The sequence below is a fragment of the Advenella alkanexedens genome (assembly GCF_019132845.1).
In the GTDB taxonomy this organism is placed as follows: domain Bacteria; phylum Pseudomonadota; class Gammaproteobacteria; order Burkholderiales; family Burkholderiaceae_B; genus Advenella; species Advenella alkanexedens.
Genome location: NZ_JAHSPR010000011.1, coordinates 1 through 56,156, shown reverse-complemented (window position 1 = coordinate 56,156; position 56,156 = coordinate 1). Strand labels below are relative to the sequence as shown.

Annotated in this window: 57 protein-coding genes, 1 tRNA gene and 1 pseudogene (1 of these 59 running past the window's edge); 40 read left to right on the top strand and 19 right to left on the bottom strand. The window is 50.3% G+C overall.

All coding sequences use genetic code 11. The features are described 5' to 3' along the window. Window positions 1–3,336, top strand: a pseudogene (locus KU392_RS12645) (DUF3400 domain-containing protein) (its annotated part extends 198 nt beyond the left edge of the window); the annotation flags it as partial. A gap of 41 nt (window positions 3,337–3,377) precedes the next feature. On the opposite strand, the gene KU392_RS12640 reads toward KU392_RS12645, so the two are convergent. The 5 genes from KU392_RS12640 to phoB all read right to left on the bottom strand — a co-directional run bounded on the left by KU392_RS12640 (window position 3,378) and on the right by phoB (window position 8,022). Continuing rightward, window positions 3,378–4,121 carry a LamB/YcsF family protein gene (locus tag KU392_RS12640; RefSeq protein ID WP_217735480.1) on the bottom strand — a complete coding sequence of 248 codons (744 nt, stop codon included), beginning with the start codon at window positions 4,119–4,121 and terminating at the stop codon, window positions 3,378–3,380. A gap of 87 nt (window positions 4,122–4,208) precedes the next feature. Beyond that, a complete protein-coding gene (locus KU392_RS12635; RefSeq protein ID WP_169293265.1) occupies window positions 4,209–5,213 on the bottom strand; it encodes a 5-oxoprolinase subunit C family protein in 1,005 nt (334 codons plus the stop codon). Then, window positions 5,194–5,934: a 5-oxoprolinase subunit PxpB gene (gene pxpB / locus KU392_RS12630; RefSeq protein WP_217735479.1), complete on the bottom strand. Its 741-nt coding sequence runs from the start codon at window positions 5,932–5,934 to the stop codon at window positions 5,194–5,196. The genes KU392_RS12635 and pxpB overlap by 20 nt, the downstream gene beginning before the upstream one ends. Continuing rightward, window positions 5,882–7,225 (bottom strand): phosphate regulon sensor histidine kinase PhoR, encoded by a 1,344-nt coding sequence (gene phoR, locus KU392_RS12625; RefSeq protein WP_169293267.1) that lies wholly within the window; start codon window positions 7,223–7,225, stop codon window positions 5,882–5,884. The genes pxpB and phoR overlap by 53 nt, the downstream gene beginning before the upstream one ends. Window positions 7,226–7,326: 101 nt before the next feature. Then, on the bottom strand, window positions 7,327–8,022 hold the full coding sequence (phoB, locus tag KU392_RS12620; RefSeq protein WP_169293268.1) for a phosphate regulon transcriptional regulator PhoB: 696 nt from the start codon (window positions 8,020–8,022) through the stop codon (window positions 7,327–7,329). Between the two features lie 135 nt (window positions 8,023–8,157). Between phoB and ubiE the strand changes: the two genes are divergently transcribed. The 5 genes from ubiE to rfaE2 all read left to right on the top strand — a co-directional run bounded on the left by ubiE (window position 8,158) and on the right by rfaE2 (window position 13,009). Beyond that, entirely contained in the window at window positions 8,158–8,925 is a 768-nt protein-coding gene (gene ubiE, locus KU392_RS12615) for a bifunctional demethylmenaquinone methyltransferase/2-methoxy-6-polyprenyl-1,4-benzoquinol methylase UbiE (RefSeq protein ID WP_169293269.1), read from the top strand. A gap of 160 nt (window positions 8,926–9,085) precedes the next feature. Continuing rightward, a complete protein-coding gene (locus KU392_RS12610; RefSeq protein ID WP_217735478.1) occupies window positions 9,086–10,069 on the top strand; it encodes a Tim44 domain-containing protein in 984 nt (327 codons plus the stop codon). Window positions 10,070–10,283: 214 nt separating this feature from the next. Then, window positions 10,284–10,913, top strand: a complete 630-nt coding sequence (locus tag KU392_RS12605) for a ubiquinone biosynthesis accessory factor UbiJ (RefSeq protein ID WP_169293271.1) — start codon at window positions 10,284–10,286, stop codon at window positions 10,911–10,913. Next, a complete protein-coding gene (gene ubiB, locus KU392_RS12600; protein ID WP_217735477.1) occupies window positions 10,910–12,484 on the top strand; it encodes a ubiquinone biosynthesis regulatory protein kinase UbiB in 1,575 nt (524 codons plus the stop codon). Before KU392_RS12605 ends, ubiB begins: the two co-directional genes overlap by 4 nt. Window positions 12,485–12,499: 15 nt before the next feature. Beyond that, a complete protein-coding gene (gene rfaE2, locus KU392_RS12595) occupies window positions 12,500–13,009 on the top strand; it encodes a D-glycero-beta-D-manno-heptose 1-phosphate adenylyltransferase (RefSeq protein WP_169293272.1) in 510 nt (169 codons plus the stop codon). Here the strand turns inward: rfaE2 and KU392_RS12590 are convergent. The 3 genes from KU392_RS12590 to KU392_RS12580 form a co-directional block, all read right to left on the bottom strand. Beyond that, window positions 13,006–13,683, bottom strand: a complete 678-nt coding sequence (locus KU392_RS12590) for a protein-L-isoaspartate O-methyltransferase family protein (protein WP_169293273.1) — start codon at window positions 13,681–13,683, stop codon at window positions 13,006–13,008. The two genes, rfaE2 and KU392_RS12590, sit on opposite strands and share 4 nt — an antisense overlap. A gap of 73 nt (window positions 13,684–13,756) precedes the next feature. After that, window positions 13,757–14,566 (bottom strand): bifunctional hydroxymethylpyrimidine kinase/phosphomethylpyrimidine kinase, encoded by an 810-nt coding sequence (gene thiD / locus KU392_RS12585; protein WP_281421620.1) that lies wholly within the window; start codon window positions 14,564–14,566, stop codon window positions 13,757–13,759. A gap of 73 nt (window positions 14,567–14,639) precedes the next feature. Continuing rightward, window positions 14,640–15,086, bottom strand: a complete 447-nt coding sequence (locus KU392_RS12580) for a MarR family winged helix-turn-helix transcriptional regulator (protein ID WP_169293274.1) — start codon at window positions 15,084–15,086, stop codon at window positions 14,640–14,642. 200 nt (window positions 15,087–15,286) lie between these two features. Here KU392_RS12580 and KU392_RS12575 point away from each other — a divergent pair, with 200 nt between their 5' ends. Continuing rightward, window positions 15,287–15,823 carry a VOC family protein gene (locus KU392_RS12575; protein WP_169293275.1) on the top strand — a complete coding sequence of 179 codons (537 nt, stop codon included), beginning with the start codon at window positions 15,287–15,289 and terminating at the stop codon, window positions 15,821–15,823. Between the two features lie 114 nt (window positions 15,824–15,937). Here the strand turns inward: KU392_RS12575 and KU392_RS12570 are convergent, their stop codons facing one another. Then, window positions 15,938–16,429 carry a C40 family peptidase gene (locus tag KU392_RS12570; RefSeq protein ID WP_169293276.1) on the bottom strand — a complete coding sequence of 164 codons (492 nt, stop codon included), beginning with the start codon at window positions 16,427–16,429 and terminating at the stop codon, window positions 15,938–15,940. Window positions 16,430–16,709: 280 nt separating this feature from the next. Between KU392_RS12570 and gor the strand changes: the two genes are divergently transcribed. From gor to KU392_RS14400, 21 genes are all read left to right on the top strand, one after another. Continuing rightward, a complete protein-coding gene (gene gor, locus KU392_RS12565; protein ID WP_217735476.1) occupies window positions 16,710–18,065 on the top strand; it encodes a glutathione-disulfide reductase in 1,356 nt (451 codons plus the stop codon). A gap of 253 nt (window positions 18,066–18,318) precedes the next feature. Continuing rightward, a complete protein-coding gene (gene phnC, locus KU392_RS12560; protein ID WP_217735475.1) occupies window positions 18,319–19,167 on the top strand; it encodes a phosphonate ABC transporter ATP-binding protein in 849 nt (282 codons plus the stop codon). Between the two features lie 116 nt (window positions 19,168–19,283). Continuing rightward, window positions 19,284–20,279, top strand: a complete 996-nt coding sequence (phnD, locus tag KU392_RS12555) for a phosphonate ABC transporter substrate-binding protein (protein WP_169293279.1) — start codon at window positions 19,284–19,286, stop codon at window positions 20,277–20,279. 64 nt (window positions 20,280–20,343) lie between these two features. Beyond that, on the top strand, window positions 20,344–21,138 hold the full coding sequence (gene phnE, locus KU392_RS12550) for a phosphonate ABC transporter, permease protein PhnE (RefSeq protein WP_169293280.1): 795 nt from the start codon (window positions 20,344–20,346) through the stop codon (window positions 21,136–21,138). 44 nt (window positions 21,139–21,182) lie between these two features. Next, entirely contained in the window at window positions 21,183–21,920 is a 738-nt protein-coding gene (phnF, locus tag KU392_RS12545) for a phosphonate metabolism transcriptional regulator PhnF (RefSeq protein WP_217735474.1), read from the top strand. Continuing rightward, window positions 21,901–22,344 carry a phosphonate C-P lyase system protein PhnG gene (phnG, locus tag KU392_RS12540; protein WP_246587471.1) on the top strand — a complete coding sequence of 148 codons (444 nt, stop codon included), beginning with the start codon at window positions 21,901–21,903 and terminating at the stop codon, window positions 22,342–22,344. Before phnF ends, phnG begins: the two co-directional genes overlap by 20 nt. A 4-nt stretch (window positions 22,345–22,348) precedes the next feature. Next, a complete protein-coding gene (gene phnH, locus KU392_RS12535) occupies window positions 22,349–22,942 on the top strand; it encodes a phosphonate C-P lyase system protein PhnH (protein WP_217735472.1) in 594 nt (197 codons plus the stop codon). Between the two features lie 2 nt (window positions 22,943–22,944). Further along, a complete protein-coding gene (locus KU392_RS12530) occupies window positions 22,945–24,045 on the top strand; it encodes a carbon-phosphorus lyase complex subunit (RefSeq protein WP_217735471.1) in 1,101 nt (366 codons plus the stop codon). Beyond that, window positions 24,042–24,920 carry an alpha-D-ribose 1-methylphosphonate 5-phosphate C-P-lyase PhnJ gene (locus KU392_RS12525; protein WP_217735470.1) on the top strand — a complete coding sequence of 293 codons (879 nt, stop codon included), beginning with the start codon at window positions 24,042–24,044 and terminating at the stop codon, window positions 24,918–24,920. Before KU392_RS12530 ends, KU392_RS12525 begins: the two co-directional genes overlap by 4 nt. Continuing rightward, window positions 24,920–25,735, top strand: coding sequence for a phosphonate C-P lyase system protein PhnK (phnK, locus tag KU392_RS12520; RefSeq protein WP_169293286.1), 816 nt, complete (start codon window positions 24,920–24,922; stop codon window positions 25,733–25,735). The genes KU392_RS12525 and phnK overlap by 1 nt, the downstream gene beginning before the upstream one ends. A gap of 10 nt (window positions 25,736–25,745) precedes the next feature. Further along, a complete protein-coding gene (phnL, locus tag KU392_RS12515; RefSeq protein WP_217735469.1) occupies window positions 25,746–26,450 on the top strand; it encodes a phosphonate C-P lyase system protein PhnL in 705 nt (234 codons plus the stop codon). Beyond that, window positions 26,440–27,585 carry an alpha-D-ribose 1-methylphosphonate 5-triphosphate diphosphatase gene (locus KU392_RS12510; RefSeq protein ID WP_217735468.1) on the top strand — a complete coding sequence of 382 codons (1,146 nt, stop codon included), beginning with the start codon at window positions 26,440–26,442 and terminating at the stop codon, window positions 27,583–27,585. Before phnL ends, KU392_RS12510 begins: the two co-directional genes overlap by 11 nt. Next, on the top strand, window positions 27,585–28,190 hold the full coding sequence (gene phnN, locus KU392_RS12505) for a phosphonate metabolism protein/1,5-bisphosphokinase (PRPP-forming) PhnN (RefSeq protein ID WP_217735467.1): 606 nt from the start codon (window positions 27,585–27,587) through the stop codon (window positions 28,188–28,190). Before KU392_RS12510 ends, phnN begins: the two co-directional genes overlap by 1 nt. Window positions 28,191–28,251: 61 nt before the next feature. Beyond that, a complete protein-coding gene (gene phnP, locus KU392_RS12500; protein ID WP_217735466.1) occupies window positions 28,252–29,010 on the top strand; it encodes a phosphonate metabolism protein PhnP in 759 nt (252 codons plus the stop codon). Window positions 29,011–29,108: 98 nt separating this feature from the next. Further along, a complete protein-coding gene (locus KU392_RS12495; RefSeq protein WP_217735465.1) occupies window positions 29,109–30,383 on the top strand; it encodes a mechanosensitive ion channel family protein in 1,275 nt (424 codons plus the stop codon). Window positions 30,384–30,580: 197 nt separating this feature from the next. Further along, entirely contained in the window at window positions 30,581–31,615 is a 1,035-nt protein-coding gene (locus KU392_RS12490; protein ID WP_169293292.1) for an ABC transporter substrate-binding protein, read from the top strand. 6 nt (window positions 31,616–31,621) lie between these two features. Further along, the gene (locus KU392_RS12485; protein WP_169293293.1) at window positions 31,622–32,431 is read left to right on the top strand and encodes an ABC transporter ATP-binding protein; all 810 of its coding nucleotides are present in this window, start codon (window positions 31,622–31,624) and stop codon (window positions 32,429–32,431) included. Window position 32,432: 1 nt separating this feature from the next. Continuing rightward, window positions 32,433–33,227 carry an ABC transporter permease gene (locus KU392_RS12480; RefSeq protein WP_169293294.1) on the top strand — a complete coding sequence of 265 codons (795 nt, stop codon included), beginning with the start codon at window positions 32,433–32,435 and terminating at the stop codon, window positions 33,225–33,227. Between the two features lie 218 nt (window positions 33,228–33,445). Beyond that, window positions 33,446–34,525, top strand: a complete 1,080-nt coding sequence (locus tag KU392_RS12475; protein WP_169293295.1) for a tartrate dehydrogenase — start codon at window positions 33,446–33,448, stop codon at window positions 34,523–34,525. 23 nt (window positions 34,526–34,548) lie between these two features. Beyond that, window positions 34,549–35,544, top strand: coding sequence for an asparaginase (locus KU392_RS12470; RefSeq protein ID WP_169293296.1), 996 nt, complete (start codon window positions 34,549–34,551; stop codon window positions 35,542–35,544). 14 nt (window positions 35,545–35,558) lie between these two features. Continuing rightward, a complete protein-coding gene (locus KU392_RS14400) occupies window positions 35,559–35,693 on the top strand; it encodes a hypothetical protein (protein ID WP_256368573.1) in 135 nt (44 codons plus the stop codon). Between the two features lie 46 nt (window positions 35,694–35,739). On the opposite strand, the gene KU392_RS12465 is transcribed toward KU392_RS14400, so the two are convergent. Further along, window positions 35,740–35,955, bottom strand: a complete 216-nt coding sequence (locus KU392_RS12465; RefSeq protein ID WP_281421619.1) for a putative signal transducing protein — start codon at window positions 35,953–35,955, stop codon at window positions 35,740–35,742. Window positions 35,956–36,088: 133 nt separating this feature from the next. Between KU392_RS12465 and KU392_RS12460 the strand changes: the two genes are divergently transcribed. Then, entirely contained in the window at window positions 36,089–36,463 is a 375-nt protein-coding gene (locus KU392_RS12460; RefSeq protein WP_217735463.1) for a hypothetical protein, read from the top strand. A gap of 374 nt (window positions 36,464–36,837) precedes the next feature. Here the strand turns inward: KU392_RS12460 and KU392_RS12455 are convergent, their stop codons facing one another. The 3 genes from KU392_RS12455 to KU392_RS12445 are packed head-to-tail and all read right to left on the bottom strand — an operon-like array spanning window position 36,838 to window position 40,017. Then, window positions 36,838–37,530, bottom strand: coding sequence for a nitroreductase (locus tag KU392_RS12455; protein ID WP_217735462.1), 693 nt, complete (start codon window positions 37,528–37,530; stop codon window positions 36,838–36,840). A gap of 52 nt (window positions 37,531–37,582) precedes the next feature. Further along, complete coding sequence (locus KU392_RS12450) at window positions 37,583–38,356, bottom strand: enoyl-CoA hydratase-related protein (RefSeq protein ID WP_169293301.1); 774 nt, start codon at window positions 38,354–38,356, stop codon at window positions 37,583–37,585. Between the two features lie 26 nt (window positions 38,357–38,382). Beyond that, window positions 38,383–40,017 carry an AMP-binding protein gene (locus KU392_RS12445; RefSeq protein WP_169293302.1) on the bottom strand — a complete coding sequence of 545 codons (1,635 nt, stop codon included), beginning with the start codon at window positions 40,015–40,017 and terminating at the stop codon, window positions 38,383–38,385. A 292-nt stretch (window positions 40,018–40,309) separates the two neighbouring features. Between KU392_RS12445 and aliB the strand changes: the two genes are divergently transcribed. Beyond that, the gene (aliB, locus tag KU392_RS12440) at window positions 40,310–41,458 is read left to right on the top strand and encodes a cyclohexanecarboxyl-CoA dehydrogenase (RefSeq protein WP_217735461.1); all 1,149 of its coding nucleotides are present in this window, start codon (window positions 40,310–40,312) and stop codon (window positions 41,456–41,458) included. A 3-nt stretch (window positions 41,459–41,461) separates the two neighbouring features. Here aliB and KU392_RS12435 read toward each other — a convergent pair whose 3' ends face one another. Next, window positions 41,462–41,932, bottom strand: a complete 471-nt coding sequence (locus KU392_RS12435) for a MarR family winged helix-turn-helix transcriptional regulator (RefSeq protein WP_217735460.1) — start codon at window positions 41,930–41,932, stop codon at window positions 41,462–41,464. 61 nt (window positions 41,933–41,993) lie between these two features. Between KU392_RS12435 and KU392_RS12430 the strand changes: the two genes are divergently transcribed. The 4 genes from KU392_RS12430 to KU392_RS14435 all read left to right on the top strand — a co-directional run bounded on the left by KU392_RS12430 (window position 41,994) and on the right by KU392_RS14435 (window position 45,333). Then, window positions 41,994–42,761, top strand: coding sequence for a glucose 1-dehydrogenase (locus KU392_RS12430; protein ID WP_217735459.1), 768 nt, complete (start codon window positions 41,994–41,996; stop codon window positions 42,759–42,761). Window positions 42,762–42,812: 51 nt separating this feature from the next. Next, window positions 42,813–43,595 carry a 2-ketocyclohexanecarboxyl-CoA hydrolase gene (badI, locus tag KU392_RS12425; protein WP_169293306.1) on the top strand — a complete coding sequence of 261 codons (783 nt, stop codon included), beginning with the start codon at window positions 42,813–42,815 and terminating at the stop codon, window positions 43,593–43,595. A 334-nt stretch (window positions 43,596–43,929) separates the two neighbouring features. Then, on the top strand, window positions 43,930–44,313 hold the full coding sequence (locus KU392_RS12420; protein ID WP_169293307.1) for a COG4315 family predicted lipoprotein: 384 nt from the start codon (window positions 43,930–43,932) through the stop codon (window positions 44,311–44,313). A 111-nt stretch (window positions 44,314–44,424) separates the two neighbouring features. Further along, on the top strand, window positions 44,425–45,333 hold the full coding sequence (locus KU392_RS14435; RefSeq protein WP_343212454.1) for a VOC family protein: 909 nt from the start codon (window positions 44,425–44,427) through the stop codon (window positions 45,331–45,333). A 113-nt stretch (window positions 45,334–45,446) separates the two neighbouring features. Here KU392_RS14435 and KU392_RS12405 read toward each other — a convergent pair whose 3' ends face one another. After that, on the bottom strand, window positions 45,447–46,403 hold the full coding sequence (locus tag KU392_RS12405; protein WP_217735458.1) for a siderophore ABC transporter substrate-binding protein: 957 nt from the start codon (window positions 46,401–46,403) through the stop codon (window positions 45,447–45,449). A gap of 484 nt (window positions 46,404–46,887) precedes the next feature. On the opposite strand from KU392_RS12405, the gene ppk2 reads away from it, so the two are divergent. After that, a complete protein-coding gene (ppk2, locus tag KU392_RS12400; protein ID WP_217735457.1) occupies window positions 46,888–47,793 on the top strand; it encodes a polyphosphate kinase 2 in 906 nt (301 codons plus the stop codon). Window positions 47,794–47,928: 135 nt separating this feature from the next. On the opposite strand, the gene hpaI is transcribed toward ppk2, so the two are convergent. The 3 genes from hpaI to KU392_RS12385 form a co-directional block, all read right to left on the bottom strand. Then, window positions 47,929–48,735 (bottom strand): 4-hydroxy-2-oxoheptanedioate aldolase, encoded by an 807-nt coding sequence (gene hpaI, locus KU392_RS12395; protein WP_217735456.1) that lies wholly within the window; start codon window positions 48,733–48,735, stop codon window positions 47,929–47,931. A 9-nt stretch (window positions 48,736–48,744) separates the two neighbouring features. Further along, entirely contained in the window at window positions 48,745–49,560 is an 816-nt protein-coding gene (gene hpaH / locus KU392_RS12390) for a 2-oxo-hept-4-ene-1,7-dioate hydratase (protein WP_217735455.1), read from the bottom strand. Between the two features lie 151 nt (window positions 49,561–49,711). Then, a tRNA-Phe gene (locus tag KU392_RS12385) sits at window positions 49,712–49,787 on the bottom strand. A gap of 319 nt (window positions 49,788–50,106) precedes the next feature. Between KU392_RS12385 and hemA the strand changes: the two genes are divergently transcribed. From hemA to KU392_RS12360, 5 genes are all read left to right on the top strand, one after another. Next, window positions 50,107–51,381, top strand: coding sequence for a glutamyl-tRNA reductase (gene hemA / locus KU392_RS12380; RefSeq protein ID WP_217735454.1), 1,275 nt, complete (start codon window positions 50,107–50,109; stop codon window positions 51,379–51,381). Between the two features lie 71 nt (window positions 51,382–51,452). After that, window positions 51,453–52,532, top strand: coding sequence for a peptide chain release factor 1 (gene prfA / locus KU392_RS12375; protein WP_169293314.1), 1,080 nt, complete (start codon window positions 51,453–51,455; stop codon window positions 52,530–52,532). A 19-nt stretch (window positions 52,533–52,551) separates the two neighbouring features. Beyond that, window positions 52,552–53,373, top strand: a complete 822-nt coding sequence (prmC, locus tag KU392_RS12370; protein WP_217735453.1) for a peptide chain release factor N(5)-glutamine methyltransferase — start codon at window positions 52,552–52,554, stop codon at window positions 53,371–53,373. A 64-nt stretch (window positions 53,374–53,437) separates the two neighbouring features. Beyond that, entirely contained in the window at window positions 53,438–53,767 is a 330-nt protein-coding gene (gene grxD / locus KU392_RS12365; RefSeq protein WP_169293316.1) for a Grx4 family monothiol glutaredoxin, read from the top strand. After that, window positions 53,760–54,326 (top strand): UbiX family flavin prenyltransferase, encoded by a 567-nt coding sequence (locus tag KU392_RS12360; RefSeq protein WP_169293317.1) that lies wholly within the window; start codon window positions 53,760–53,762, stop codon window positions 54,324–54,326. Before grxD ends, KU392_RS12360 begins: the two co-directional genes overlap by 8 nt. A gap of 169 nt (window positions 54,327–54,495) precedes the next feature. Here the strand turns inward: KU392_RS12360 and KU392_RS12355 are convergent, their stop codons facing one another. Beyond that, window positions 54,496–55,272 (bottom strand): EI24 domain-containing protein, encoded by a 777-nt coding sequence (locus KU392_RS12355; protein ID WP_169293318.1) that lies wholly within the window; start codon window positions 55,270–55,272, stop codon window positions 54,496–54,498. Window positions 55,273–56,156: the final 884 nt, after the last annotated feature.

Genomic DNA, 56,156 nt, shown 5'->3' with positions numbered 1-56,156 from the left:
CGTGCCTGTTTCGAACTTAAACTAACCATTATCCCTCGTGGGGGTGGTACAGGGTATACCGGAGGCGCCATTCCCCTGTCATGGCGTTCTGCCGTCATCAATACCGAAAAACTGGATGCGTTGTCGGCTGTGGAGTCTACGGTTTTGCCAGGTTTGCAAGAGCCCGTTGCCACGATTCTGACTGGTGCCGGTGTCGTGACCAAGCGGGTGGCCGAGGCAGCGGAAGCAGCCGGCTATGTGTTCGCGGTAGATCCGACTTCAGCCGAGGCCTCATGTATTGGCGGAAACGTGGCCGTGAATGCCGGTGGCAAGAAAGCGGTATTGTGGGGAACGGCGCTGGACAACCTGGCCTGGTGGCGCATGGTCGACCCCGATGGCAACTGGCTTGAGGTCACCCGTCTTGAGCATAATATGGGTAAGATTCATGATGCCGCACAAGTCCGTTTTGAAGTGAAATGGTTTGACGGCCGTTACGAACCGGGCAAAAAAGAACTACGTACAAAGATTATTGATATTGAAGGCAGTGCTTTCCGCAAGGTGGGGCTGGGCAAGGATGTGACCGATAAATTCCTGGCCGGCTTGCCTGGTGTCCAGAAAGAGGGCTGTGATGGCCTGATCACTTCGGCACGCTGGGTGTTACATCGCATGCCCAAGCATACCCGTACGGTTTGCCTGGAATTTTTCGGGCAGGCCCGCGATGCCGTGCCGTCCATTGTTGAAATCAAGGACTATCTGGATACCGAAGGCCGTAAAACCGGTGCCATTCTTGCCGGCCTTGAACACCTGGATGAGCGTTATCTGCGGGCGGTTGGTTATGCCACCAAAAGCAAGCGCGATGCCTTCCCCAAAATGGTGCTGATTGGCGACATTGTGGGTGATGATGAAAACGCGGTGGCAGCAGCCACCAGCCAGGTGGTGCGTCTGGCCAATGGTCGTAGTGGCGAAGGGTTCGTGGCCGTCAGTGCCGAAGCACGCAAGAAGTTCTGGGCTGACCGTGCCCGGACTGCCGCGATCGCACGTCATACCAATGCGTTTAAAATCAATGAAGACGTTGTGATTCCTCTTGATCGCATGGGTGAGTACACCGAAGAAATTGAACGTATCAATATAGAATTATCCACCCGCAATAAACTCAAACTGGTCGAGGCGCTTGAGGCTTTTCTTGAAACCGAATTGCCGGTACATAAGTCAGAAGATTTTCTTGATGAGGAACTGACCCGTGAAGAAGTGATTGGCAGCCGTATTGAAGAGGCCCGTGAGGTGTTGGGCCTGACGGCTTCGCGCTGGTTCTGGTTGCTGAACAATATGAATGATTCACTGGCGGGCAGCCTTGACAAGCTGTTCCAGCTGGGCATGGATGATCTTATGGAGGTCCTGAAAAAGCGTTTGCAGGATCAGCCTGATTGCCGGATCTTCGAGCTGTTGCAGGATCGCACGATTCGCATTTCCTGGAAAAAAGAAATCCTGGCCAAAATGGAAGTGATTTTTTCAGGTGCTGACCGGGCTGCGGTGCTGACCGAGATGCAGGCCATTCATGATCGCGTCCTGAAGGGGCGGGTATTTGTGGCCTTGCATATGCATGCCGGTGACGGTAACGTGCATACCAATATTCCGGTTAACTCCGACAACTACGAAATGCTGCGTGAGGCCAATGAAACCGTTGTGCGCATCATGCAAATCGCCCGCGACCTGAACGGCGTGATTTCCGGTGAGCATGGCATTGGCCTGACCAAGCTGGAGTTCCTGACTGAAGCCGAATTGGCTCCGTTTCGCCAATACAAACAGGACATCGACCCTGACGGCCGTTTCAATGCGGGCAAGTTGTTTGCGGGTTCTGACCTGCGTAATGCCTGGACGCCCAGCTTCAACCTGTTGGGTCATGAGTCCCTGATCATGAAGCAAAGTGATATTGGCGCCATCTCAAGCTCTATCAAGGATTGCCTGCGTTGTGGTAAATGCAAACCGGTCTGTGCCACCCATGTGCCGCGGGCCAATCTGCTGTACTCGCCACGCAACAAGATTCTGGCCACCTCATTGCTGGTTGAGGCCTTCCTGTATGAAGAACAGACCCGTCGTGGCATCAGTTTAAAGCATTGGTCAGAATTTGAAGATGTGGCCGAGCACTGTACTTTGTGCCACAAGTGTTATAACCCTTGTCCGGTGGATATCGACTTTGGCGATGTCAGCATGAACATGCGGGCAGTTCTTAACCGCATGGGCAAACAATCGGTGCGTCCCGGTAAAACGGCCGCCATGTTCTTTCTGAATGCGACTGATCCGACCACCATTAATGTGACCCGCAAGGTCATGGATATTGGTTACAAGGCTCAGCGCCTGGGTAATGAGGTTCTGAATTCGGTAGCCAAAAAACAAACCGCCCATCCTCCGGCAACGGTTGGACGTGCTTCTTTGCGAGAAGAAATCATTCACTTCGTGAATAAGAAAATGCCGGGAGGATTGCCCAAGCAAAGCGCCCGTAAGCTGCTCGATATCGAAGACAAGAATTTCGTACCCATTATTCGCGACCCCCATAAAACCAGTGCCGATACCGAAGCCGTGTTTTATTTCCCGGGCTGTGGCTCGGAACGCCTGTTTTCACAGGTCGGACTGGCAACCCAGGCCATGCTGTGGCATGCCGGGGTGCAAACCGTACTGCCACCGGGTTATCTGTGCTGCGGTTATCCGCAACGCGGTAACGGCCAGCTGGACAAGGCCGAGCAGATCATTACCGATAACCGGGTTCTGTTCCACCGGATGGCCACCACCCTGAACTATCTGGATATCAAAACCGTTGTTGTCAGTTGTGGTACCTGTTACGACCAGCTTGAAGGTTATGAGTTTGAGAAGATCTTCCCCGGTTGCCGCCTGATCGATATCCATGAGTACCTGCTTGAAAAAGGTCTGAAACTGGATGGTGCCACCGGCAAGCGGTACATGTATCATGATCCCTGTCATACGCCCCTGAAGCAGCAGGATCCCATGAAAACCGTGAAATCCCTGGTGGGCGACACCACCATCAAGGCCGATCGCTGTTGTGGAGAGTCTGGCACATTGGCCGTCAGCCGTCCTGATATTTCCACCCAGATCCGTTATCGCAAGGAAGAAGAACTGCGCAAGAATTCCGCCGCCATACGTGCGGATGGTTTTGCCGGAGAGGTCAAGCTGTTAACCTCATGTCCTTCCTGCCTGCAGGGTCTGACACGTTATCAAGGTGATATTGCCATTGACGCCGATTACATCGTGGTGGAAATGGCCCGTCATATGCTGGGTGAAAACTGGATGGCCGATTACGTGAAAAACGCCAATACGGGCGGCATCGAGCGCGTGCTGGTGTAAAAGCGCCAGTCAGTCTGCCGGCTTGTTCTCAGGCAAGGGTTTTAAAGCAACCCTTGCCTTTTTAATGCCTCGTTAATTTGTTGGGCAAAAGCGGCCGCACCTGGCTGGTCGCCGTGAATGCACAGGGTATCTGCCTGTATGGGTACCGGTTTGCCGGAAAGCGCAATTACATGGCCCTTTTCCAGCATGCAGATTAACTGCTGGATGGCTTGCTGCGGGTCGCTAATCAGGGCGCCGGGTGCACCGCGCGGGGTAAGAGTGCCGTCATCCTGGTAGCTGCGGTCGGCAAATACCTCGTGAGCAACCTGCAGGCCCATTGCCTGGGCAATGTGCGCCTGCCGGCTGTTGGCCAGGGCATACAATACCAACGTATCATCCACATCCAGCACGGCTTGTGCAATCGCCTGTGAAAGGGCGTCGTTATGGGCGGCCATGTTGTACAGGGCGCCATGGGTCTTGACATGATGCAGGCGGGCACCCTGGGTTTTCGCGACTGCCGCCAGCGCACCAAGCTGTACCACCACCATGTCATAGGCCTGGTCGGGCGAAACGGGAAAAGGCCGGCGTCCGAAACCGGGCAGGTCGTTCAGTCCGGGGTGCGCACCAATATGCACATGGTGCTTAATGGCATTGGCTACCGTTCTGCGCATGATATGGGCATCGCCGCCATGAAACCCGCAGGCAATATTGACGGAAGTGATGTGGGGCATGACGGCTTCATCGTTGCCCATGGTCCAGCCACCATAACTTTCACCCATATCGCAATTGAAATCCAGTTTTTTCACCGTGATGGCTCCTTCTTTGGTGGCTTGGTTAATGGAGTGCAATGCTCCTGCGTCATCAGCAAATTTACTTCAGGTGCAGATGGCGTGTTAAAGGTAACATTCTGACAGTCGCTGTGCAATCATTGCCAGACGGTTTTGCAACACCATGAATTTTTCTTCCCGGTCAAGCATGAGTGCCTGTGCTTGCTCCAGCGTCACCAGAGAAAATGAAAGGTGCTCGTTGGGCAGCAATTGTGCCAGTACCGGCAGATCGGCAGAAATAACATTGGCTATTTTGGGATAACCGCCGGTGGTTTGCCGGTCAGCCATCAGAATAATGGGATTGCCATCAGGGGGAACCTGAATGGTACCGAATGTCGTGGGTTCAGACAGGATTTGCAAGGGTTGGCACAAGAGCAGTGTCGCCCCTTGCAGACGGTAGCCCATGCGCTCGGATTGGGGGGTGATCCTGAATGGCGTGTCAAGAAACCGTTCATGGGTTTGTCGGGTAAAGTGATTCCAGTGATGGCCCTTGATGACCCTGATGCTGTTTTTTTTCTGTAGACCCAGATTGGCGGGAAGGTAAATTTCAAGCTGGCTGAAAAAATCCTGCAGGGTTTGCCGGTGTCGGGGGGCTAGCGGTTTACTGATTGGAATATGATCGTGCTTTTGCAGGGCCCGACCCTGATAGCCACCCAGCCGGTTTTTAAGATCGGTGCTGCAACTGTCCATCATGGCGGGTAGCCTGAATCCGCCATGCGTAGCCAGATAAAGGCGGGCCATGGGTACAGATGCGTTTTGTCTGATATGCAGGGTTTGTCCGGCATGGATCAGAAAAGGGCGGTTGACCGGTATGGGTGTGTCGTTGGCAAAGGCATGCACGGGGGCACCGCTTAAAGCGATGCAGGCATCTTCTTCAAATAATAAATTGGGGGCGGTCAGGGTGATTTCCAGCACCGCTGCTGAAGGCGGGTTGCCCACCAATAAATTGGCCAGCCGCAGGCTGCTTGGGTTCATGGCACCGCCAACCGGCACCCCAAGGGATTGAAACCGGTGTCTGCCTTCATCCTGAAAGGTGGATAGCAGCCCCGGACTAATAACCTGGATGCTCATGTCGCTTGCTCTTTAATTCAGTAAATGTTTTTTTGCTGATGGCCTTGAAACGGACCGTGTCACCGGGAGACAGGAGTGTGTGGGGAGTGCGCTCCGGATTGAAAAGTGTAATGGGGGTTCTGCCAATAATGTGCCAGCCGCCTGGAGACGCCCGGGGATAAATGACAGTTTGCCGGTTGGCAATGGCCACTGAGCCGGCTGCGATCACCGGGCGTGGCGTGGTCAGGCGGGGTACATTCATTTTTGTGTCCAACAGACCCATATAGGGCATGCCGGGTGCAAAACCAAGCATGAAAACCCGAACCGTCTGTGACGTATGCAGGGCAATGAGCTGTTCAATGTCGCATTTGAGTGTGCTGGCCAGCGACTCAAGATCCATGCCATATTCAGGATCATAGCAAACGGGAATTTCAATGGTGCGGTCTGGTGCGGTACCGGATGGGGAGGATGGTTGGGCCAGCAGTGAGTCCAGTGCCTGGCAAAGGTTGTGAAACGGCGTCTTGCCCCAGCAGGCGGCCCGGTAATGGATCCCCACGCAGTTGAAGGCGGGAACAATGTCGCTAATGCCGGGCAGGTTTGCGTTGGCAATGCTTTGGGCCGCTTGCAGGCAAAGCTGGCTTACCTGGAGGTCAAGGTCTTCCTGTCTGAAGCGGATGATAATGCAGGCATCACCCTCGGGGGTGAACTGCCAGCTTTTCTGGGGAACGGGTGTTGGGCTCATTAATAATGCTATCGGGAGGGAAGACGATGCTGAATGTACTTCCCTTGTTGATTTCGCTGTTTATGACCAATTTTGCATTATGCCGTATAACGACGTGTTTTGTAATGGCCAGCCCCAGACCGGTGCCGCCGGATGCCCGGGAGCGGCTTTTGTCGACTCGGTAGAAGCGTTCTGTGAGGCGGGGAATATCATGTTTGGCGATGCCCAGTCCGGTATCGTGGACACTGAAAACGGCATTGCCTTTGTCGTCTTTGCGCCAGCTGACAGTAATGGTGCCATCAGAGGGTGTATAACGGACGGCATTGGTCATCAGATTGCTGATGGCCGAAGAGATTTCCGTTTGCTGCCCCAGAATGGCCAGTTTTTCGTCTATTTCAAAAATGAATTTGTGCCTGCCTTTTGACAATGAATGGGCCAGTTGACCTGCCGACTCAATGAGTTGGGCAAGCTCCAGCTTTTGTCCGCCGCTTGCCTGAGTGGATTCCAGGGTCGACAGGGTGAGCAAATCGGCCACAATGGCCAGCATGCGTTGGGCCTGTTCATGCATGAGCGTTTCATAGTGTTTGCGCTGTTCGGGCGAAACCGCTTCCGGGGGCAGGTCTTGCAAGGTTTCCAGAAAGCCGATCAGAACGGTCAGTGGGGTGCGGATTTCATGCGAGACATTGGCCACGAAGTCTTGTTGCGTGGTGCGCAGTTTTTCGAGCTGGGTGATATCCTGGCACAGCATTAAGATGCCTTCTTCCGAATATTGGTTCAGGTCAAACTTAAGGCAGCGGAACTGACCGTCAGACTCCATATGGGTTACGAACGACTTGCTCCAGTCACCGTTCTGTGCGTACTCAAAAAACTCGGGTAAACGGACCAGATTGAAAATATTATAGCCCTTGTCCTGTGCATAACTCAGTCCCAGCATTTTTTCTGCCAGACCGTTACACCATTCGATATGAAAGTGGCGGTCAAGGGTGATGGCAGCAGCGGGCAAGGCCTGGGCAGCCGACAGGACGCTGTGGGACAGGTGTCTGAGCGAGGTCAGTTCATTGCCGCGAAAACGCAGCAGCTTGTATATGGGCGTGACAATATCGTCATATTTCCCCAGATCGGGCGGGGGCGGATTTTCAGCATCATGTGCCCAGTTGGCGGTAAGCTGAAAATGCCTGTCTTCAAGATAATAGAAAGCGGCAAAGATGAGTCCGAGAGAAATAATACCCCAATAACCCTGCGTCAGGTATTGAATGCCGATGCAGAATAATATTGCGAAACAAAGCCATAGCAAGGGTTTTATCCATCTCATGATAATCAACCACGGGCCTGTGCGCCCAAAATAACGTAAATGAAGGGTAAGGAACAGGCCCTTTGGGCTGCCAAAAGGATTTTATCGCATTATGCGGTCATTTATTGTGGAAGACGGGTGGTAAACCGGTAGCCGCTGCCACGCACAGTTTCAATCAGGCCATGGTGCCCGGATGGTTCAAGGGCCTTGCGCAGGCGACGGATATGGACATCTACCGTTCTTTCCTCAAGAAATACATGGTCGCCCCATACCTGATCAAGCAATTGGCTGCGGGTAAAGACCCGTTCCGGGTGTGTCATGAAAAAATGCAAAAGACGGAATTCAGTGGGGCCTAAGGGCAGGTTGCTGCCATTTCCGGTGGTGCGGTGAGAAACCGGATCCAGTTTCAGTCCGGCAATTTCAATTTCGTCATCGGTCAGTTGTGGGGCCCGGCGACGTAAAACCGCCTTGATGCGCGCGATCAGTTCTTTGGGTGAGAAGGGTTTGGTAATATAGTCATCGGCACCGCTTTCAAGGCCTTCCACTTTATCTTTCTCGGCGCTTTTGGCGGTGAGCATGATAATGGGAATGTCTTTGGTCCGTTCATCGGCCCGCAGGCTTCTGGCCATGCTAAGTCCTGATGCACCGGGGAGCATCCAGTCCAGCAGGATCAGATCCGGGAGCTCGGCGTTAATCAGGATTTTTGCCTGTTCAGCGTCAAGGGCGCGTAAAACTTTATGACCCGCAAATGATAAATTGACGGAAATCAGTTCCTGAATTGCGGGTTCATCTTCTACTACTAGGATCGTGCTTGCCATAATGAAGTAAGATTTAAAGGGGTACCAATGTTTAAAGGGGTACCAATGTTAAAATGCCGTATTAATGTATGACACTTATGGTATTGCCTAATTATGTCATGTTTGTGACAACTCTCCGTTTAATAAGATTATTGTATGAAACCTGATACGAACCAAGAAAGCAGCGAAAATTCAACCACCCATTTTGGCTTTAAAACCGTCAGTGAATCTGAAAAGGCCAGTAAGGTGGCGGAAGTCTTTCATTCGGTAGCTTCCCGTTATGATGTCATGAATGATCTTATGTCGGTGGGCTTGCACCGGGTCTGGAAAGTATTCACCATTGGCCGGGCCAATGTCCGTCGTGGCATGAAAGTGCTGGATATTGCTGGTGGCACCGGAGACCTTGCCCTGGCATTTGGTAAAAAAGTGGGTGATACCGGGGAAGTCTGGCATACCGATATCAACAGTTCCATGTTAAGCGTGGGCCGGGACCGTCTTATCGATAAAGGCGTGGTTTTGCCAACGGCAGTGTGTGATGCCGAGTATTTACCGTTTCCTGATAACTATTTTGACTGCGTCACCGTGGCCTTTGGTCTGCGTAATATGACGCATAAAGATCAGGCGCTGGCCGAAATGTTCAGGGTGCTCAAGCCGGGTGGAAAATTGCTGGTTCTTGAATTTTCCCGGGTTTACAAGCCGCTGGAGCCCGCTTATGACTGGTATTCTTTCAATATATTGCCCTGGCTGGGTAAAAAAATCGCCAGTGATGAAGACAGTTACCGTTATCTGGCTGAATCCATTCGCATGCATCCCGACCAGGAAACGCTGGCCGGCATGATGCGTGAGGTTGGTTTTGAGCGGGTGCAGTATTTTAATCTGACTGCCGGCATTGCCGCTGTGCACGAGGGCATCAAGCTGGGTTGAAACCCGGTTGCCCTGACACCGGACAGCCTGGGTATGTAGTGTTTTGAAACAATAGACGCGTCTTTTTGGGTTTTTTTACTTGTTAAAACGTTCAGCTTTTTGTAAGATTAGCCGATGCGCCTGTAAAGGCAGGCTTGATTTATACAAGGAGCTCGTTTTAATGACTAAAAAATGGTCTAAATTTTTAGCCGCGGCATTGGTGGTGGTCTCAACCTCAGCCATGCTCACGGTTTCTTTCGATGCGGAAGCGCGTCGCATGGGTGGTGGTGCCAGTTTTGGTCGTCAGTCCAGTAATGTTACTCAAAAGCGTGCGGCAACGACTCCTCCGGCAGCCGCCAATACCACTCAGCGCTCTGCTGCAGCCGGCAGCACAGCAGCCGCAACCGGTGCAGCGGCACAAAAAAGCGGGTTTTCCCGTTTTCTGGGCCCAATCGCAGGTATAGCCGCTGGTTTGGGTATTGCTGCTTTGTTATCCAGCATGGGACTGGGCGGTGCGTTTCTTGAGTTCCTGTCCAGTGCGATCCTGATCGGTATCGTGATTTTTGCCATTATGTTTATTGTGCGTCGCCTGCGTGGCGGTGCTGCAAAACCGGCCATGCAAGGTGCGGGTGGCAATAATATGTATCGTCAAAACGACCAGCAGCCCATGTTTGGCCAAAAACCGGCTATGCCTGCCAATGCGACCCCAGCAACAGCACCGGCTGCGGCGGCTGTTCCCGAGGTGGTTGCAGGTGAAAACCCCAATGTGGATAAATCCTGGTTTGTGCCGGCTGACTTTGATACGCCTGCTTTCTTGCAGAATGCCAAGGAACAATTCAAGGCTATCCAGGGTATCTGGGATAAGGGTGATATTGCCGCTCTTAAAGAGTATCTCACCGATGACCTGATTGCTGAACTCAGTCCTCAAATTACGGCCCGTGCAGGTCAAAGTGTGACTGAAGTCGTGTTGCTCAATGCCGAGTTGCTGGGTATTGAACAGGTCAGTGATGGTTATTTGGCCAGTGTCCGTTTCTCAGGCATGCTGCGTGAGGAAGTCAATACTGCGGCCTTCCGCTTTGAGGAAGTTTGGAATTTGTACAAACCCGAACAGGGTGGCTGGCTCCTGGCCGGTATTCAGCAAATTCCCGTTGAGTATGCCTCCTGATCCAGAGGCTAAAACCTGCTTTTAATTCATCGGCAGGTTTTCAAAAAACAATGGCGGCGCCTGTGAAAACGGCGCCGTTATTGTTTTTGCCGGTGTCTGTCATTGTCTTGCCAGTCTGTATTGCCGGTTCGGGTCAGGTTTATGGCAGGGCCCTGACAAAAAAAGGTAAACTTGAGGTTTGTTTGCCAAACTGTTTTTCTGCCGGACACATCAAATGTTCCCCTTGTTTCTTCATCCTAATCAGGTTTCCGTTAACCTGCTCAATGCTTTACTTAACCGAGAGCCATGGGCCAAGGATAAGGTTGCCGCTCATGCTGGCAAAACCGTGCGGATCAATATCGCCCGGTTCTCATTTCTGTATACCCTGCATTATGACGGCTCATTAAGCGTGGCTGATGCTGCGGTTGTTCCCAATGTCAGTCTTTCCTTGTCTGAAGATAAACTCAGCCAGTTGCCCGATGCAATCCGTAACCGTGATAATCCGCAGCTTTTGTCTTCCTTGCTGCACCTCGAGGGAGATGCCGGTCTGGCGCAACTGGTGTCTGATCTTGCCCGTGACTTACGCTGGGATATCGAGCATGACTTAACGCGCATGGTTGGCCCCATTCTGGCCAAACGGCTGCTGAAGGGTTTTGGTTTTGTCCGGGAAAATGCCCGGGAACTGGCGCGTCGGGGCACGGAAAATATGAGCGAATACCTGTCTGAAGAAGCGCGGATTCTATTGTCCCACCCCGCTTTTGAAGGTCTGCAGGAACAGCTGCGAGAAAAAAATCAGCAATTGGATGATTTGCAAAAAAGGATCCGGGCACTGCAAAACAAACGAAGTGACCGGGGCATTTCATGATTATGACTTTTTTTCGTCTGCTCAGGATTATTTTAATTTCATTTCGTTATGGTCTGGATGAACTGGTTTTAAGTGGTATCAATCACCCCATTGCGACCCGGTTATTGAAAATCGTTCGCTTTGGACGTACATACAAAAAACCACGTGGTGAACGTTTGCGTCTGGCGCTGGAATCATTGGGGCCAATATTCGTTAAATTCGGACAGGTTATGTCGACCCGGCGCGACCTCGTTCCCCATGACATCGCTGATGAGTTGTCCGCCTTGCAGGATCGGGTACCACCGTTTTCATCGGAACTGGCGATCGAAAGTATTACCAAGGCTTTTGGCAAGTCCCCCGATCAACTGTTTGCCCGGTTTGATCCTGTACCGGTTGCTTCGGCTTCGGTTGCCCAGGTTCACCGGGCCGTATTACATGATGGACGGCAGGTGGCGGTCAAGGTGCTAAGACCTGGTATGCTGGAGGTCATTGAAAAAGACCTGGCCATTATGCGGGTATTTGCCGGCCTCATACAAAAACTGCTGGCAGACGGGAAACGTCTGAAACCCAAGGAAGTGGTTGCTGAATTTGACAAATACCTGCATGATGAGCTGGATTTGCAGGTGGAAGCGGCCAATTGCAGTCAGTTGAGACGTAATTTTTCTACCGATCCCGAGCGAAGCCAGCTGATTCTGGTGCCCGAAGTGATCTGGAACCTGACGTCCAAAACGGTTTTTACCATGGAGTGGATGGATGGGATTCCGGTCAGTCAGATTGACCGCTTGCGAAATGCCGGTGTGGATATTAAAAAACTGGCCCGCATGGGGGTGGAAATTTTCTTCACCCAGGTGTTTGAGGATGGTTTTTTCCATGCGGACATGCATCCGGGCAATATCCTGGTGTCTGACCATCCTGCCTCCCTGGGTAAATACATTGCGCTTGATTTTGGTATTGTGGGGTCTTTGTCAGAGTTTGATAAAAATTATCTGGCACAGAATTTTCTGGCCTTTTTTCAACGCGATTACCGCCGCGTGGCACAGTTGCATATTGAATCGGGCTGGGTTCCCCCCAATACGCGTGAGGAAGAGCTTGAGGCAGCGGTCCGGGCCGTCTGTGAGCCGCATTTTGACCGACCCCTTGCCGAAATTTCATTGGGTCAGGTATTAATGCGGCTGTTTCAGACTTCACGCCGTTTTAATGTTGAAATCCAGCCCCAGCTGGTCCTGCTGCAAAAAACCCTGTTAAATGTCGAGGGTATGGGCCGTGAGCTGGATCCCGAACTGGACTTATGGAAAACGGCCAAGCCTTTCCTTGAAAAATGGATGTGGAACCGCATTGGTCCTAAAGGGCTTATTGAGCGCATCAAGCATGAAGCCCCTCACTGGTCACAAATTATTCCGGAATTGCCCCGTCTGGTGCATGCCAGCCTGGCCCGGGATCACAGTCATCCACAAATCAGGAAAGAACTGGAAAAACTGAATCATACACAGAAAAAAACCAAACAGGTGCTTATGGTTGTCGGCATGGTGCTGGCCTTGAATGCATTTCTTTTCTTGTGGCTGGCGGTCAATGCCGGCCTGTTCAATAAATAAGGATACGAGGCAAGAATGGCGATTCGTTTTGAGAAGAAAATACTTGGCCGTGAGCAGTGCGTGCGGGCCGTGGAAAAGGGTGAGTTCAAGCGACCCTTGGTGTTTACCAATGGCGTGTTCGATATTTTACATCGCGGTCATGTCAGTTACCTGGACCAGGCGGCACAACTGGGCGCAACGCTGATTGTGGCGGTCAACACTGATGAGTCGGTGCGACGCCTGGGCAAGGCTCCTGATCGTCCCTTAAACAGGCAAGAGGATCGTGAGGCCCTGCTGGCGGCATTGGCCTGTGTAACCGCGGTTACCCATTTTTCTGAGGATACGCCACTGGAGCTGATTACACAGCTCAAGCCTGACATTATTGTCAAGGGAGGTGATTATGATATGGAAAAATTGCCCGAAACGGCAATGGTGAAAAGCTGGGGTGGCAAAGCAATTGCGATTCCCTTTGAATTTGAGCGCTCCACCACTTCCCTGGTCAAAAAAATCAGGGAAGCAGGGCAGGCACCTGAAGCGGATGGCTAGAATTTGAAATGTGAAACCGTTGTGCCGCTTAGTGGTTTGATATAGGTTTCAAACAGGGATTCGGTTTCGAAGGAGGCAGCGGTGGTACGGGTAATCCGTAATGCGGTCATGGCAGGAGCCTGACCGACCACGGCAACCAGACGGCCACCGATAGCAAGCTGATATTTCAGGGAGTCGGGGATGTTGGGCAAAGAGCCGGTAACCAGAATGGCATTGAACTCGGCAGAGCCCCAGCCCGTGCGACCATCACCGATTTCAACATTGACATTGCTGATTTTTTCACGCTGCAGGTTTTCTTTGGCGAAAGCGGCAATATGCGTGTCGATTTCGATACTGAGAACCTGGGTGCACAAACGGCTGAGCAGGGCAGCCTGAAAGCCTGAACCTGTGCCAATTTCCAGTGTGGCGTCACTGGGCTTTAATTGAAGCTCTTGTGCCAGACGGGCTTCAAGTTTGGGGGCCAGCATGGTTTCGTGGGTATCAATTCCATTGACTTCCAAAGGAATTTCAATGTCGGAAAAGGCCAGATTCTTGTAGCGTTCGGGAACGAAGTTTTCGCGTGGCAATGAAAGCATGGCGTCAAGTACCGCGCTGTCAAAAACATTGGCCGGGCGGATTTGCTGTTCCACCATATTAAAGCGGCTTTGTTCAATTAAAGATGTTGGGGCATTCATATTGGCTACTTGTAATCATTTAAATGAAAGTTGGACCTATTGTACTAAGATCATTAGGGTTTTGTCGTATTCCTTACCACCATGCATGAAAATGTTGCACGGGGCCATGGCCGCTGCCAACCGTAAGAAGATTGGCTTTGGCAATGGCGGCCAGCAGATATTCTTTGGCCTGTTGCGTGGCATCAGGGACGTTTTTGCGTTGCGGTAACAGGGCGCAAATGGCCGCTGATAGCGTGCAGCCGGTGCCGTGTGTGTTTTTGGTGGCAATGCGCTGACCGGGCAGTTCCAGCATTTTGTCACCGTTATACAGCAGGTCGATGGTGTCGTTACCGGGAAGGTGTCCGCCTTTAAGCAAGACCCATTTGTTGTCGCGGTCAGACATCAGTTTGCGCAGTTTTTCGGCGCTGCGGTACATTTCCTTTAGCGTTTCGGCCGCACGGGCATTGAGCAGGACACCGGCCTCAGGCAGGTTGGGCGTTATCATGGTGGAAAGCGGAATCAAGGCTTCTTTTAATGCATGAATGGCATTTTTTTCCAGCAGTACATCACCGCTTTTTGCCACCATGACCGGATCAAGCACAATGTATTCAGGTTTGAATTTGGCCAGTTTCTCAGCCACTGTCAGGGTGACTTTTTCATGTCCCAGCATGCCTATCTTGACTGCGTCAATGCGGACATCCTGAAAAAGGGTATCCAGCTGCAGCGCGACAAATTCGGGGCTGATTGCCTGTACACCGGTCACGCCTTGCGTGTTTTGTGCGGTCAGGGCAGCGACAACCGCACAGGCATAGGTACCCAGCGCACTCATGGCTTTGGTATCGGCGAGTATGCCGGCACCGCCGGATGGGTCCATTCCGGCAATGGTAAGTGTATTGTTAATCAAGTCCAGTCCGTATTATTTATATTAATGAAGAATGCCAGCAATAATAACTTAAATTCCGGGACGGTTTGTTTGACTAGCCTTGCCTGATCAGCTGTTCGGCCCGTTGCTGGATGGATTGCAGGATATTTTTCAGCTGTTCCTGTTCATCCGGTTGCAGGCAATCCAGCAAAAATTGGTTGCGTGCCAGCATGCCGGGCGCAATTTCCTGGTAAATGGCGCGCCCTTTTGGGGTGACCGAAATGATCAGGTTGCGCTTGTCATGTTCATCAACGGTTCTGTCCAGCAGTTTTTTTTCCTCCAGTCGTGCAATGGCACGGCTAACCTGCATTTTATCCAGGTTGGCGTGAAGGGCGATGTCGGTGGCCCGCATGTGTTTGCCTTGATTGAGGGCAACCAGCACACGCCAGTCATCGCGCATTAAACCATGACGTGTCTGATAAACAGGTGCAATGGCCTGGCTGACGCGTTCAGCCAGGACACTGATCTGGTAGGGAAGAAAATCGTCCAGGTTCAAATTCATGTCGGAAAAATGGGATAATTGAGTATGGTAACAAAAAATATTAATTCTATGATACCTAATAAATAACAATAATTTAATAAATAATTGATATTTATTAAATTATTGTTGACATGGTGTGGAAACAATAGTTTAATGGTAACCATAGTTACTAATTTGGCTGTTTACGAATATATCGATAACATTTTCAGAGGCAAATCATCATGGCTATCCAGCAAATTCATCACGTTGCTTATCGCTGCAAAGACGCAAAAGAAACCGTACTTTGGTATAAAGAAAACCTGGGTATGGATTTCGTCTTGGCGATTGCAGAAGACAAAGTGCCTTCAACCAAGGCCCCGGATCCTTACATGCATATTTTCATGGATGCCGGTAACGGAAATATCCTGGCATTTTTTGAGGTGCCCAATTCTCCTCCAATGGGTCGTGATCCCAATACCCCCGATTGGGTCCAGCATATTGCTTTCCAGGTTGAGAGCGTCCAGGAGCTCGAGGAAACCAAGGCACGCCTGCAGGCCAAGGGTATCGAGGTGATTGGTGTGACCGATCACGTGATTTTCAAATCCATTTATTTCCGTGATCCTAACGGTCACCGCCTGGAGCTGGCCGCCAAAACCGCCACGCCTGAAATGGACCGTAAACTGGATGAGGTGAAATGGGACATGCTGGAAGAGTGGTCAAAAACCAAAAAGGCACCCAAACACGCAGCCTGGTTGCACGAACCTGAATTCAAGCAATAGTCTTCCGGTTTTATGGCGATACCATCAAGTGTCGCCATGCGCTAACCTTTGTGGCAAAAGCCCGCCTTATTGAAGTGAACCCATCGTTGGATACTTCATGTCAGCGGGCTTTTTCTATTGGACAAACAGTGTGCGCGCATCGGCAAAGCGTTGCGCAAAGTAGCGACTGTTTAAAGAGTCAATTCTGACCTTGCCATTATTGCGGCTTGATGGGGCGTGGACGAACTGGTTGTTGCCAATGTAAATTCCCATGTGGGTGTAGGGACCCGATGTGTTGAAAAAAACCAGATCGCCACTTTTCAGGGCTGATTTGGGGACCGGTCTGGAAACACCGGCAATCATTGAGGTTTTGCGGGGCAGCTGAACCTTGGCGGTTTTATTGAATACATAGTTGACAAAACCGCTGCAATCAAAACCTTCTTCGGGATGATTGCCACCATAGCGATAGGGTGTGCCAATATAAGACAGGGCGTTTTTCATCAGGGGTTGCCGTTTGGCCGGATCAACACTGGCGTATTGGGAAGATCCCGCCAGCTTGGGGCTGCTGGAACAACCGGCCAGGAGCAGGGTGCCAATGAGTGCGGAAAACAAAAAACGGAAGGGCATAAACTCTCCTTTTGCAAGAAAGTGTTTTGACAGTATCGCAGGCAATAAGGTGTTGATAAAGACTTTGGCGCGCCAATCAGGTATTTATTTAAAATATATTGTTTTAAAACAACTCATTATGGAATTTCTTTAATGTAATAAATGAATCCGGCAAGCCGCACCGTAACGCGAAGTAAGCCGTGGCAGGTTTTGTCGGGTGGACGAGCCGGTATTTGCCGTTAATCATGAGGTTAATATAAAGTACGTATAATGAACCGGATGATTAACGTAGGAAACAGCAATGAGTGAACAGAATAAATTTGATTTCGATTTGTTTGTAATTGGTGCCGGAAGTGGTGGCGTTCGGGCTGCGCGTATGGCGGCTCAGACAGGGGCGCGGGTTGCCGCAGCCGAAGGGGCTCCTCTGGGGGGTACCTGCGTGAACCTGGGATGCATTCCCAAGAAACTGTACAGCTATGCAGCGCATTACGCCGAGGCATTTGAAGAGTCGCATGGATATGGCTGGGAAGGCGAAAAACCGGTGCTTAACTGGGAAACCCTGAAGCGGCAAAGGGCAACAGAGATTAGTCGTCTTAACGGGGTTTATGAAAATCTGTTCAAGGGTGCCGGGGTGGAACTGATCCGTGGCTGGGCAACCCTGCAAGACCCGCATACCGTCACGCTCGATAATGGCCAGTCTTATACGGCAAAATACATCCTGATTGCGACCGGGGGCAGGCCTGCCGTGCCGGATGTGCCAGGCAAGGAATATGTGATCACATCTAATGAGATCTTTGACTTGCCCGAGTTTCCACAACGCCTCCTGGTCGTGGGGGGCGGTTATATTGCCTGTGAATTCGCCTCTATTTTCAATGGCCTGGGTGCGCACGTTACCCAGCTTTATCGTTCTGAACAGGTCTTGCGTGGTTTCGATCGTGAAATCCGTGATTTTGTAGCCGGTGAAATGCGCAAGGCCGGTGTGGATCTCAGGGTCAATGCCAATATTGCGTCAATTGAAAAAACCGGTGAAGGCCTGAAAGCAACCCTTGAAGATGGTTCCGTGTTGCTGACAGACCAGATTCTTTATGCAACGGGACGTGCGCCCAATATTAAGGGCTTGGGGTTCGAAGCATTGGGCGGGGAAATTGCCAAAAACGGGGCGATCAAGGTGAATGAACGTTATCAAACTTCAATCTCTTCCATTTTTGCCCTGGGTGATGTGACAGACCGGATTCAGCTCACACCGGTAGCCCTTGCCGAAGCCATGGTGCTGGTGGATGATCTGTTTGGCAAAAAACAGAAAACAATGAGCTATGAATATATTCCCACGGCGGTGTTTACCCACCCCAATATCGGAACCGTCGGTTATTCGGAAGAAGATGCACGCGAAAAATTCGGCCAGATCCGAGTGTTCCGTTCCGAATTCCGCCCGCTCAAGCATACGCTTAGTGGCAGTAGCGCGCGTGTTTTCATGAAGCTGATCGTAGACGTGGCGACCGATAAAGTCGTGGGCATGCATATGGTGGGCGATGATGCCGGTGAAATCATCCAGGGTTTTGCCGTTGCGGTGAAGGCAGGAGTGACCAAGGCCGTGTTTGACAGTACCATAGGCATTCACCCCACCGCTGCCGAAGAGTTCGTGACCATGCGAGGGTAATCACGCGGTTATCAAATTATTGCTGCATTTAACTTGTCTAGTTTTTTTGCCAGAAAGGAATTGCCGAAAACCGGTAATTCCTTTTTTATTATATAGATAAAAGCACTTTTGACAGAAGGGAACTTGTCTGGTTTTTGGAGGGCGGATAAAGCGCAATATTGCAATTTTGTCATAGATCATTAACGCTCCTGTCATATCACCGCTTTATTATGCAGCCATCTTTCGAATTAATCCTTTGTAAAAAGGCAGGAAAATGGCTTCAGCGATTCAAGTACAAAACCTGAGTAAAACATTTGGTTCCAAACAGGTTTTATTCAATATGGAACTGAATGTTCCCAAAGGTGCCATGGTGGCACTGATTGGCGCATCGGGTTCAGGCAAATCAACATTATTACGCCATTTGTCAGGTTTGGCCAGTGCCGACCGCACCAATGGTGGAACCATTCATGCACTGGGTCAACAGATTCAGGGGAATGGTCATTTAAGTCGTGATGTGCGCCGTATCCGTTCTGATATTGGCTATATTTTTCAGCAATTCAATCTGGTTGGTCGCTTAAGCGTGCTGCAAAATGTCTTGCTGGGTTGTCTGGGGCGCATGTCTCGGTTGCGTGGTACGTTGGGATTGTTCAATGCTGAAGAAAAAGAGCGTGCCTTGCATGCGCTTGAACGCGTGGGCCTGCTTGAACATGCTTATCGCCGTGCCTCAACCCTGTCGGGTGGGCAACAGCAACGGGTGGCGATTGCCCGTACGCTTTGTCAGCAGGCCGAAATTATTCTGGCTGATGAACCTATTGCTTCGCTTGATCCGGAGTCGGCCCGCAACGTGATGGATGCCCTGGCCGATATTAATAAAAAAGACGGCAAAACCGTCATTGTCACGCTGCATCAGGTGGATTATGCCGTCAAGTACTGCAAGCATGCGGTTGCCCTGAAAAATGGCAAAAAGCACTTTGATGGCCCAATCAGTGGTTTGACCAATCATTTCCTGAATGATCTGTATGGCGCTGAACTGGGTACGAGCTTATTGTTTTCCGATCATCAGGCAGACAAAGAAGAACGGCATGAGCCCATGTTCAGGCAAGTGGAACGCAAGGTGGCTTGACCTGAAACCATTAAAAATTCAAATTTAAATTAATTTGAAAACGAAAGCCTGCAATGGCTATATCCCTTTGTAAACCCAATCATTTGTTATTGCAAACCTGAAACCAGAGATAAACAATGCTTAAATCCATTTACCAACGTGTGGGAGTTTCCCTTTTGGCAACCGCTTTGACGGCAGGTGTCGCCTATGCCCAAGACAAACAAGAAATCAACTTCGGTATTATTTCAACCGAGTCTTCACAAAACTTAAGACAGCTGTGGGATCCGTTCCTGGCCGATATGTCCAAAAAAACCGGTTATGAAATCAAGGCTTTCTTTGCCCCTGATTATGCCGGCATTATCCAGGGTATGCGTTTTGATAAGGTTGATATTGCATGGTATGGCAATAAATCGGCCATGGAAGCGGTAGACCGCGCCAATGGTGAAGTGATTTACCAAACGGTTGATAAAGACGGCAAACCGGGTTACTGGAGCCTGTTGATCGCGCATAAAGACAGCCCGATCAATAATGTGGAAGACATGATCAAGAATGCCAAAAACCTGAACTTTGGCAATGGTGACCCAAACTCCACTTCCGGTTTTCTGGTGCCTGGCTACTACGTTTTTGCCCAGAACAATCTTGATCCCAACAAGATTTTCAAACGCACGGTTAATGCCAATCACGAAATCAATGCCTTATCGGTAGCCAATAAGCAGGTTGATGTCGCGACCAACAACACCGAAAGCCTGGATCGCCTGAAAGTTTCAAACCCTGAAAAGGCGGCACAAATCAAGGAAATCTGGCGCTCTCCATTAATTGCTTCTGACCCGATTGTATGGCGTAAGAACCTGCCTGAAGAGGTCAAAACCAAAGTGACTGAGTTTTTTGATACCTATGGCGACAAGCCGGAAGAGCTGGCGGTGCTGAATGGGCTGAGTTGGGCCAAGTTCAAACCTTCCAGCAATGACCAGTTGCTGCCGATCCGTCAGCTGGAACTGTTCAAACAGCGTAACCAGGTGGCTGCTGACGGGAAACTGTCAGAAGCCGATAAACAGGCCCAGCTGAAAAAACTGGATGAGGATCTGGAGAAACTGGCCGCCAGCCTGAAAGCATTGGAAGCAAAACAGTCCTGATTGCCGTTGCAGGATTTGAAAAGGTGCGTGGCCTGGTGCCATGCACTACAAATACAGAAAAGATATGACAACACTTACTTCACAAGTAAATTTACAAAAGCCACCGCGTAAATCCCTGTTAAGCCTGCTGGGATGGGGGCTGTTCCTGGTGATCCTGGCATGGTCCTGGCAAGGCGCTGAAATGAATCCGGCCCAGCTGTGGAAAGATGCCGGAAACATGGCAGAGTTTGCCGCGGATTTTTTCCCCCCCGACTTTACCGACTGGCGTTTATATCTGCATGAAATGATCATCACGATTCAGATTGCCGTATGGGGAACGGTGCTGGCGGTGATTGCCGGCATTCCACTGGGCATTCTGTCTTCAGCCAATATAGTGCCCTGGTGGATTAACCAGCCGGTACGTCGTCTGATGGATGCCTTGCGTTCGATCAATGAAATGGTGTTTGCCATGCTGTTTGTGGTGGCGGTAGGGCTTGGGCCTTTTGCGGGCACCCTGGCGCTCTTTCTGGGCACTACAGGGGTATTGGCCAAGCTGTTCGCCGAGGCGGTGGAATCGATTGATCCCGGTCCGGTTGAAGGGGTGCGGGCTACCGGTGCCAGCGCCTTGCAAGAAGTGATCTTTGGTGTGATTCCGCAGGTGATGCCCTTATGGATTTCCTATGTGCTGTACCGCTTTGAGTCAAACGTACGTTCGGCTACGGTGGTTGGCATGGTGGGTGCCGGCGGTATTGGTGTATTGCTGTGGGAGGCAATTCGTGGTTTTCAGTTTGGCCAAAGTGCAGCCATCCTGCTGATCATTATTGTCGCGGTTAGCGTGATCGACATGATTTCCCAGCGATTACGCCGTTTCTTTATTTAAGCTTTAAGGGATAAGGGGCAGGTATGAACTGCCCGTTTTCAAGCATGAACTTGTATAGACAAGAGGGTCCGGTTTACCTGGCATTGGCAGCCACGCTCAGGGCGGAACTGTCCATTTATCAGGCAGGTGATTACCTGCCGGGTGAGCTGGTCCTGGCCAGACGTTTTGCCGTGAATCGGCATACGGTACGCCGGGCGCTGGATGTGCTGGTGCAGGAAGGCTGTGTTTTACGTATCAAGGGAAAGGGAACCCAAGTGCTGAACCGTCCCATCCCTTATCCGGTCCAGGCCAACAGTGCGCATAGCGATGCGCTCAGTGCCATGGGTTACAGCGCCAAAGCCCGTTTGCTTAAGGTCTACCAGCGCAGCCCCAGTGCAGATGAAATCAAGCATCTTGAACTGCGCGATGGGGAAGATGTGCTTGAGTACAAAACCCTCCGGTTTATTGAAGAACAGCCGGTCAGCCTGATCAGCCATCACTTTTCAACGCGCTATGATTTTTTATTAAAGGATTATGCCAAGGGCTCCATGCGGTCTTATCTGAAAGAGCGGGGGTGTGAACTCTCCCGTAAATTCAGCCTGATCGGTGCCCGCATGCCCACGGTAGATGAAGCCAGCCGCCTGCTGATGTCCCAGCAACAGCCGGTACTGACTATTCTGACCTTATCCCAGGATCAACATGACAGACCCATGGAGTTGTCCTTCAGCGTCAGTCGTGCCGATCATTTTCAATATCAGGTTTTTATTAATGGAGTCAACGAGCATGACAGCTCAAGCAAATAAAACGTTGCGCCAGCAATGGATGCAGGTACTGGCCAGGGCCGGAGATGCATTGATGTCTTTTGAAACAGAATTGACCCGTAGTGCCTATCGCAAAATCCGTGCGCCTGAAACCGGCATGGTGATGGTAAGGGGACGCACCGGTGGCACCGGACAGGCTTTCAATGTCGGTGAAATGACGGTGACCCGCTGCGTGGTTCGTTTGGATGAGGGCAGTACCGGATACAGCTACATTGCCGGGCGCAATAAACAGCATGCCGAGCTGGCGGCCCTGGCCGATGCCCATTTGCAAGGCAATGATCAGGCGCACTGGATGGCAACCTTAATACAGCCGCTACAGCTGCAGCAACAGCAGAAACGTTCGCAAAGAGAAGCGGAGGTAGCCGCTTCCAAGGTCAGTTTCTTTACGATGGTTCGCGGAGATTAAAACAATGAACTCAAACGATTTGAAACCGGCTTTTGACAATCCGGTTAGCGGTTCCCGGCAAAGTTTCCGGCTGGCCCTGAAGGCCATGGCCGAACCCGGTCTTTCCCATGAGCTCCGTCTGGTTGATGCGCTGGATACACTGGCGCCTGCCAGTTATGCCCTGGCCTTGACCCTGCTTGACAGTGATACGAAGGTCTGGCTGAGCCCGGCACTGGATACACCGGTCATTAGGGCCAATCTGGCCTTTCATTGTGCCTGCCCGGTGGTCGAGCAAGCCCGGAATGCCGACTTTGCCCTGATGCTGGCTTCTGAAACCGGGGTGATTGCCAGTTTGAATGCGGGAACCGATCGCGACCCTGATCAGTCCTGCACAGCCCTTATTCAATTGGATTCTTTTGAGGGTGGTGTGCCAACTGTCTGGCAGGGACCTGGCATCGAAACACAAAGACAGGTTTGTTTGCCGGTGGATAAGGCTTTCTGGCAGACCCGTCAGGCGGTGAGTGCGTTTCCCCGCGGTATTGATATGTTTTTTATTGCCGGTGAGCAGATCATGGCCTTGTCACGCAGTACGCAAGTCAACTTTCAGGTGGAGAATTAACCATGTATGTTGCTGTAAAAGGTGGCGAAAAAGCCATTGATCACGCCCATTACCTGCTGGCAAAAAAACGTCGTGGTTCTACCGACATTCCCGAGCTTGAAGTGGTGCAGATTCGTGAACAAATGAGTCTGGCGGTGGCGCGGGTCATGACCGAGGGCTCTTTGTATGATGAAGAGCTGGCGGCACTGGCCATTAAACAATCGGCGGGTGACTTGCTGGAAGCGATTTTCCTGCTGCGTGCCTATCGTACGACCTTGCCCCGCTTTACCGAGTCAGTGCCATTGCAAACCGGTGAGATGCAAATGGAGCGCCGTATCTCTGCCACTTACAAGGACTTGCCGGGTGGACAGTTGCTGGGCCCCACGTTTGACTATACCCACCGCTTGCTGGATTTCACCTTGCTGGCAGAAGGTCAGGACTTACCCGGGCAGTCACTGGAAGCGTCGCCAGCCGAGCCTTGTCCCCGTGTGCTTGAACTGCTGGAAAAAGAAGGCCTGATGCGGGTTGAAAAGAACACCCGGACACCGGTGCCGGATATTACCCGTGAGCCGCTGGACTTTCCAACCAGCCGGATGCAGCGCTTGCAGGCATTGGCCCGTGGTGATGAAGGCTTCATGATGGCACTGGCTTATTCAACCCAACGAGGCTATGGCCGTAACCACCCCTTTGCCGGTGAAATCCGGATTGGTTTTACCGAGGTCTGGATCGAGCCGGAAGAACTGGATTTTGCCGTGCCGCTGGGTGATATTGAAGTGACCGAGTGTGAAATGGTAACCCAGTTCATTGGCTCCAAAACCGAACCGGCCCAGTTCACCCGTGGTTATGGTCTGGCCTTTGGTTACAACGAACGCAAGGCCATGAGTATGGCGTTGGTGGATCGCGCCCTGTGTGCCGGGGAACTGGGTGAGGAAATCATCTCACCGGCCCAGCAGGAAGAGTTTGTGTTAATGCATTGCGATAACGTGGAAGCTGCCGGATTTGTTTCACACTTGAAGCTTCCGCATTATGTCGACTTCCAGTCAGAGCTGGAACTGATCCGCAAAATGCATGCACAGGATGAGCAAATCAGTGAAGAATATTCTATACAGGAGAAGCAGGCATGATAACCAGCCTGGAAAATCAGAACCGTCCGGCCCGGGCAGAAGGGTATAACTTTGCCTATCTTGACGAACAAACCAAACGCATGATTCGTCGTGGCCTGCTCAAGGCCGTGGCCATCCCCGGCTATCAGGTGCCTTTTGGCGGTCGTGAAATGCCTTTGCCATATGGCTGGGGTACCGGTGGCATACAGGTAACCGCTGCCGTACTGGGTGAGGACGATGTACTTAAGGTCATTGACCAGGGGGCTGATGATACGACCAACGCGGTGTCCATCCGGCGCTTTTTTTCCACCACCGCAGGTGTGCAAACCACCGAAAGAACCGGGGAAGCCACAATCATCCAGACCCGTCACCGGATTCCCGAGGCTGAACTGAAGAAAGGCCAGATCATGGTGTTTCAGGTACCCATTCCCGAGCCCTTGCGTTTTATCGAGCCTTCAGAAACGGAAACCAAGACCATGCATGCCCTGAATGATTATGGTGTGATGCACGTGAAGCTGTATGAGGACATTGCCAAATATGGCCATATTGCAACGGCGTATGCCTATCCGGTGTTGGTGGATGACCGTTATGTGATGGACCCGTCACCTATTCCGAAGTTTGACAACCCGAAGCTGGACATGAGCCCGGCCCTGATGCTGTTTGGTGCCGGTCGTGAAAAGCGCCTGTATGCGGTTCCCCCGTATACCCGGGTCAGCAGTCTTGACTTTGACGATCACCCGTTTGAAGTGCAAAAGTGGGAGCAAAGTTGTGCCATCTGTGGCAGCGACCATTCTTACCTGGATGAAATCATTGTCGATGACCAGGGCACCAGACAGTTCGTGTGTTCGGATACCGATTATTGCAGCCAGCAGGTTGCCCGGCAGGAGAAACAGTAATGGCAGCATTACCTTCAATTATTGAAACAACACAAAGTGCGGGCAGGCAGCCTTTGCTTGCAGTCAGGGAAGTGGGCAAACTGTTTGGCCCTGATAAAGGTTGTCAGAATGTCTCCTTTGACCTGTATCCCGGTGAGGTGCTGGGCATTGTGGGTGAGTCCGGTTCCGGTAAATCCACGTTGTTAAGCGTATTGTCGGGGCGTAGCCAGCCACAGGAAGGCAATATCACCTACTGCAATCAACAGGGTGAGTTGATTGACCTGTACAGCAGTAGCGAAGCCGAGCGCCGTACCCTGTTGCGTACCGAGTGGGGGTTTGTCGAGCAGAACCCGCGTGACGGACTGCGTATGGGCGTATCAGCCGGTGCCAATATTGGTGAGCGCCTGATGGCACAGGGTGTCCGTCACTACGGTACCTTAAGGGAACAGGGCCTGAGCTGGCTGAATCAGGTGGAAATTGATCCCAACCGCATTGATGATTTGCCGCGCACTTTTTCGGGTGGGATGCAACAGCGTCTGCAAATAGCCCGCAACCTGGTTTCCAGTCCACGCCTGGTTTTCATGGATGAACCCACAGGGGGGCTGGATGTCTCGGTACAGGCCCGTTTACTGGATATGTTGCGCCGCCTGGTGCGTGAGCTGGATCTGGCTGTGGTTATTGTGACCCATGACCTGGCTGTGGCCCGTTTGCTGGCAGACCGCTTAATGGTGATGCGCCGTTCACGGGTTGTGGAAAGCGGCCTCACTGACCAGATTCTTGATGATCCGCAGCATCCCTATACCCAGTTGCTGGTGTCATCCGTTTTACAGCCTTAAGGTGATTGCAATGCAAACAATTTTGGAAGTTGAAAATTTAAATAAAACCTTTACGTTGCATCAGCAGCAGGGCGTTGTCCTGAATGTGCTGAAAAATATCAGTTTCAACGTACAGGCAGGCGAATGTGTGGTCTTGCACGGTCACTCGGGGGCAGGTAAATCAACCCTGATGCGTACGCTATACGGTAACTACCTGCCTGCCAATGGCAGTATCCGTATTCTGCATCGGGGTGGCATGTTTGACATGGTGGGGGCCGAGCCGCGTGAAATTATTGCGGTACGTCGCGAAACCATGGGTTACGTGAGCCAGTTCCTGCGGGTGATTCCACGTGTAACGTGTCTGGATATCGTGATGGAACCAGCGCTGGAGCGGGGCTGGAGTACTGAAAAGGCAAGCAGCCGGGCCAAGGCCTTGCTGCAGCGTCTGAATATTCCCGAGCGTTTGTGGTCATTGGCGCCCGGCACGTTTTCCGGTGGTGAGCAGCAGCGGGTCAATATTGCCCGTGGCTTCATGGTTGACTGGCCGGTTCTGCTGCTGGATGAACCCACGGCTTCGCTCGATGACGTTAATCGTCAGGTGGTGCTGGATTTGATCACAGAAGCCAAACAGGCGGGTTCGGCGCTTATTGGCATTTTCCATGACAAGGCTGCCCGTGATGGGGTGGCCGACCGTTATATCGATATGAATGCCCAGGAGTCCAGTCATGCCGCATGAACAGATTTACACGAATGCAAAAATTGTCACGGCCAATGACGTCTTTACCGGTACGGTAGTGGTTCGCGATGGCCTTATTAGCGAGATCAGCGAAGGAAAGAGTCAGCTTTCGGCCGCCCAGGACTTGAACGGTGACTATTTGATGCCAGGATTTATCGAGTTGCATACCGATAATCTGGAAAAATACATGAACCCCCGCCCGGGTGTAGACTGGCCTTCAGATTCTGCCGTACTGGCCCATGATGCGCAAATTATCGGCTCAGGCATTACCACGGTGTTTGATGCGCTATCAATTGGAGATGTGAACCCCAAGGGCAACCGTATGATGCAATTGCCACGCATGGTAGAGGCCATTGGCAAGGCTAATCAGGGCGGCCATACGCGTGCTGATCATAGACTGCATTTGCGTTGTGAGGTGAGCCATGAAAAAACCCTTGAAATGTTTGAAAAACTGGTTGACCATGAGCTGGTCAAACTGGTTTCTTTAATGGACCACACGCCCGGGCAGCGCCAGTTTGTCAAATACGAGAAATACCGTGAGTATTATCAGGGCAAATATCACCTGAGCGATGCCGAGATGGAAAATTTTATTGTTCGCCAGCGCATCAATGCCGAAAAATACAGTGTTGAGTATCGTCGCAAGATTGCCGGTATTTGCCAGGAAAAAAACCTTTCCATGGCCAGCCATGATGATGCCACTCATGAGCATGTGACAGAGTCGGCCGGTTTTGGCATGCAAATTGCAGAATTTCCCACCACGCATGAAGCGGCCACGCTTAGCCATCAGTTGGGCATGAAAGTACTGATGGGGGCGCCCAATATTGTACGGGGCGGTTCCCATTCCGGCAATATTGCCGCCGCAGATCTTGCCGGCCATGGCGTACTGGATATTCTGTCCAGCGATTATTATCCGGCCAGCCTGTTGCAGGCGGTTAAAAAGCTGAGCGAATTGGAAAATGGTTACGATTTGCCCAAGGCCGTCGCCACCATTAGCCTGCTGCCGGCACGCGCCGCCAATTTGAGTGATCGCGGTGAAATCAGGCTGGGTTTGCGGGCGGATCTGGTTCATGTCGCACAGGCCGGTTCTCAGTTTGTGGTGCGTCAGGTCTGGCGCGAAGGGGAAAGGGTGTTCTAATGGCGGGAAAACTGGTTTATTTGGTGGGACCCTCAGGAAGTGGCAAGGATAGTCTGTTGCAGGCCCTGGCCCATGATTTGCCAGATGATTGCGTTATCATGAAACGGGTGATTACCCGGCCAGAAAATTCGCCGGGTGAAGTTGCTGATTCCGTCTCGATGCAGGCTTTTGAGCAGATTGAGGCCCAGGGCGGTTTTACCATGAGCTGGCGAGCCAATGGACTGGCCTATGGTATTCCCAAAGACTTGGATCGTTATCTGGCAGAAGGGAAAACGGTATTGGTTAACGGTTCACGCTCTTACTGTACCCGGGTAAGCCAGTTGTACCCCGGTGTGATTATCGTGCTGGTTGCGGTCAGGCCTGAGCTGCTCAGGCAACGGTTGATTAACCGGGGACGGGAGTCTTTGCAGGAAATCACCCTGCGTTTGGCGCGTAACCAATGCCTGGAACAGGTATTGCAAAACAAGCTGGCCTTGCGGCAAATCAGTTTCTTTCGCGTGGACAACTCGGGAGATTTATCGTTGGCGGTTGAGCAGTTGCGTGCTCAACTGGAAACGTGGTGCAATGCAGTAACTCAATCTGAAAAGCCTACGTTCTTATCCTGAAATATCCGATATCTTGAGGTTTTTTCCCGGTTTGCCGGCCGGGTTTGTTCTGGAGTAATGAATGAAACTGACCTTTCTGGGTACTGGGGATACTGCCCAGGTTCCTGTCTATAATTGCCAGTGTCCGGCTTGCCAGCGGGCGGGCCAGGACGCGCGGTTTGTGCGCAAACCCAGTAGCGTGCTTGTGCAAAGCGGTGCAGGGCAATGGCTGGTTGACAGCGGCCATATGGATTTATGCCAGCGTTTTGCGCCGGGTACGCTAAGCGGTATTTTGCAAACGCATTATCATGCCGACCACGCCCAGGGTTTGTTGCATTTGCGCTGGGGCGTGGGGTTGCGTATCCCGGTTCATGGCCCGTTTGATGAAGCCGGCTTTGCCGATTTATACAAGCACCCCGGTATCCTTGATTTTTCGCAGCCTTTTGCTGCATTTGAAACTCGCCAGTTGGGGGCGCAATTCCAGGTGACCGCCTTGCCATTGGTGCACTCCAAACCCTGTTTTGGTTATTTTTTTGAGGAAGGGGAAAGGCGTATTGCCTACTTGACCGATACGGTTGGACTGGGGGCGGATACTTACGCTTTTTTAAAACAGCGACCCCTGGACTATTGCATTGTGGATTGTTCCCATCCGCCTCGCGATACGCCTCCACGCAATCACAATGATCTAAACACGGCGCTGAAGATGTGTGAGGGCTTGGCGATTGGTGTCTTGCTGCTGACCCATATTGGCCATGAAATGGATAACTGGCTCATTAACAATCCCGACTCCCTGCCGGCTAATGTCAAGGTGGCCAGGGACGGACAAGTCCTGACGGTTTGATATTGTTTCTTATAGATGGTTTAATAATATTCAGGTTCATGCCCCGTTAATCGGGGCGTTATTTTTTAATCTCCGAAGTAAACAAACAGGAACAACACATGCTGGAACCCTTGTCCTATTGGCTTAAAGCCTGGGAATATGATGTGACGGAAAACGAAGCCACCTGGATTGCGTTGGGTTTGATTTTCATTACAACCGTTATCATTCATTTCATCCTGCATTATGGGGTGGTACGATTTTTGCGGTCCCGTATGCAAAAATCTCCCTATCTGTTTTTACAGCTATTAAGCCATTCTCGTCTGCTCAGCCACGTAGTCTTTTTTATTCAGGGGATCCTGGTCGGTATACAGGCCAATTTATGGCTATTACAGGGAAGGCTTCTGAATAGCATATTAATTGCCGTGCAAATATGGACATATATTTATGCACTGCTCGCCTTGTTTTCAACGCTGAATATCCTGCTGGACTGGTGTTATAAAAGGCAGGTGGCCACACAGCTTCCTTTAAACGGGATTTTCCAGACCATCAAGCTGGTCGCCTCCATTGCGGTGGGTATTTTCATTGTTTCCCTGCTTATTGGCCGTTCACCGGTTATTTTGCTTAGTGGTTTGGGTGCCATGACGGCGGTCTTGATGCTGGTATTCAAAGACCCCATTCTGGGTTTGGTGGCAGGTATACAGTTGTCGGCCAACCATATGCTCAAGCTGGGTGACTGGCTGGAAATGCCCAAATATAATGCCGATGGCGCGGTGATTGATGTTGGCTTGACAACGGTCAAGGTCCAGAACTGGGACAACACGATCACCACGGTACCCACTTATGCGCTTATTTCAGATTCGTTCAAGAACTGGCGGGCAATGTCGGAATCGGGAGGGCGCCGTATCAAGCGTTCCGTTAATATTGATGTGACCAGCATTAATTTTATCAGTGAGACAGAAATGAAAAAGCTGGCCAGAAGCCGTTTGTTGGCCAGCTATATTCTGGATAAAAGCCGGGAGGTTGAAAAACACAACCAGGAGCATAACTGGGACTTAAGCACGGCCCTGAATGGCCGGCGGTTAACTAATATAGGTACTTTCAGGGCCTATTTGGAAACGTATTTGCGCAATCATGCCAATATCCGCAAAGACATGACCATCATGGTCCGGCAGTTGGCCCCCACTGAAGATGGTGTGCCTATTGAAATTTACTGCTTTACCAATACCGTGGCGTGGGTTGAATATGAAAGTATCCAGGCTGATATTTTTGATCATATCTTTGCCGTGGTTCCCGAATTTGGGTTGCGCCTGCATCAATCGCCCAGCGGGCATGATTTTGCCTTGATTGCCCGGAATTTGTCTGAAGTCGCAGAAAAGCAAAGTCAGTCAGCCTGAAAACAGGACCGCTGACGGTTGGGAGAATCGGGCATTTGCCTGTGAAAAAACTAGGTAATAACCCGATTCAGCCACGGCCGGCGGGTTTGTCGTGACTTGAATAGAAAACGCTCTGTTACAATGAAACGTTATTGTTTACTCGGAATGGGTAAATTTTTTCTATGGTTTTATAAGAACATCCATGTAGGAGATTGAAAATGGCTATTTCCCGTCGTGATTTAATGAAAATTGCGGGTGTTTCCGGTTTGGCTGCTTTGGCACCGTCTTTCGTGCGTGCCCAAGACAAGAAACTGGAAAAAACAGATGTATCAATCGCGGTGGGTGGCCAGGCGCTGGTTTACTATCTGCCTTTGTCGATTGCTGATATTAATGGCTACTTCAAGGAAGAAGGACTGAATGTGAAAATTGCCGACTTTGCCGGTGGCTCAAAAGCCTTGCAGGCGGTTGTGGGTGGCAGCGCCGATGTTTGTTCTGGTGCATTCGAGCACACCATTAACCTGCAGACCAAGAAGCAGTTTTATCGTTCTTTTGTGCTGCAGGGACGTGCGCCCATGATTGGTCTGGCTGTGTCCAAAAAGAACATGCCCGATTACCAATCACCGGCAGACCTGAAAGGCAAAAAAATCGGTGTCACGGCACCAGGGTCTTCCACCAATATGCTGGTGAGCTTTTTCCTGAAGCAACATGGTCTGAAAGATTCCGATGTGTCCATTATTGGCGTCGGTGCCGGTGCCGGTGCGGTAACCGCTTTGCGCTCGGGGCAAATCGATGCCATCAGTAACGTGGATCCGGTGTTAAGTATTCTTGACTATGCGGGAGATATCCAGATCATTGCCGATACCCGCAGCCTGAAAGTTACCGAAGAGATTTTTGGTGGCCCCATGCCCTCAGGCTGTCTGTATGCGTCACAACGCTTTATTGATGAGAATCCCAATACGACACAGGCCTTGGCCAATGCCATTGTCAAAGCCGACAAGTGGATCCAGCAGGTGGGTGTTGACGAAGTCATGAAGGTGGTTCCCGAAAGTTACCTGTTGGGTAATCCCGAGGTCTACAAGCTGGCCTTGACCAAAAGCTTCGAGGGCTTGTCACCCAATGGCCTGATGAACGAGAAAGGACCCGAAACGGCTTTGAAAGCATTGGCCAGCTATATTAAAAATTTCAACGCCGAGGCGATTGATTTGTCCAAGTGCTGGACCAACGATTTTGCTGAAAAAGCGCAAACAGTTTAAGTCAATATGTCAGAACCTGCATTATCTTTGGATAAGATCACATGTACCTTCGTGTCACGTGATAACAAAAACGAGAAATATACCGCACTGCGTGACGCCAGCCTGCATATTGCACCTGGTGAGTTTGTCTCTGTCGTGGGGCCAACCGGTTGTGGCAAGTCAACCCTGCTTAACGTAGGGGCCGGGTTGCTTGAGCCGTCTGCCGGTTCCGTCAAGGTCTTTGGCCAACCTTTGCGGGGTATTAATCACCGGGCCGGTTATATGTTCCAGGGTGAGGCACTCATGCCCTGGCGCAGTGCGCTTGAAAACGTGATGGCCGGGCTTGAGTTTGCCAATGTTCCCAAAGAGCAGGCCCGTGCCCGGGCCATGGATTGGCTGCAACGGGTTGGTTTGTCGCATGCCGTCAACAAATACCCCCATCAAATGTCGGGGGGAATGCGTAAGCGGGCCATGCTGGCGCAAACCATGATCCGGGATCCGGATATCATTCTTATGGATGAGCCTTTTTCGGCCCTTGACATCCAGACCCGTCAATTGATGGAAAACGAGGTCCTGGAAATATGGATGAGCCAGCGCAAGGCGGTGTTGTTCATTACCCATGACCTGGATGAGGCGATCGCCATGAGTGATCGTGTGGTGATTCTTTCAGCCGGTCCGGGAACGCATATTATTGGTGAGTTCAAGATTGATTTGCCACGGCCCCGTGATGTGGCCGAGGTTCGTTCCCATCCCCGTTTTGCCGAGCTGCACAAGGCTATCTGGGATGTCCTGCGCGAAGAAGTCCTGAAAGGATACAATCAACAGAAACGGGCCTGATATGTGGAATTCAATTAAACCTAATACACGCAACTTCCGGTTGTGGCAGTTTATTATTTTGGTGTCAATACTGGGTGTTTGGTATTTTGCCTCGCTTAACGACAACGTGGCTTTCTTTTTTGGCCGGCCGCTTGGGGTGGCCCAGACTATCTGGGACTGGTTTATTGTCGATGGCGATATTTACCGTCATTTAGGGGTGACCTTAAGTGAAACCCTGTTGGCTTTTGTGATTGGCACGGTATTCGGCATGTTGTTTGGCTTGTGGCTGGGCCTGTCAAAAACCGCCAGTCTGGTGCTTGATCCTTACCTGACCGCGCTCAACTCCATGCCCCGGGTTATTCTGGCGCCTATTTTTGCCATGTGGTTTGGCCTGGGTATCTGGTCAAAAGTGGCGCTGGCCGTCACGCTGGTATTTTTCATCGTGTTTTTCAACGTGTACCAGGGCATCAAGGAGGTCAGCCCCACTTTGCTGGATAACGCAAGAATGCTGGGAGCCAACCGCAAACAATTGTTGCGCCATGTCTATTTGCCATCGGCAACCAGTTGGGTGTTTTCCAGCCTGCATGCATCGGTAGGTCTGGCTTTTGTGGGCGCAGTGGTTGGCGAGTACCTGGGTTCGGCAAGTGGGGTCGGTTACCTTATTTTGCAGGCCGAAGGCACTTTTGATATCAATACGGTGGTGGCCGGTATTATTGTGTTAACCGTCTTCGCCTTGGTCCTTGATTTAATGGTCAGCCTTACCGAGAAACATTTCCTGACCTGGAAACCCACCTCGGGCGAAACCGAAAAGCTGTAAGTGCTCAAGCAGACAGATGTTTGTCTGTTGATACGATCCTCCTGTTGCCGGATAACACATGCCGGGAACAGGGGGATTTTTTCTTGTCTGTTTTCCTGTTGTTTTTTAAGGTTGAGTCAGGCTCACCGTTCGCAAGATGGGCATATATGGTTAAGATATGATATTCATGAATTACAGTTTAAATAAATAAGAATATTTACTTTTTTGTTGGATGACAAATGACAAAACAAATCAGGATTGCAGCCATTCCCGGTGATGGTATTGGTAAAGAAGTCATGCCCGAGGGCTTGCGTGTATTGAAAGCGGCACAGGAAAAGTTTGGGCTGGATTTGCACATAGAGGAGTTTGAGTGGGCCAGCTGCGATTATTACGTTCAGCACGGCAAAATGATGCCCGATGACTGGTTTGAAACCCTGCAGCAGTTTGATGCCATTTATTTTGGAGCCGTAGGCTGGCCCGATACCGTGCCTGACCATATTTCCCTGTGGGGTTCCTTGCTAAAGTTCCGTCGTGATTTTGACCAGTATGTAAACCTGCGCCCGGTAAAATTGTTACCTGGCGTGCCATGCCCATTGGCCAATCGCCAACCTGGCGATATTGATTTCCTGGTCGTGCGTGAAAATACCGAAGGTGAATATTCGTCGGTAGGTGGCAAAATGTTTGAAGGCACCGACCGTGAGCTGGTGTTGCAGGAGTCGGTTTTTACCCGCAAGGGCGTAGACCGCATTCTGAAATACGCCTTTGAGCTGGCGGCCAGGCGCGAACGTAAAAAACTCACGGCCGCCACCAAATCCAATGGCATTTCAATTAGCATGCCTTACTGGGATGAACGGGTGGCCTTAATGGCGCAAGACTACCCACAGGTACAATGGGATAAACAGCACATTGATATCCTGTCTGCCCGCTTTGTGCTGCAACCCGACCGCTTTGATGTGGTTGTGGCTTCCAATCTGTTTGGCGATATCCTGTCCGACCTGGGGCCGGCCTGTACCGGCACGATTGGGTTGGCGCCTTCAGCCAACCTGAACCCCGACCGCACCTTCCCGTCCCTGTTCGAGCCGGTGCACGGGTCTGCGCCTGATATCTACGGACAAAACATCGCCAATCCGATTGCCATGATCTGGTCGGGTGCCATGATGCTGGACTTTTTCAGAGAACAGGATCCGGCCTGCGCACAGGCTCATGATGCCATCATGGCTGCGATTGAAACCGTGCTGGTGCAGGGGCCAAAATCTCGGGATCTGGGTGGCACGGCCAATACCACAGAAGTGGGCATGGCGATTGCCGGTCTTATTTAAGCATTGGCAAACAAGGAAAAATAATGAGCAAGAAACGGATCGCCATTGGCGCTTTGGGGGGCACCATTAGCATGACTGCCAGCCAGTCCGGGGGCGTAACCGCCACCCTGGGCGCCCGGGAGCTGGCTCAAGGCGTGCCGGGTATTGCCGATATGGCAGATTTTAGCCTGCAAACCCTGCAAAAATTGCCCAGTGGTTCCATTCGTTTTGAGCATCTTTTCAATTGCCTGGCATGGGCCGAAAAAGAAGTGGAAAAGGGTGCCGATGGTGTCATTATTACCCAGGGCACCGATACGCTGGAAGAGTCCGCCTTTTTTCTGGATCTTTTCTGGCGTCATCCCCAGCCCTTGGTATTGATGGGGGCCATGCGTTCGCCCGAAGAGCCCGGAGCCGATGGCGCAGCCAATTTGCTGGCCTCGGTGACGGTTGCGTGTAGCCAGGAATCTGTCAACAGGGGTGTTCTGGTAGTCATGAATGACGAAATTCATGAAGCGAGACATGTCCGTAAAGTTCATTCAAGCCGTGTTAATGCCTTTGAATCTCCGGTATTTGGTCTGGCAGGGGTGGTGCTTGAAAAGCAGGTACAGTATTTCAGGGCAACCGTGCGTAAACCACAACTGGCGATCCCGGCCAGTACCAGTGCTAAAGTGTTATTGCTTGAGCATACGCTTGATGATGATCCGGATATACTTTCTCTGGCAATAGCGCACGGGGCTTGCCAGGCAGTCGTGGTTGCAGGCTTCGGATCCGGCCATGTTTCTGAGTCCCTGCGGGATGTGCTGGTGGTGGCCGCAGAACGGATACCGGTTGTTGTCTGTTCCAGAACCGGTGCGGGCAGTACCACACAGGCCGTGTATGGTTATAAAGGTGCTGAAATAGACCTGCAGAAAAATGGTGTTTTAATGGGGCGGTGGTTGTGTCCGCGCAAGACGCGATTGTTACTGGCTGTGGCACTATGGAATAATTGTGACAGGGAACAGATTAAAGACTTGCTCGTGCAATGGAGTGCAAGCCACTAATACCAGGAAAAAATATGAGTGATTTTAGTTATTTTTTACTTGCGACGGTACTGGGCGTATTGTTTTTGGGGATTGGGTTGATTGCCTGGAGGCTTATCAAACGAGCGATTGGTATTCCCAAAGAGATTGACAAAAATGATCTGGATTGACCGTTCGTTTTTGCTTGAACAACATGCCTGGTGTAAAGGCGTTTTTTCAGCTGTTCAAGAAAGGTTCTAGCAGGGTTTTGGCCAGTTCAACCTGGTCTGCACGAACCATCAGCGTCTGCTCATTCAGGCTATTGGATACCGCACCAGGATACATGGAACTGAAGCCTCGTCCTGAAATAATAAAATGAATGTCATAGGCCGTCATGAGCGAAGAAATAACGGCGGCTTCCGGTTCTGATTTCATGGTATAAATCGGGATCATGTCCATCGTGTTCTCACTGTGTGGTAGTAACAAAAATAGAGTATATTTTTCAATTGTTTAAGTGTATCCTATACGAAACGGCCATTGAGGTGGATGAATTGGCTTTTCTGTTTTAACCTTTCGGAGGTGTAGCATGAAAAAATCCTTGATACTGATTTCTGCCTTTGCTGTTCTTGGAGCTGGTTTTTTTTCTGTTTCTGCGGTTGCTGCCAGTTTCGAATATTCACCGCCCCTGGAAGTAGGATTCAGCAACAACAATACTCATGATTTGAAATTCCGGGGCTTTGAGCAAGATAAGCTGGAGGAAAGAAATGCACGGGTGAGCTGTGTGACTCCTTGCAATGATCTTAACAGAAGCCTGTTCTATCTGCTGCAGAATCAAACCATGACCAATCTACCTCTGGTGATAGGGACATCAGAGATGATCAGGTCATCCAGTATGTTTAATCAATCTGTTTCCGTTACTCAAGAAAATGTGGTCAATGAGGCTGTTGGCATTCCACAATAAGTTTTTTTGTGCTTTGGGTATTTGTTTGGCGTATTCCTGGGAAAACATGAGCGTGCCTGCCGGTATGGCAGGCATTCAGGTCTTCTTTCAGCGAGTATCACTGCGTTGAGTGATCCAGTCTGCGTTTACGAGGATCAGACCCAGTGCCAGGCAGGCCAGTAGCAAAAATAACATGCCAAGGTATAAAGTTCTGTGCAGGGGCTGGTTCTGCCGGCACGCAGGGTAGCACTGACCCAGGCAAAGGGTCTCCAGGTGGTTCGCATGTTATTAAAAGGGGGGCTGTAAAAACAGTATGAAAGTGTACCTTGAAGTCTTCAAACGACTTCTGCTAACAAGCGATGAACCTGGAAAACTTTGTTTTCCCTGCCTGAAGACTATTCGTGAAAAGTCACGAATTCTTCCAGCGGCACCCGGGTGGTCACCAGGGTGTTGGCAGGGTTGGAGGTATCTTCATAGCCAAGGGAAATGCCGCAGACCAGGGTTTGCCCAGTCGGGATGGACAGATGCTGTTTGACAATGGCAGGGTAATTGACCAGTGCAACCTGCGGGCAAGTGTGCAGGCCCAGGGCACGGGCGGCAATCATGATATTTTGTATGAACATGCCGGCATCCAGCCAGCTGCCCTGTTCCATGTCGTTGTCAAGGGTCACGAATAAGACAACAGGGGCCCCGAAAAATTCAAAATTGCGGGCATGCTGACGTTGCATGGCGGCCTTGTCGCCTTTTTGGATACCCAGAATATTGTAAAGCGACCAGCCGTTTTCGCGACGACGGGCCAGATAAGGTTCCCGCCATTCTTTAGGGTAGTATTGGTATTCGCACTGGTTGGGGGTGCCAGTCTGGAAAGCATCAAGCAGGGCGGCAGATAAGGCATCGCGGGCCTGGCCTGATACGACATGTACCTTCCAGGGTTGGATATTGCTGCCACTGGGCGCGCGTGCTGCGGTTTTCAGCAAGGTGTGTAACAGCGGGGCCGGTATGGCATCTGGCAAAAAGCCTCGGATGCTTTTGCGACTGGTAATGGCTGCTAATGCAGCGTTTTGGGGGATTTGCTCAATCGTGTCCATGTATATCAAATGCCTGAGAGGTAAAAAAAACGGACCTGGTCCGTTTTTTTTGTTAACGATTATTGAAATTGGCCGGTCGTTTTTCAATAAAGGCATTCATGCCTTCTTTGCGATCTTCCAGTGCAAAAGTAGCATAAAGCATTTTTCGCTCAAAGGCGAGCCCTTCGTTCAAGGGTGTTTCAAAAGCCCGGTTCAGGGATTCTTTCATCATCATGAGAACAGGCAGGGAATACGCTGCGATGGCTTGTGCCTGTTCAAGTGTTTCGTGCATGAGTTCCGCTTTGGGATACACGCGCGATACCAGGCCAAACTGCAGGGCCTCGGCGGCGGTAAGCATGCGACCGGTAAAGCATAGATCCATGGCTACCGCTTTACCGACAGAGCGGGGCAGACGCTGGGTGGCACCGGCCCCCGGCAAGGTGGCGATCCTGACTTCGGGTTGTGAGAACTTGGCATTGTCTGCTGCAAACACCATATCGCACATCATGGCCACTTCGCAGCCACCCCCCAACGCATAGCCTGAAACAGCGGCAATGGTAGGCTTGCGGAAAGTTTTCAGGCGCTCCCAGTTGCGGGTAATGAAGTTGTCACGATACACATCAATGTATTCGTAGTTGCGCATTGCGGCAATATCGGCTCCGGCGGCAAACACTTTTTCCGAACCGGTAATAATCACACAATGAATGGCATCATTTTGCTCGAACTCATCCAGACCCAGGGTCAGGCCGTTCATGACATCATCATTAAGGGCATTCATGGCATCCGGGCGATTGATGGTCAGTATGCCGACCTGGCCCACGATTTCTTTAAGTACTGCTGTATTCATGTTTGTGGTTCCACCTATTGGCTGGATTAATCAATCTGGAAAGTTTTGGCTTCCTCGCGCAGCATGAATTTTTGCAGTTTGCCGCTGGGTGTTCTGGGTAAATCGCCCCTTATTTCCAGCTTTTCGGGGAAGTATTGCTGGGCCACTTTTTTCTCTTTCAGGTATCGGATCATTTCCTCAAAAGAGAAGCTGGCACCTTCGTTAAGCGTTACAAAGGCGCATGCCCGTTCACCCAGCCGTTCATCAGGGAAGCCAACAATGGCAACGGTGGCAATGGCAGGATGCTGGTAAAGCAGGTTTTCAATTTCAACCACGGGAATGTTTTCTGCACCGCGAATAACGATATCTTTGCTGCGGCCATTGATGCGGATATAGCCCTCCGGGTCCATGAAGGCAAGGTCACCTGAATCAAACCAGTCGTCTTCGGTCAGTGCATTGAGTTCGGGTTTTTTGTAATAACCCACACATTGGGAAGCACCTCTGACCAGCAGGCGTCCTGTTTCGCCTTGTGGCAATTCATTGTCATTACCGTCAACTATTTTCAGTTCGGTGCAGGCAATGGCCTTGCCATCGCTGATGCTGGATTTTTCCAGTGCCTTTGAAGGGGGGGTAATGGTGATGGCGCCGTTTTCGGTCATGCCCCAGGCAGAACATACCGTGAGGTTCATGATTTTATGGGCACGCTCTATCACAATGGGCGGAATGGGCGCGCCTGCGCAGCAGAATTTGGTAAATTGCGGAGAACGGGGGGCTCCCTTTTCAGTGGCATTGCACATGTCCTGTACAAAGGGGCTGGAAGCCATGCTGAACGTGACTGCTTCGTCTTTAATGATTTGCAGGGCGATATTGGGTTCCCAGCTATCCATGACAACCGTGGTTGAATTAAGCATGATAGGCAGCATGGCCAGATAACCGTAACCGGTAAGGTGTGCCATGGGAGAGGCACCCAGGATAATTTCACTGTCTTTCAGTTCAAGGGTATCCACGAAACCGTCAAGGGCGGCAAACAGCGTGTTGGACGTATGCATGACCGCTTTGGGTTCACCGGTGGTGCCCGATGTGAACATCAGCAGAAGAATATCGTTTGGTTTGACCGGATCGGGGACAAGGGGTTCGGAAGAGGTGTCCGTCAGCAGGAGTTTGTCAAAACTGTTTTCGCCTTTACCGCCTACGACCACAATATGTTGCAGGGTGTCTATTTTTTGTAGTAGTCCGTTGGCCATTTCTTCATAGTTGAAGTTCTTGAATACGGACGGGACAATGAAGACCTTGGATTCGAGAAATTTCAGCATATAGCTTAATTCCCGGTCACGGAAAATGGGCATCAAGGGGTTCGCCACCGCACCAATCCGGGCGCATGCCAGGGATAAGGCAATAAACTCCCAGCTGTTGGGAATCTGGAAACTGACTACATCGGAGCGTTGAATGCCCAGGCGGATAAGGGATTTGGCAATGGTGTCAATACGCTCATTGAGTTGACGATAGGAAAGGCGTACGGGGGAGCTGTTTTCACCATCGACCTTATAGGTAACAACGGCAGTTTTATCCGGATGCGTTTGCATTGCCTGGCTGAAGAAATCCTCGATAGTCCTGTTTTTCCAGAAGCCGTTTGTTGTCATTTTTTCTTTGCGTGCATCAATCAGGGATGTGTCAAATTTCATGATCTGTCTCTTGTGTAATAGTGGATGAAAGAATTTGATGCTTGATGGATGGATTACCTTATTTATGCATGGATTCGTGGATATCCCTGCAGGCATATAGGTAAACATATTTCCATAATATTTTTTGTTATTCTTCCTCATTGAGCACAATTAAAATACTAGTGTTTTCCCTTTATTTTGATTTTGTTGTCCATTAATCAGGAAATTTTGTTGAACTCGATCAAGGATTATGTAATTATAGGCAGATGGGTAAATATATTTACATATATTCTAATCAGGTTGAAGAGGCAATATGGAATTTTCAATTACAGAAGATCAGCGGGTATTGGTGGAAAGTGCAGGCAGGTTTGCACGCGAGGTGCTGGCACCCGGTTATCAGCATCGCGATAAAACAGGACGCCTTGAGCGGGACATCGTGCGCCAGATGGGTGAGTTGGGCTTACTGGGCGTGGAAATGCCCGAAGCTTATGGTGGCATGGGAATGGACTGCGTCACCAGCGGTCTGTTGCTTGAGCAGCTTTCCGCTTCGGATTTCAACATGGCATATGTCAGCTTGCTGGTGTCCTTATGTGGTCAAATCGTCAATCGTTTTGCCAGCGAATCGCTTAAACAGGAATGGTTGCCAAAAATCATTGCCGGAGAAAAACTGATTGCGATTGCACTGACTGAGCCCTCAGCCGGTTCAGACGCTGCAGCATTGCAATTGAAAGCGGTCAAAGAGGGCGATCATTATGTTCTGACCGGTGAAAAAACCTCCATTTCACTGGCTGACCAGGCTGATGTTGCCGTGGTTTTTGCCCGTACCAACAGTGGTGTCAAAGGTGCCAAAGGCATTAGCGCATTTTTGGTACCCATGGATTTGCCCGGTATTACCCGTACCGCCTTTGATGATCTGGGTACACGTTGCGTGGGGCGGGGTTCAATATTCTTTGATGGGGTCAAGGTGCCGGCCAGCCATATGCTGGGTGAAGAAGACAAAGGTTTTACCCAGGTCATGCAGGGTTTTGACTATAGCCGGGCTTTAATCGGGCTGCAGTGTCTTGCCGTGGCGCGTGCCTCTTTGGATGAAACCTGGGAATATGCCAAAGAGCGTGAAACTTTTGGCAAACCCATCGTGGAAAACCAGGGGGTCAGTTTTCCATTGGCTGAATATGAAACCTATTATCAGGCGGCCCGCTTGGTTTGCCTTGAAACGCTCTGGCTGAAAGACAAGGATTTGCCCCATACCTCACAGGCGGCCATGTGTAAATGGTGGGGACCAAAACTGTCTTATGACATTATTTACCAGTGTCTGCTGTTCCATGGACACGGTGGTTATGCCAAAGACTACCCTTATGAGCAGCGCTTAAGGGATGTGCTTGGCCTGCAAATTGGTGATGGTACCGCGCAAATCATGAAAATGATTATTGCCCGTACAAAAACAGGCCTTAAATTAAGTTAAAGCTTAAATTTTAGACATGTTTTGCTGCAAGGTGTTGATGTAATGGATAAGGGCCAGGCGGTCATCAAAGGAAATGTTCTTCAGTGCAAGGTCATAAAACTGATGAATAGGCTCAGCCAGGTTTTTCCAGAGCTCTTTTCCTTTGGGGCTTAAGGAAACCCTGATGGATCGGCGGTCTTCGGTACTGGGTGTGCGGACGATATAGCCATCACGCTCAAGACGGCCAAGCAGGCCGGTCAGGTTTTGGCGGGTAATCAGCAGGTAGCGCGACAGTTCGTTCACGCTCATGCCGTTTTCCGCCTTGGGTCTGGATAGGGCGCCCAGTACCGACCATTGCTGGGTGGTTATGCCAAATTCTTCCAGTGCCTGGGTGCCTTTGGTGTGAAGGGTGTTGGCAGCCTGGAAAAATCGGAAAAAAAGCCGGTTATTGATTTCATAGATTGCTGCTTCTTTGTCTTGATCGGAAGTAGTCATGGTTATTTAAGTGAAGAATGGGTTCATTACGCGTATAGACTTATTTTAGTGGAGAAACACAATGTTTGGATTAAAAGATAAAGTTGTATTGGTGACCGGTGGCGGCGGCGGTATTGGCAGCGCTATTTGCGAGCGGTTTGGTCAGGCGGGTGCCAAGGTGGCTGTGGTTGATATCAATCAGGAAGCCGGCGATAAAACCGTAGAAAAAATCAAGGCAGCGGGTGGTTTCGCGCAAACCTTCCTGGTAGACCTGACCAATCAGGAATCAGTCATTGAGTGCGTGAACAACATTGAAAGCACGCTGGGGCCCATTGATGTGTTGGTTAACAACGCAGGCTGGGACCGGGCCGGCAATTTCCTGGATACCAATAAGGAGCTATGGGAAAAAATTGTCGACATCAACTTCTTTGGTGTATTGTACATGCACCATGCGGTACTCAAAGGCATGTCAGAGCGTGGCAAGGGTCGTGTGGTAAATATTGCCTCTGATGCAGCCCGCGTCGGTTCCAGTGGCGAATCCGTTTATGCCATGTGTAAAGGCGGTTTAATCGCTTTCTCCAAAACCATTGCCCGTGAACTGGCCAGAAAACAGATCAACGTTAACGTGGTGTGCCCCGGCCCAACCGATACGCCTTTGTTCCGTGATTTCTGCGGTGAAGGCGAGTATGGTGAAAAGTTGCGCAATGGCTTGACCCGTGCCATTCCTTTTGGCCGTCTTGGTCAACCCGAAGACTTGGCGGGTGCCGTGGCTTTCCTGGCCAGCGACGAGGCCTCTTTTATTACCGGACAGGTGATTAGTGTGTCTGGTGGGCTGACCATGGTTGGTTAAAATCTTATTTGATTTAAGTTAAAACAAATTATTCTGGAAGAGAGATTCATCATGTTATATGAAAAAGTTTTGTACGAAGTCAATAATGGCACAGCACGTATCACCATTAACCGGCCTGAAGTTTATAACGCGTTTGATGCGCAAACCTGCGAAGAATTGATTGATGCCTTTAAGCGTGCTGAAGTGGATAAAAGCGTAGGTGTGGTTGTATTGACAGGTGCCGGCGACAAGGCATTTTGTACCGGTGGTGACCAATCTGGCAAAGATGGTGATTACGGTGGTCGTGGTGTGATCGGTCTGCCGGTAGAAGAGTTGCAAAGCGTTATCCGCGATATCAATAAACCTGTGATTGCCCGTGTTAACGGTTTTGCAGTCGGTGGCGGTAACGTCTTGGTGACGGTATGTGACCTGGCGATTGCTTCTGACAAGGCCCAGTTGGGTCAGGTGGGTCCTAAAGTGGGTTCGGTTGATCCCGGTTTTGGCACGGCTTACCTGGCACGTGTGGTCGGAGAGAAAAGAGCCCGTGAAATATGGTATTTGTGCCGCCGTTATACTGCCCAGGAAGCATTGGCAATGGGGCTGGTCAATGCCGTGGTACCACACGATCAACTGGACGAAGAAGTGCAGAAATGGTGTGATGAAATCAATGAGAAAAGTCCTACAGCCATTGCTTTGGCAAAACGCTCATTCAATGTGGACAGCGAAATGATCCGTGCCATGTCCTCACTGTCCATGCACGCCCTGAAAATGTATTACGACACGGATGAATCCAAAGAGGGTGGTAACGCTTTCCGTGAGAAACGCAAGCCTGAATTCCGCAAATATGTGAAATAAAGCTTAACCAACTGGCTGCAGGTTGGTGCGGTCATCGGTTTCGTTTTGGCTCCCATGCTCACGCGTGGGAGCTTTTTTTTCCGCTTCCACGTTCTTTCGTCTCTCACTCCCGCGTGGGAGCTTTTTTTTCCGCTTCCATGTTCTTTCGTCTCTCACTTCCACGTGGGAGTGAACTCACTGCCTGCCTGCAGGGTGACAAACCAGAAATAAAAAGTAATGTATTTTATTAAAATAGTTATTTGTTTTCAATAGTTTAGGTGTATCCTGTAAGAACTGGCCGGTAGCAATACAGGCCAGTTTCTCCTGTGTGTTCTTAACAATTAGGGAGGTAAAAATGAGAAAGCTATTACTTATGCTGGCATTGGCCAGTTTGGGTTGTGGATTCGCCAGTGAAAGTGCCCGTGCGGCAGGCCCTCCGGTAAAAGCAATGGATGGTGTGTTGGTCAATGCCGAGGGTATGACTTTATATACGTATGATAAAGACAGGGATATGCCTGGTAAAAGTGTATGTAATGACCAATGTGCCGAAAATTGGCCTCCGCTGCCGGTGGCCGAGGATGGTAGTGCTGAAGGGGATTACAGCATTATTATGCGGGATGATGGCAGCAAGCAATGGGCTTACAGGGGGCAACCTTTGTACCTGTATAAAAAAGATATGAAACAGGGCGACATGATGGGGGATGAGGCCTTGAATGTCTGGCATGTGATTAAACAGTAGTTCTTTTGGCGGGGCTATTGAAATGACCTTTCATTCAAGTGGGACTAACGTCCGTCTTGGGTTTTCAGTTTCAGTAGCCTTGCCATTTTTTTTGGTAAAAGGAGCGGGATGATGAGTGCTGAAAATGGTAACACGATAGAAAAGGCAGAAATCAGACAGGCAATGCAACGCTGGCAGGATGCAATCCAGACAAAGGATGTCAATCAGATCATGTCAAACTATACGCCCGATATCATTGCTTACGATGCCGTTTTGCAATTGCGGTTCAAGGGTAAAGAGGCTTATGGCAAACATTGGCAGGCCTGCCTGGAAATGTGTACCAATGATATGGTGTTTGAGCCTGAAGAGGTGCATATTTCCGTGAGCGGAGAACTGGCGCTGGTTTATTGTTTGATTCGTTGTGGAGAAAAGGATGAAAGTGGAAAACAGAATGTAGCCTGGATGAGAATGACAACCGGCTATAAAAAAGTGGATGGACAATGGCTGATTGAACATGAGCACTTTTCTGCCCCATTCGATATGGCGTCTTACAAGGCTTTGTTTGATCTTGATCCCGATGACGATCATAAAATCAGGTCAGTGCCTTCTGGCATGAATACGGTCACACCGCATTTGGTGTGTGCCGGTGCCAGTAAGGCGATCGAATTTTATAAAAAAGCGTTTAATGCAAAAGAAATATCCCGTCTGGCTGACTCGGAAGATAAATTGATGCATGCAGAGATCCGCATCGGCGATTCTGTCGTGATGCTAATGGATGAGTATGAACAATGGGGGGCGGTGGGACCTGCAACACTTAAGGGCTCACCGGTTACGGTGCATTTATATGTGGACAATGCCGATGCGATTTATGAGCAATCCATCGCTGCCGGTGCAACACCGGTTATGGCTCTGGATGACACTTTTTGGGGTGATCGCTATGGCGTCATTAAAGACCCGTTTGGACATAACAGGTCTCTAGCTACGCATATGCGGGATGTGAGCGAGGAGGATATCCGTGAAGCTGTGAAGGGGTTTGCCTGAGGATTATTTGCTTTACTGTTTTTTATGCTGCATGGCAGCACCCGGGACATTGCCCCCACAACGCCTATAGGTCACAGGGTTTTGGGGGCAACGTCCAATTTTAAAACCTGGTTTTATTGTTTCGCATCCAGAGCGGCAGAAATCTGGTCAATATTCTGTTGCATGGAAGTCAAGCCTGCGCTACCCAGAATGTACCAGTTGTACGGGTCCACATAAACAATCTGATTATTCTTGGCGGCACGGGTCTGTCCAATGACGGATTTTTCCAGTACTTCCTTGCTGGATGGTTTGTCTGCATTGCTGCCCGTGGCGGCATGGCGATCAATTACAAATAGCCAGTCGGGATCGGCCTTGGCAATATCTTCCAGTTTGAAGGGGTGGCGGTCTGTGGTGGAAAGGTCTTTGACCGCGGCATTGGGTGTAAAGCCAAATACGTCATAAATCATGCCAAAGCGGGAACCGGGGCCAAAAGCGCTGGCTTTGTCACCGATGGACAGAATCATCATGGCATTGCCGGCCTTGGCGGATTTGGCTTTCAAGGCGTTTATGGATGCATTCAGTTTATCCAGGGCTTCGGCTGCCTGTGTTTCCTTGTCAAATATCTTGCCCAAGGTGTTCACGTTGCGTTCGATACTTTCCAGGGGTGCTTGCGTATCAATATTCATGTCCAGGGTTGGGGCAATTTTAAGCACGTCATCAAATTTGTCACTGGAGCGGCCACCTACAAAAATCAAGTCCGGTGCAACGTTGGCAAGTGCCTGGTGATCGGGTTCAAACAGGGTGCCAACCCTGGGTATGCTTTCTTCGTTGTAAGCGGCAAGAAATTCAGGGAAACGCGAGTTGGCCACTGCACTTGCCTGAATGCCCAACGTTTGCATGTTGTCCAGGGTTGGTAAGTCAAAAACGGCGGTTTTGGCAGGCTGGGCCTTGATGGTGGCTTCGCCTTTGGCATGTTGAACCTTTACTTGTGTATCCTGTGCCATGGCATGTCCGGTGGCCGTGGCAAAAGTGATTGCCATTGTTGCTTGCAGCAAGGTGAGCCATTTCGTTTTTTGTAACTTGGGCTTCATTGAAGTATCCTTTTTTGTGTTGGGTAAATAAGAGTAAGAGGTAAACATTAGTGGCAAAAAATCACCATTATCAGACGGGATGAAGCTTCTTTCAGCTCTTTAAAAAATAATGGGAATCATTCTCTCCTAAATTTACAAGATTGTAAATGAGAATTGTTTTTGTTATTGTGTTTTGTATTTTTTCAGCTATTGGATGCCTGTCCTTGTTGAGAATCCCGCAGTTTTGAAACTATTCTCATCTTCAGTGCTCTTATATAAGAGTGAGCAGGGCAAACTCCCTTTTTATGCGCATGTCTGGTGCCCGTGCAGTTGGTATCAGCACCTCTTTTATTAAATCCTGTAAGCGGTAGAATGAGTAAATCACACATTGATCTGATGATCAGTGGTGAGCGGTGCCGGCTTGCCCGCGCGGATGATTTACCAGTCATATACGCGTCATATAAAAGCTATAAATTTCATTCATTATTTAAGGAGTTGTTTTCTTATGACGGAAAATTTATCTGAACACACCCAGCGTCTTTATGCAGACATGATAGACAGTTTTGATGAAGAGCTGGAAATGGAAATGGATGATAATCGCCTGGATGATGTGTTGGGTGAAATGCCAACAGGCGATGGCATGGACCGGAGGCTTTATTTTCGTGAACTGTTGCGTTTGCAGGGTGAGTTAATTAAGTTGCAGGATTGGGTGGTTGCCCAAAAGCTTAAGGTGGTGGTTATTTTTGAAGGGCGTGACGCCGCAGGTAAAGGGGGCGCCATCAAACGCATTACACAGCGTCTTAACCCCCGTGTTTGTCGGGTAGCGGCCTTGCCTGCACCCAGTGACCGTGAACAGACTCAATGGTATTTCCAGCGTTATGTTTCCCATCTTCCTGCCGGTGGTGAAATCGTCCTGTTTGACCGTAGCTGGTATAACCGCGCAGGGGTGGAGCGGGTTATGGGTTTCTGTACCGATGAAGAGCTTGAGCAGTTTTTCCGTGACGTGACCGAATTTGAAAAAATGCTGGTGCGTAGCGGCATTGTCTTGATCAAGTACTGGTTCTCGATTAGTGATGATGAACAATACCGCCGCTTCCTGATGCGCATGCATGACCCCCTGAAGCAATGGAAGCTGTCTCCCATGGATCTGGAGTCACGTCGTCGCTGGGAGGCTTATACCAAGGCCAAGGAAGAAATGATGGAGCGCACGCACATTCCCGAGGCGCCATGGTGGGTGGTTGAGGGGGTAGACAAGAAACGGGCTCGCCTGAATTGCATCTCGCATTTGCTGTCGCAGATACCGTATGGTGAAGTAACGCGTGAGCCTATTGAACTGCCCGCGCGGGAGCATCACCCTGACTATATTCGCAACCCGACGCCAGCAGAAATGATCGTGCCGGCCATTTATTGATCGGGTGCTAATTTGGCTTTGCAGGAATAAAACCGAAACGCAAGTCCGGTTTTGCTATCCCGGTAACGTTGACAAGCCCCTGAGTGTGGGGCTTGTTGTTTGTTGGACTGCAGGCTTATTGGTGGCAAATTAAAATCAATAGACGTTGCCGCTTTTACCTGTCATGCTGGCAGAGCCTGGCTTGAACGCGTTGGCCAGTTTAGTCGCCGCGCAAACCAATAAACTTGTATCTACACCCACGGCAACAAAGCGGGCGCCCAGTTCAAGATACTGGCGGGCCAGGGTTTGGTCTGACATTAAAATACCGGGGGCTTTGCCAGATTGGCAAACCGTTTTGATGCTATTAACAATCGCTTTCTGAACATCGGGGTGTAATGGGTTACCCAGGTGGCCCAAAGAGGCGGAAAGATCGGCAGGGCCAAAAAACACGCCGTCAACACCTTCAACATCTGTAATGGCTTGAAGATTTTCCAGCCCTGTTTTGGTTTCTACCTGAACTAAAACGCAGATCTGCTCATCCGCCAGTTGAAGATAGTTTTCAATCTGGTCCCAACGTGATGAACGGGCCAGTGAGCTGCCCACGCCACGGATACCGGCGGGCGGATAGCGGGTGGCCTGCACAATTTGTTTTGCCTGTTCGGCGGTTTCCACCATTGGCACTAACAGTGTTTGTGCACCGATATCCAGCAACTGCTTGATTAAAGCCGTTTCGCCAGAAACGGGACGCACAACGGGATGAACCGGGTAGGGGGCAACTGCCTGCAGCTGGGCCAGGGTTTGGCGCAGATCGTTTGGCGCGTGTTCGCCATCAATCAGCAGCCAGTCAAATCCGGTGCCCGCCAGGGCCTCGGCGGCATAGGGGTCGGCCAGGCCAAGCCAAAGCCCGATTTGAGGCGTGCCCTGACGCAGTGCCTGCTTGAAGGTATTAATAGGGATTTGCATGGGGGATCCTTAAACAAAACGAAAATTCAGTTGACCCATGGGGCCGTAATCGGCCTTGAAAACATCGCCCACCTTGGCGGCAACAGGGCGGGTAAATGAGCCAGCCAGCACAATTTGCCCGGGTTGCAGGGTTTCACCCCATGGTGCCAGTTTGTTTGCCAGCCAGGCGACCCCAATGGCAGGATGACCCTGTACACCGGCAGCCAGTCCGGTTTCTTCCACCACACCATTCTGGCTGAGAATGGCACCGCACCAGGGTAGGTCCAGTTTTTCCGGGGCTATTTTTTCAGCGCCAATAATAATGCCGGCATTGGCGGCGTTGTCGCTGATGGTGTCAAATACTTTGCTGGTTGAACCGGTCTCAGGGTCTACTTGCGTAATTCTGAAATCAATGATTTCAACCGCTGGTGTTACATATTCAGTTGCCGCCAGCACCTGTTCAAGCGTGCTGTTGGAGCCTTGCAGGGGAGATTTCAGGACAAAGGCCAGTTCAACTTCTACACGTGGTGCAATGAAACGGTCAAGCGGGATATCCAGTGTCTGTCCAGGCGTGCAGGTATACAGCATATCGTCCAGTAAAGTGCCATAGTCGGGCTCTGAAATTTGCATGGCAATTTGCATGGCACGTGAGGTTAAACCGATTTTATGGCCAATGACAGACCTGCCTTCCGCCTGCTGTATGGCGATCCAGGCCCGACTGATTTTATAGCCATCTTCAAGGCTTATATCGGGGTAGCGTTGGGTGAATTGTGCAAGCGGAGTGCGCGTGTTTTTTGACTGGTTCAGTTCACGGGCCAGCTGTTCTATGCGTTCTGTGTCAAACATGCGGTAAGGTTGTTTATGAAAATGTAGACTAATCCGCGTTGTTCCAGAATCTTGCTTTGAGGTTTGTGGTGCATATTGCTGGGCTGGTTGTCAATCGCGGAGCACAAAACAAAAACGCCAACTCGTACAAGTTGGCGTTTTTAGGAATTTCTGGTGGCCTGGGGCAGAATCGAACTGCCGACACAAGGATTTTCAATCCTCTGCTCTACCGACTGAGCTACCTGGCCGTGAAAGATTTAAATATTACACCATGTTTTCGATTGTTGTAAAGCCCTTTGTCAAAAAAACAACTGAAAAGCAATTTGTGGGTCTTTTTTGTGGTGAATGTGCATCATTTTGGTTTTGTGTTGATATTTTCATGGTGAATTATTCAATGTGATCCTGATTTTATGCCTGAATCAGACAAAAATGCATTTCATATAATGATTTTTATCAAGGACTACCTTGATAGTGCGTAAAAAGTTGTCAAAAATCATGCGGATATAACAAAATGGCTGGCTCGGCATTATAATAGACACAATTCTTTCTTAATTGACTTATATACATATGTCACTTGATGTCCTGACTTTTGGCCTGAATCATCATTCCGCCCCGGTATCGGTGCGTGAACGCGTGTCCATGTCTGGCGAGCTCATTCGTCCGGCACTTGACGGCCTGCGTTCGGCTTTTGGTGGTTCATTGAAAGAAGCCACTATTCTGTCCACCTGTAATCGTACGGAAATCTACTGTGCCGCCTCGCCGGAAATTGCCGAGCATGTGCCGCGCTGGCTGGCAGATTTCAACACGCTTGAAACAGGTCTGCTGAAGCCCCACCTGTATCAATACAATAAAGATCAGGCGGTGCGTCATGCGTTTCGCGTGGCCAGTGGGCTGGATTCCATGGTGTTGGGTGAAACCCAAATCCTGGGGCAAATGAAAACCGCCGTGCGTGCGGCCAGCGATGCCGGTGCCATGGGTACCTTGCTAAACCAGCTGTTCCAGAAAACCTTTTCGGTTGCCAAAGAGGTGCGCACCCAAACCGCTATCGGTTCAGAGTCCGTTTCCATGGCCGCTGCGGCAGTTCGGCTGGCGCAACGCGTCTTTGGTGACATTTCCGCCACCAAGGTATTGTTTATTGGTGCTGGTGAAATGATCGAGCTTTGTTCAGCTCACTTTGCGGCACAAAAACCAAAATCAATGGTGGTGGCCAACCGTACCCTTGAGCGGGCGGAAAGCCTGGCTTGCAAATTTGATGGCAGCACCATGAAGCTGGCCGATTTGCCCAATCGCCTGGCTGAATTCGATATCGTGATTTCCTGTACAGCCAGTTCCCTGCCTATCCTGGGCCTGGGAATGGTGCAAAAAGCCTCAAAAGCCCGTCGTCATACCCCCATGGTTATGGTTGACCTTGCCGTGCCCCGGGATATCGAATCCGAAGTGGGCCTGCTTAATGATATCTATCTGTATACGGTTGACGATCTTGGCCGTTATGTGCAGCAGGGCAATGATTCCCGTCAGGCTGCGGTGGTGCAGGCAGAGGCCATTATCGACGGCCGTGTGCAAAATTTCATGCACTGGATGCAATCGCGTGCTGTCGTACCGGTTATTCGTGACCTTAACGAAGGTGCCAATCAAATCAGTGTCTCAGAGCTGGAACGTGCCCGTAAAATGCTGGCAAAAGGTGAAGATCCCGAAGCGGTTCTTGAACAGTTCGCCCGCAGCCTTACCCAAAAGTTTCTTCATGCGCCCATGGTTGCCTTAAACCGTTCTCAGGGTGCCGAGCGTGAACAGCTTCTGAGCTGTTTGCCTAAATTGTTTCCTGTTCAAAAAAACGAACATTAGCGCTATTGCATTTATTGCCATAGCGCTCTTGTTCCGTCTGTTTTTCCTTTCTTTCCCATTTTGAGTTATTTATGAAACAGTCCATGCGTTCCCGTCTGGAACAGCTGTCCCAACGTTTAATAGAAGTAGATGCCCTGTTGGCTGAACCGGAAATCGCTAATGATATGGACCGGTTCCGTAAGCTGTCTCGCGAGCGTGCTGAAATTGATCCGGTTGTTGAGTTGTTCAAAAACTATGAATCAACCGAGGCCGATCTTCAGACTGCCATGGAAATGATGTCAGATCCGGAACTCAAAGAGATGGGTGAAGAGGAAATGAAGGTGGCTAAAGACAGGATTGCAGAGCTTGAAGAAGCTTTGCAATTGGAATTGTTGCCTAAAGATCCTGATGACGGACGCGGTGTGTTTCTTGAAATCCGGGCAGGAACCGGTGGGGATGAAAGTGCCATTTTTACAGGCGACCTGTTCCGGATGTACAGTCGCTATGCTGAAGAAAAAGGCTGGAAAATTGAGGTTATCTCCGAGAACCCCTCGGAAATGGGTGGGTATCGTGAGATTATCGCCCGCATTGATGGCGATGGGGTTTATGGGCGTCTGAAATATGAGTCGGGGGCACATCGTGTGCAGCGTGTTCCCGAGACCGAATCCCAAGGCAGGGTGCATACATCTGCCTGTACAGTGGCGGTTCTTCCCGAGGCCGATGAGTTGGCTGAGGTAGCCTTGAATCCGGCTGATTTGCGTATTGATACTTTCAGGGCCAGTGGGGCGGGTGGTCAGCATATTAACAAGACCGACTCCGCTGTTCGGGTGACCCATATTCCAACCGGTATTGTGGCAGAGTGCCAGGATGATCGTTCGCAGCACAAGAACAAGGCTCGTGCCCTCAGTGTGCTGGCAGCCCGCATTAATGATATCCAGCGTCAGGAACAGCAGGCCAAAGAGGCGGCCGAGCGCAAGAGTCTGGTAGGAACCGGAGACCGTTCAGAGCGTATCCGTACCTATAACTATCCTCAGGGCCGGGTCACCGATCATCGTATTAATTTAACCTTATATAAACTGCAGCAAATCATGGAGGGCTCTCTGGATGAGCTGACCGGAGCGCTGATCGCCGAACGTCAGGCAGAGCTGCTGGCCCAGCTGGGCGATCATTAATGTTTGAATGCGGGCATTAATGAATACGGTTCACTCGGTGATTGCCCAATCGGGTTTGCCATTGCTTGAAGCCAGAATGATTGTGGGACATGTCTTGAATGTCTCACGTGCCTGGATGATCGCGCATGATAGTGATGCCATTGACATGGAGCACTTGGAGTCCATTCAGGATATGTTCAGGCGTCGTCTTGCTGGCGAACCCATGGCTTATATACTTGGGCAACGTGAGTTTATGGGGCTTGTTTTCAAGACTAACCCTTCGGTGCTGATACCGCGCCCAGATACTGAGTTGTTGGTTGAAATTGCCATTGATTTACTGCAAAACCAGCCCGGTGCAATGATGCTTGATATGGGTACGGGCAGTGGCGCCATTGCGGTTTCTGTTGCTCATTATTGTCCGCAGGCAGTTGTTATGGCTTCTGACAAGAGTGCCGAGGCGCTGGCCGTGGCGCGGGAAAATGCTCAAAATCTTGCTGTGCGGGTAGGTTTTGTTGAAAGTGACTGGTATGAGCAACTGCCTGCTGGCAAGTTTGATCTTATTGTTTCCAATCCCCCTTATATTCATCATGCGGACAGTCATCTGGAACAGGGAGACCTTCGGTTTGAGCCCCCTCAGGCCCTGACCGATTTTAGTGACGGCTTGTCCGCCATCCGGAAAATTATTGCCGGTGCCGGAGATTTTTTGCGTGATGGTGGTTGGGTTTGGCTTGAACATGGTTGGGATCAGGCGGAAAATGTCCGCTCCCTGTTAATCGAAGCCGGGTTCGTGAATGTTGAGAGTCGTAAAGACTTATCGGGGATAGAGCGAATTTCTGGTGGTCAATGGGCGATTTCAGAGTAAAATACTCGGGTATTAATCTGTTCTGTTGGAGCAGTTGTTTAAACGTTGATTAGGTGAAAATATAATGAGTGAAGTACAGGATTTTATTCGCGAAACCGTAACCGAGCACCCCGTGGTTCTTTTCATGAAAGGAACAGCGCAATTTCCCCAGTGCGGATTCTCTGGCAAGGCGATTCAGATTTTGCGTGAGTTGGGTGTCAAAAAGCTGGTAACCGTTAATGTGCTGGAAGATGGTGAGGTTCGTGAGGGTATTAAAGAGTACTCCAGCTGGCCTACCATTCCTCAGTTGTATGTGAAGGGTGAGTTTATTGGTGGATCTGACATCATGTCTGAAATGAATGCCAGTGGTGAGCTGAAAACGGTTCTGCAAGAATCAGGCGCCCTGGATGGCTAAACGTCGACTTGTTGTTGGCATCACCGGAGCAACCGGGTCGATTTACGCAACCCGTCTGCTGGAGCGCGTCCGCGAGGTGCCCGATGTTGAAACACATCTGGTTATTTCACCACCTGGGGTGCTGAATATTAAATATGAGCTGGACTTGGACCGACAAGCCGTTTTTGATCTGGCAGATCATGTTTATAACTTCAGGGATGTCGGGTCGGTGTTGGCGAGCGGTGCTTTTGCAACGGCAGGCATGTTGATCTTGCCCTGTTCAATGCGAACACTGGCAGCGGTTGCGCACGGTTTCTCAGATAATCTGATTACCCGTGCGGCAGATGTTCATCTTAAAGAACGAAGACGCCTGGTGCTGGCCGTTCGTGAAACCCCTTTCAATCTGGCGCATTTGCGTAATATGACTCAGGTAACGGAAATGGGCGGTATTGTATTTCCACCCTTGCCTGCGTTTTATCATCATCCCAAAACCATTGAAGAAATGGTGGATCATACGGTGGCGCGTTTGCTGGCGCTGTTTGATATTGATGTGGGTGGTCCTGAATGGGAAGGTACCTGAGCGGCCGTGACGCAATGTTTTGCTGGCAAAAAAACTTGTTCAATAAAAACAGCCCATAAAATTGAATACAGGATTCAATTTTATGGGCTGTTTTTATTGATGGAATTGGTTTTGGATCGGAATGCCTGTCAATGGATCCTTGGGCATCGTGTTATTAATGGGGGCCGTTTTAACGGATGGTCGTCTGGATGCTATCGATTAATTGCTGCTTGCGGGTTTCCTGCAGGGCGTTAAGGCCGTAATGGGTGCAAACCAGAATGGAGTAAACAGGCATTATCAGGGAAAACGGAGGGATAAGCGCAATGGCGGCGCAAATCAGTCCAATCAGCCAGAAGCCTTTGTTGTGTTTTTTCAGGATGAAGGTGCGTTCCTGGGGGGTTGCATGTTCAACAATGGCATCAAGCCGGCTCATGTGTGAAAAGGCGTAGGCACCCCAGAATAATGACAGCACTACAGGCATGAAGGGGATAAACCACAAGGGCAGGGTCAGCAGCCAGCCAATAATAAAAATAGAAGATACTTTAATGGCATTGGTAATGCTGGTGGTGGTTGCATTGACGCCTTTGCGCTCCAGATCAGGGTAGTTAAACTGGCTAAGTTGTTTAAGTACCATAGGCATAATGACAATCGATGCAAAGGCAAGGCCGATAATGCCGCTAATGGCGCATAAGGCAATAAAAGAAAACAGGCCGGCGAGCCAGTCGCTCATGGTCTGAAAACCCCAGCCAGACAAATTGCTGGATGCGGTTTGAAACCAGTTCCAGGAAGAGGCACTTTCATAAAACCAGTTGTCTAGCGGGGACCAGGCAAAGGACAATAAAAAAATAGCGGAAACGAGCGCGACAAAAAAAGGCAGGATAATGGCAAAAAGCATTTTGGGGCGTAGTTGTGAAACAAAGCCCCGGCTGAATGCCTGACTTAAGCCGGAATAGGAAGTTGCTGGCATAAATAATAGAGTAAAAGAAAAGACAGACTGCCACACTATATGCAGTCTAAGCCGTGTTCATCAAGTGGTAAACGCGGTAATAAGGAAAAAAAGCGTTTCAGGGTGACTCCAGGACAATGATGTTGGGGTATGGGCAAGAAAATCATTGTTTGAAGCATTGAATTAACTTGGAAGGGCGTTATGTTGTAAAAAAAGAACGAGCTATGGTTGTTGTATATATAAACGTACAAATATAAATGACTTCAATCTGGCTTGCGGGGTTGAGTTTGGCGTTTATATAAATAGATGAGTGCTTATCAGGCGCGGAAATGGTAAAACCTCTTCCTGTTGCGTTGTTGCAATAAAAGCACAAATATTCTGAGGGGTGGGCTTGCTTTATGTTTTCAATTAAATCAATGGCTTATGTTTTTTTGTGTAAAATACCTACAGATATTTGTAGAAAAAGCTTGCCAAGGTGCGAAGAAGTCCGCTATAGTTACATTCTTTCGCAGCAACGGCATTAGGGTTTACCCCAAAACGCCCGGCGGTGAAAAGGAAACGAAGTCTGGTTAAGTGTGTTGGTTTAGAACGCTACGGCTTAAGCAGGCAACGTGAAGTTGGTGGTCTGGCAGGTTGGTGTTAACGATTTGCCAGGTGGTTTAAAAAGAACGGTTTTAAAAATTCTTTAAAAAAGTTCTTGACAAACAAAACCACATACTTCATAATCTCGTTTCTCTGCTGCTGACACAGCAACGCAGTCAAGTCAGTCTGATGTGGGAACCTTCGGGTTTGAATCGGGTTGAGCTGAATGCGACAAGACCTACTGTAAAGCAGGTTTATGTCAGCCTCATGACCGTTGGGTCATGTTGTAATGCTCTTTAACAATATAACAGCCGATAAGTGTG

Coding starts and splice junctions, on each gene's coding strand:
- KU392_RS12635 (WP_169293265.1), bottom strand. CDS start 5,213: ATGAGCATCCAGGTTATTAGTCCGGGGCTGCTATCCACCTTTCAGGAT.
- pxpB (WP_217735479.1), bottom strand. CDS start 5,934: ATGAGCCCAACACCCGTTCCCCAGAAAAGCTGGCAGTTCACCCCCGAG.
- phoR (WP_169293267.1), bottom strand. CDS start 7,225: ATGAGATGGATAAAACCCTTGCTATGGCTTTGTTTCGCAATATTATTC.
- phoB (WP_169293268.1), bottom strand. CDS start 8,022: ATGGCAAGCACGATCCTAGTAGTAGAAGATGAACCCGCAATTCAGGAA.
- ubiE (WP_169293269.1), top strand. CDS start 8,158: ATGAAACCTGATACGAACCAAGAAAGCAGCGAAAATTCAACCACCCAT.
- KU392_RS12610 (WP_217735478.1), top strand. CDS start 9,086: ATGACTAAAAAATGGTCTAAATTTTTAGCCGCGGCATTGGTGGTGGTC.
- KU392_RS12605 (WP_169293271.1), top strand. CDS start 10,284: ATGTTCCCCTTGTTTCTTCATCCTAATCAGGTTTCCGTTAACCTGCTC.
- ubiB (WP_217735477.1), top strand. CDS start 10,910: ATGATTATGACTTTTTTTCGTCTGCTCAGGATTATTTTAATTTCATTT.
- rfaE2 (WP_169293272.1), top strand. CDS start 12,500: ATGGCGATTCGTTTTGAGAAGAAAATACTTGGCCGTGAGCAGTGCGTG.
- KU392_RS12590 (WP_169293273.1), bottom strand. CDS start 13,683: ATGAATGCCCCAACATCTTTAATTGAACAAAGCCGCTTTAATATGGTG.
- KU392_RS12580 (WP_169293274.1), bottom strand. CDS start 15,086: ATGAATTTGAACCTGGACGATTTTCTTCCCTACCAGATCAGTGTCCTG.
- KU392_RS12575 (WP_169293275.1), top strand. CDS start 15,287: ATGGCTATCCAGCAAATTCATCACGTTGCTTATCGCTGCAAAGACGCA.
- KU392_RS12570 (WP_169293276.1), bottom strand. CDS start 16,429: ATGCCCTTCCGTTTTTTGTTTTCCGCACTCATTGGCACCCTGCTCCTG.
- gor (WP_217735476.1), top strand. CDS start 16,710: ATGAGTGAACAGAATAAATTTGATTTCGATTTGTTTGTAATTGGTGCC.
- phnC (WP_217735475.1), top strand. CDS start 18,319: ATGGCTTCAGCGATTCAAGTACAAAACCTGAGTAAAACATTTGGTTCC.
- phnD (WP_169293279.1), top strand. CDS start 19,284: ATGCTTAAATCCATTTACCAACGTGTGGGAGTTTCCCTTTTGGCAACC.
- phnE (WP_169293280.1), top strand. CDS start 20,344: ATGACAACACTTACTTCACAAGTAAATTTACAAAAGCCACCGCGTAAA.
- phnF (WP_217735474.1), top strand. CDS start 21,183: ATGAACTTGTATAGACAAGAGGGTCCGGTTTACCTGGCATTGGCAGCC.
- phnG (WP_246587471.1), top strand. CDS start 21,901: ATGACAGCTCAAGCAAATAAAACGTTGCGCCAGCAATGGATGCAGGTA.
- phnH (WP_217735472.1), top strand. CDS start 22,349: ATGAACTCAAACGATTTGAAACCGGCTTTTGACAATCCGGTTAGCGGT.
- KU392_RS12530 (WP_217735471.1), top strand. CDS start 22,945: ATGTATGTTGCTGTAAAAGGTGGCGAAAAAGCCATTGATCACGCCCAT.
- KU392_RS12525 (WP_217735470.1), top strand. CDS start 24,042: ATGATAACCAGCCTGGAAAATCAGAACCGTCCGGCCCGGGCAGAAGGG.
- phnK (WP_169293286.1), top strand. CDS start 24,920: ATGGCAGCATTACCTTCAATTATTGAAACAACACAAAGTGCGGGCAGG.
- phnL (WP_217735469.1), top strand. CDS start 25,746: ATGCAAACAATTTTGGAAGTTGAAAATTTAAATAAAACCTTTACGTTG.
- KU392_RS12510 (WP_217735468.1), top strand. CDS start 26,440: ATGCCGCATGAACAGATTTACACGAATGCAAAAATTGTCACGGCCAAT.
- phnN (WP_217735467.1), top strand. CDS start 27,585: ATGGCGGGAAAACTGGTTTATTTGGTGGGACCCTCAGGAAGTGGCAAG.
- phnP (WP_217735466.1), top strand. CDS start 28,252: ATGAAACTGACCTTTCTGGGTACTGGGGATACTGCCCAGGTTCCTGTC.
- KU392_RS12495 (WP_217735465.1), top strand. CDS start 29,109: ATGCTGGAACCCTTGTCCTATTGGCTTAAAGCCTGGGAATATGATGTG.
- KU392_RS12490 (WP_169293292.1), top strand. CDS start 30,581: ATGGCTATTTCCCGTCGTGATTTAATGAAAATTGCGGGTGTTTCCGGT.
- KU392_RS12485 (WP_169293293.1), top strand. CDS start 31,622: ATGTCAGAACCTGCATTATCTTTGGATAAGATCACATGTACCTTCGTG.
- KU392_RS12480 (WP_169293294.1), top strand. CDS start 32,433: ATGTGGAATTCAATTAAACCTAATACACGCAACTTCCGGTTGTGGCAG.
- KU392_RS12475 (WP_169293295.1), top strand. CDS start 33,446: ATGACAAAACAAATCAGGATTGCAGCCATTCCCGGTGATGGTATTGGT.
- KU392_RS12470 (WP_169293296.1), top strand. CDS start 34,549: ATGAGCAAGAAACGGATCGCCATTGGCGCTTTGGGGGGCACCATTAGC.
- KU392_RS14400 (WP_256368573.1), top strand. CDS start 35,559: ATGAGTGATTTTAGTTATTTTTTACTTGCGACGGTACTGGGCGTATTG.
- KU392_RS12465 (WP_281421619.1), bottom strand. CDS start 35,955: ATGATCCCGATTTATACCATGAAATCAGAACCGGAAGCCGCCGTTATT.
- KU392_RS12460 (WP_217735463.1), top strand. CDS start 36,089: ATGAAAAAATCCTTGATACTGATTTCTGCCTTTGCTGTTCTTGGAGCT.
- KU392_RS12455 (WP_217735462.1), bottom strand. CDS start 37,530: ATGGACACGATTGAGCAAATCCCCCAAAACGCTGCATTAGCAGCCATT.
- KU392_RS12450 (WP_169293301.1), bottom strand. CDS start 38,356: ATGAATACAGCAGTACTTAAAGAAATCGTGGGCCAGGTCGGCATACTG.
- KU392_RS12445 (WP_169293302.1), bottom strand. CDS start 40,017: ATGAAATTTGACACATCCCTGATTGATGCACGCAAAGAAAAAATGACA.
- aliB (WP_217735461.1), top strand. CDS start 40,310: ATGGAATTTTCAATTACAGAAGATCAGCGGGTATTGGTGGAAAGTGCA.
- KU392_RS12435 (WP_217735460.1), bottom strand. CDS start 41,932: ATGACTACTTCCGATCAAGACAAAGAAGCAGCAATCTATGAAATCAAT.
- KU392_RS12430 (WP_217735459.1), top strand. CDS start 41,994: ATGTTTGGATTAAAAGATAAAGTTGTATTGGTGACCGGTGGCGGCGGC.
- badI (WP_169293306.1), top strand. CDS start 42,813: ATGTTATATGAAAAAGTTTTGTACGAAGTCAATAATGGCACAGCACGT.
- KU392_RS12420 (WP_169293307.1), top strand. CDS start 43,930: ATGAGAAAGCTATTACTTATGCTGGCATTGGCCAGTTTGGGTTGTGGA.
- KU392_RS14435 (WP_343212454.1), top strand. CDS start 44,425: ATGAGTGCTGAAAATGGTAACACGATAGAAAAGGCAGAAATCAGACAG.
- KU392_RS12405 (WP_217735458.1), bottom strand. CDS start 46,403: ATGAAGCCCAAGTTACAAAAAACGAAATGGCTCACCTTGCTGCAAGCA.
- ppk2 (WP_217735457.1), top strand. CDS start 46,888: ATGACGGAAAATTTATCTGAACACACCCAGCGTCTTTATGCAGACATG.
- hpaI (WP_217735456.1), bottom strand. CDS start 48,735: ATGCAAATCCCTATTAATACCTTCAAGCAGGCACTGCGTCAGGGCACG.
- hpaH (WP_217735455.1), bottom strand. CDS start 49,560: ATGTTTGACACAGAACGCATAGAACAGCTGGCCCGTGAACTGAACCAG.
- hemA (WP_217735454.1), top strand. CDS start 50,107: ATGTCACTTGATGTCCTGACTTTTGGCCTGAATCATCATTCCGCCCCG.
- prfA (WP_169293314.1), top strand. CDS start 51,453: ATGAAACAGTCCATGCGTTCCCGTCTGGAACAGCTGTCCCAACGTTTA.
- prmC (WP_217735453.1), top strand. CDS start 52,552: ATGAATACGGTTCACTCGGTGATTGCCCAATCGGGTTTGCCATTGCTT.
- grxD (WP_169293316.1), top strand. CDS start 53,438: ATGAGTGAAGTACAGGATTTTATTCGCGAAACCGTAACCGAGCACCCC.
- KU392_RS12360 (WP_169293317.1), top strand. CDS start 53,760: ATGGCTAAACGTCGACTTGTTGTTGGCATCACCGGAGCAACCGGGTCG.
- KU392_RS12355 (WP_169293318.1), bottom strand. CDS start 55,272: ATGCCAGCAACTTCCTATTCCGGCTTAAGTCAGGCATTCAGCCGGGGC.